Source organism: Kitasatospora sp. NPDC086009 (genome assembly GCF_044540385.1).
Taxonomy (GTDB): domain Bacteria; phylum Actinomycetota; class Actinomycetes; order Streptomycetales; family Streptomycetaceae; genus Kitasatospora.
The window spans coordinates 1-51,129 of record NZ_JBITSA010000031.1 but is presented as its reverse complement, the minus strand read 5'-3'; the positions used below and the strand labels follow the sequence as shown (position 1 = coordinate 51,129).

The 51,129-nt window shown below is 73.3% G+C and carries 42 protein-coding genes and 3 pseudogenes; 19 read left to right on the top strand and 26 right to left on the bottom strand.

Features of this window, described 5'->3' with window-relative positions; translation table 11 throughout:
• Nucleotides 1-92 precede the first annotated feature (92 nt).
• Nucleotides 93-320 (bottom strand): annotated as a pseudogene (locus ACIF6L_RS37225) (FAD binding domain-containing protein); the annotation flags it as partial.
• A 44-nt stretch (nt 321-364) separates the two neighbouring features.
• Nucleotides 365-853 carry a (2Fe-2S)-binding protein gene (locus ACIF6L_RS37220; RefSeq protein WP_396491766.1) on the bottom strand — a complete coding sequence of 163 codons (489 nt, stop codon included), beginning with the start codon at nt 851-853 and terminating at the stop codon, nt 365-367.
• Nucleotides 854-1,183: 330 nt separating this feature from the next.
• Here ACIF6L_RS37220 and ACIF6L_RS37215 point away from each other — a divergent pair, with 330 nt between their 5' ends.
• Nucleotides 1,184-2,191: a PHP domain-containing protein gene (locus ACIF6L_RS37215; RefSeq protein ID WP_396491765.1), complete on the top strand. Its 1,008-nt coding sequence runs from the start codon at nt 1,184-1,186 to the stop codon at nt 2,189-2,191.
• Nucleotides 2,192-2,286: 95 nt separating this feature from the next.
• Here the strand turns inward: ACIF6L_RS37215 and ACIF6L_RS37210 are convergent, their stop codons facing one another.
• Nucleotides 2,287-2,676 carry an STAS domain-containing protein gene (locus ACIF6L_RS37210; RefSeq protein WP_396491764.1) on the bottom strand — a complete coding sequence of 130 codons (390 nt, stop codon included), beginning with the start codon at nt 2,674-2,676 and terminating at the stop codon, nt 2,287-2,289.
• Between the two features lie 164 nt (nt 2,677-2,840).
• Here ACIF6L_RS37210 and ACIF6L_RS37205 point away from each other — a divergent pair, with 164 nt between their 5' ends.
• Nucleotides 2,841-3,932: a glutamate--cysteine ligase gene (locus ACIF6L_RS37205; RefSeq protein ID WP_396491763.1), complete on the top strand. Its 1,092-nt coding sequence runs from the start codon at nt 2,841-2,843 to the stop codon at nt 3,930-3,932.
• A gap of 76 nt (nt 3,933-4,008) precedes the next feature.
• Here the strand turns inward: ACIF6L_RS37205 and ddaH are convergent, their stop codons facing one another.
• On the bottom strand, nt 4,009-4,896 hold the full coding sequence (ddaH, locus tag ACIF6L_RS37200; RefSeq protein ID WP_396491762.1) for a dimethylargininase: 888 nt from the start codon (nt 4,894-4,896) through the stop codon (nt 4,009-4,011).
• A 355-nt stretch (nt 4,897-5,251) separates the two neighbouring features.
• Between ddaH and ACIF6L_RS37195 the strand changes: the two genes are divergently transcribed.
• Nucleotides 5,252-5,419, top strand: coding sequence for a hypothetical protein (locus ACIF6L_RS37195; protein WP_359810071.1), 168 nt, complete (start codon nt 5,252-5,254; stop codon nt 5,417-5,419).
• A 205-nt stretch (nt 5,420-5,624) separates the two neighbouring features.
• Nucleotides 5,625-6,620 (top strand): iron-containing redox enzyme family protein, encoded by a 996-nt coding sequence (locus ACIF6L_RS37190; protein ID WP_396491761.1) that lies wholly within the window; start codon nt 5,625-5,627, stop codon nt 6,618-6,620.
• 307 nt (nt 6,621-6,927) lie between these two features.
• On the opposite strand, the gene ACIF6L_RS37185 is transcribed toward ACIF6L_RS37190, so the two are convergent.
• The 4 genes from ACIF6L_RS37185 to ACIF6L_RS37170 all read right to left on the bottom strand — a co-directional run bounded on the left by ACIF6L_RS37185 (nt 6,928) and on the right by ACIF6L_RS37170 (nt 15,564).
• A complete protein-coding gene (locus ACIF6L_RS37185) occupies nt 6,928-7,107 on the bottom strand; it encodes a hypothetical protein (protein ID WP_396491760.1) in 180 nt (59 codons plus the stop codon).
• 143 nt (nt 7,108-7,250) lie between these two features.
• Nucleotides 7,251-9,701 (bottom strand): SpoIIE family protein phosphatase, encoded by a 2,451-nt coding sequence (locus ACIF6L_RS37180; protein ID WP_396491759.1) that lies wholly within the window; start codon nt 9,699-9,701, stop codon nt 7,251-7,253.
• 59 nt (nt 9,702-9,760) lie between these two features.
• Nucleotides 9,761-14,056 carry a HAMP domain-containing protein gene (locus ACIF6L_RS37175; RefSeq protein WP_359810082.1) on the bottom strand — a complete coding sequence of 1,432 codons (4,296 nt, stop codon included), beginning with the start codon at nt 14,054-14,056 and terminating at the stop codon, nt 9,761-9,763.
• Nucleotides 14,057-14,604: 548 nt separating this feature from the next.
• On the bottom strand, nt 14,605-15,564 hold the full coding sequence (locus ACIF6L_RS37170; protein ID WP_396491758.1) for a SigB/SigF/SigG family RNA polymerase sigma factor: 960 nt from the start codon (nt 15,562-15,564) through the stop codon (nt 14,605-14,607).
• Between the two features lie 207 nt (nt 15,565-15,771).
• Here ACIF6L_RS37170 and ACIF6L_RS37165 point away from each other — a divergent pair, with 207 nt between their 5' ends.
• Together ACIF6L_RS37165 and ACIF6L_RS37160 are read left to right on the top strand one after the other, a co-directional pair.
• Complete coding sequence (locus ACIF6L_RS37165) at nt 15,772-16,170, top strand: STAS domain-containing protein (protein WP_396491757.1); 399 nt, start codon at nt 15,772-15,774, stop codon at nt 16,168-16,170.
• A 168-nt stretch (nt 16,171-16,338) separates the two neighbouring features.
• Nucleotides 16,339-16,809, top strand: a complete 471-nt coding sequence (locus ACIF6L_RS37160; protein ID WP_396491756.1) for an ATP-binding protein — start codon at nt 16,339-16,341, stop codon at nt 16,807-16,809.
• 74 nt (nt 16,810-16,883) lie between these two features.
• Here ACIF6L_RS37160 and ACIF6L_RS37155 read toward each other — a convergent pair whose 3' ends face one another.
• From ACIF6L_RS37155 to ACIF6L_RS37145, 3 genes are all read right to left on the bottom strand, one after another.
• The gene (locus ACIF6L_RS37155) at nt 16,884-17,588 is read right to left on the bottom strand and encodes a metal-dependent hydrolase (RefSeq protein WP_396491755.1); all 705 of its coding nucleotides are present in this window, start codon (nt 17,586-17,588) and stop codon (nt 16,884-16,886) included.
• 514 nt (nt 17,589-18,102) lie between these two features.
• The gene (locus tag ACIF6L_RS37150; RefSeq protein ID WP_359838099.1) at nt 18,103-18,576 is read right to left on the bottom strand and encodes an SRPBCC family protein; all 474 of its coding nucleotides are present in this window, start codon (nt 18,574-18,576) and stop codon (nt 18,103-18,105) included.
• A gap of 124 nt (nt 18,577-18,700) precedes the next feature.
• The gene (locus ACIF6L_RS37145; protein ID WP_359810100.1) at nt 18,701-20,338 is read right to left on the bottom strand and encodes an NAD(P)/FAD-dependent oxidoreductase; all 1,638 of its coding nucleotides are present in this window, start codon (nt 20,336-20,338) and stop codon (nt 18,701-18,703) included.
• A 254-nt stretch (nt 20,339-20,592) separates the two neighbouring features.
• Between ACIF6L_RS37145 and ACIF6L_RS37140 the strand changes: the two genes are divergently transcribed.
• Genes ACIF6L_RS37140 through ACIF6L_RS37130 form a run of 3 tightly spaced genes read left to right on the top strand, consistent with a single transcriptional unit; the run spans nt 20,593 to nt 22,498 of the window.
• Nucleotides 20,593-21,354: a hypothetical protein gene (locus tag ACIF6L_RS37140; RefSeq protein WP_359838102.1), complete on the top strand. Its 762-nt coding sequence runs from the start codon at nt 20,593-20,595 to the stop codon at nt 21,352-21,354.
• Nucleotides 21,355-21,356: 2 nt separating this feature from the next.
• Nucleotides 21,357-21,854, top strand: coding sequence for a phage holin family protein (locus ACIF6L_RS37135; RefSeq protein WP_396491754.1), 498 nt, complete (start codon nt 21,357-21,359; stop codon nt 21,852-21,854).
• Entirely contained in the window at nt 21,830-22,498 is a 669-nt protein-coding gene (locus ACIF6L_RS37130; RefSeq protein WP_396491753.1) for a DUF3618 domain-containing protein, read from the top strand. The genes ACIF6L_RS37135 and ACIF6L_RS37130 overlap by 25 nt, the downstream gene beginning before the upstream one ends.
• A 132-nt stretch (nt 22,499-22,630) precedes the next feature.
• On the opposite strand, the gene ACIF6L_RS37125 is transcribed toward ACIF6L_RS37130, so the two are convergent.
• Nucleotides 22,631-24,928 carry a catalase gene (locus ACIF6L_RS37125; RefSeq protein WP_396491752.1) on the bottom strand — a complete coding sequence of 766 codons (2,298 nt, stop codon included), beginning with the start codon at nt 24,926-24,928 and terminating at the stop codon, nt 22,631-22,633.
• A gap of 393 nt (nt 24,929-25,321) precedes the next feature.
• Between ACIF6L_RS37125 and ACIF6L_RS37120 the strand changes: the two genes are divergently transcribed.
• A complete protein-coding gene (locus ACIF6L_RS37120) occupies nt 25,322-25,813 on the top strand; it encodes a CinA family protein (protein WP_359838107.1) in 492 nt (163 codons plus the stop codon).
• A 38-nt stretch (nt 25,814-25,851) separates the two neighbouring features.
• On the opposite strand, the gene ACIF6L_RS37115 is transcribed toward ACIF6L_RS37120, so the two are convergent.
• The 4 genes and pseudogenes from ACIF6L_RS37115 to ACIF6L_RS37100 all read right to left on the bottom strand — a co-directional run bounded on the left by ACIF6L_RS37115 (nt 25,852) and on the right by ACIF6L_RS37100 (nt 27,844).
• Nucleotides 25,852-26,145, bottom strand: coding sequence for a CDGSH iron-sulfur domain-containing protein (locus ACIF6L_RS37115; protein WP_396491751.1), 294 nt, complete (start codon nt 26,143-26,145; stop codon nt 25,852-25,854).
• Nucleotides 26,129-26,773: a HemK2/MTQ2 family protein methyltransferase gene (locus ACIF6L_RS37110; RefSeq protein ID WP_359838109.1), complete on the bottom strand. Its 645-nt coding sequence runs from the start codon at nt 26,771-26,773 to the stop codon at nt 26,129-26,131. The genes ACIF6L_RS37115 and ACIF6L_RS37110 overlap by 17 nt, the downstream gene beginning before the upstream one ends.
• Before the next feature lie 207 nt (nt 26,774-26,980).
• Nucleotides 26,981-27,334, bottom strand: a pseudogene (locus ACIF6L_RS37105) (MSMEG_6728 family protein); the annotation flags it as partial.
• Entirely contained in the window at nt 27,335-27,844 is a 510-nt protein-coding gene (locus tag ACIF6L_RS37100; RefSeq protein ID WP_359838111.1) for a DUF6480 family protein, read from the bottom strand. It lies immediately after the preceding pseudogene.
• Nucleotides 27,845-28,046: 202 nt separating this feature from the next.
• On the opposite strand from ACIF6L_RS37100, the gene ACIF6L_RS37095 reads away from it, so the two are divergent.
• Together ACIF6L_RS37095 and ACIF6L_RS37090 are read left to right on the top strand one after the other, a co-directional pair.
• Nucleotides 28,047-28,457, top strand: a complete 411-nt coding sequence (locus tag ACIF6L_RS37095) for a hypothetical protein (RefSeq protein WP_396491750.1) — start codon at nt 28,047-28,049, stop codon at nt 28,455-28,457.
• 381 nt (nt 28,458-28,838) lie between these two features.
• Nucleotides 28,839-29,807, top strand: a complete 969-nt coding sequence (locus tag ACIF6L_RS37090; protein WP_396491749.1) for a helix-turn-helix transcriptional regulator — start codon at nt 28,839-28,841, stop codon at nt 29,805-29,807.
• 49 nt (nt 29,808-29,856) lie between these two features.
• On the opposite strand, the gene ACIF6L_RS37085 is transcribed toward ACIF6L_RS37090, so the two are convergent.
• Together ACIF6L_RS37085 and ACIF6L_RS37080 are read right to left on the bottom strand one after the other, a co-directional pair.
• Nucleotides 29,857-30,168, bottom strand: coding sequence for an STAS domain-containing protein (locus ACIF6L_RS37085; protein WP_396491767.1), 312 nt, complete (start codon nt 30,166-30,168; stop codon nt 29,857-29,859).
• A gap of 509 nt (nt 30,169-30,677) precedes the next feature.
• Nucleotides 30,678-31,529, bottom strand: coding sequence for a class II glutamine amidotransferase (locus ACIF6L_RS37080; protein ID WP_396491748.1), 852 nt, complete (start codon nt 31,527-31,529; stop codon nt 30,678-30,680).
• Between the two features lie 452 nt (nt 31,530-31,981).
• Between ACIF6L_RS37080 and ACIF6L_RS37075 the strand changes: the two genes are divergently transcribed.
• From ACIF6L_RS37075 to ACIF6L_RS37065, 3 genes are all read left to right on the top strand, one after another.
• Entirely contained in the window at nt 31,982-32,431 is a 450-nt protein-coding gene (locus ACIF6L_RS37075; protein WP_396491747.1) for a hypothetical protein, read from the top strand.
• Nucleotides 32,432-32,747: 316 nt separating this feature from the next.
• Entirely contained in the window at nt 32,748-35,531 is a 2,784-nt protein-coding gene (locus ACIF6L_RS37070) for an aconitate hydratase (RefSeq protein WP_396491746.1), read from the top strand.
• 21 nt (nt 35,532-35,552) lie between these two features.
• Entirely contained in the window at nt 35,553-36,056 is a 504-nt protein-coding gene (locus ACIF6L_RS37065) for a metallophosphoesterase family protein (RefSeq protein ID WP_396491745.1), read from the top strand.
• A 159-nt stretch (nt 36,057-36,215) separates the two neighbouring features.
• Here the strand turns inward: ACIF6L_RS37065 and ACIF6L_RS37060 are convergent, their stop codons facing one another.
• The 4 genes from ACIF6L_RS37060 to ACIF6L_RS37045 all read right to left on the bottom strand — a co-directional run bounded on the left by ACIF6L_RS37060 (nt 36,216) and on the right by ACIF6L_RS37045 (nt 38,854).
• The gene (locus tag ACIF6L_RS37060; protein ID WP_396491744.1) at nt 36,216-36,701 is read right to left on the bottom strand and encodes an SPW repeat protein; all 486 of its coding nucleotides are present in this window, start codon (nt 36,699-36,701) and stop codon (nt 36,216-36,218) included.
• Between the two features lie 233 nt (nt 36,702-36,934).
• Nucleotides 36,935-37,132, bottom strand: a complete 198-nt coding sequence (locus ACIF6L_RS37055) for a hypothetical protein (RefSeq protein WP_396491743.1) — start codon at nt 37,130-37,132, stop codon at nt 36,935-36,937.
• Nucleotides 37,133-37,448: 316 nt separating this feature from the next.
• Entirely contained in the window at nt 37,449-37,700 is a 252-nt protein-coding gene (locus ACIF6L_RS37050) for a hypothetical protein (protein WP_396491742.1), read from the bottom strand.
• Nucleotides 37,701-38,116: 416 nt separating this feature from the next.
• Complete coding sequence (locus tag ACIF6L_RS37045; RefSeq protein WP_329491857.1) at nt 38,117-38,854, bottom strand: SDR family oxidoreductase; 738 nt, start codon at nt 38,852-38,854, stop codon at nt 38,117-38,119.
• 92 nt (nt 38,855-38,946) lie between these two features.
• On the opposite strand from ACIF6L_RS37045, the gene ACIF6L_RS37040 reads away from it, so the two are divergent.
• Nucleotides 38,947-39,810: a LysR family transcriptional regulator gene (locus ACIF6L_RS37040; RefSeq protein WP_329491858.1), complete on the top strand. Its 864-nt coding sequence runs from the start codon at nt 38,947-38,949 to the stop codon at nt 39,808-39,810.
• A gap of 308 nt (nt 39,811-40,118) precedes the next feature.
• Here the strand turns inward: ACIF6L_RS37040 and ACIF6L_RS37035 are convergent, their stop codons facing one another.
• The 4 genes from ACIF6L_RS37035 to ACIF6L_RS37020 form a co-directional block, all read right to left on the bottom strand.
• A complete protein-coding gene (locus ACIF6L_RS37035; RefSeq protein WP_396491741.1) occupies nt 40,119-41,582 on the bottom strand; it encodes a S1 family peptidase in 1,464 nt (487 codons plus the stop codon).
• Nucleotides 41,583-41,674: 92 nt separating this feature from the next.
• On the bottom strand, nt 41,675-43,486 hold the full coding sequence (locus ACIF6L_RS37030; RefSeq protein ID WP_396491740.1) for a trypsin-like serine protease: 1,812 nt from the start codon (nt 43,484-43,486) through the stop codon (nt 41,675-41,677).
• Nucleotides 43,487-43,649: 163 nt separating this feature from the next.
• Nucleotides 43,650-44,831 (bottom strand): RICIN domain-containing protein, encoded by a 1,182-nt coding sequence (locus ACIF6L_RS37025; protein WP_396491739.1) that lies wholly within the window; start codon nt 44,829-44,831, stop codon nt 43,650-43,652.
• 68 nt (nt 44,832-44,899) lie between these two features.
• On the bottom strand, nt 44,900-45,418 hold the full coding sequence (locus ACIF6L_RS37020; protein WP_359838131.1) for a hypothetical protein: 519 nt from the start codon (nt 45,416-45,418) through the stop codon (nt 44,900-44,902).
• Nucleotides 45,419-45,950: 532 nt separating this feature from the next.
• On the opposite strand from ACIF6L_RS37020, the gene ACIF6L_RS37015 reads away from it, so the two are divergent.
• The 3 genes and pseudogenes from ACIF6L_RS37015 to ACIF6L_RS37005 all read left to right on the top strand — a co-directional run.
• Nucleotides 45,951-49,949, top strand: coding sequence for a polymorphic toxin-type HINT domain-containing protein (locus ACIF6L_RS37015; RefSeq protein ID WP_396491738.1), 3,999 nt, complete (start codon nt 45,951-45,953; stop codon nt 49,947-49,949).
• A 28-nt stretch (nt 49,950-49,977) separates the two neighbouring features.
• On the top strand, nt 49,978-50,328 hold the full coding sequence (locus ACIF6L_RS37010) for a hypothetical protein (protein ID WP_329491864.1): 351 nt from the start codon (nt 49,978-49,980) through the stop codon (nt 50,326-50,328).
• 362 nt (nt 50,329-50,690) lie between these two features.
• Nucleotides 50,691-51,129: pseudogene (locus ACIF6L_RS37005) on the top strand (IS5 family transposase); the annotation flags it as partial.

Below are 51,129 nucleotides of genomic sequence, written 5' to 3'. Positions count from 1 at the left end.
CGGCTTCGTGCATGGCTGCCTCCAATCAGATGGACGTGCCACACATCCAACCGCTGCAAGGGCGACCCGGCGAACCTATGCGGTCACAGCACTAGGTCGCTGTTGCGCACGGTCGCGCCGATCAGCAGACCCCCGTCCGGGGTCTCCTCGATCCGGTCGAGCGGGAGGCGGGCGATGTCCACCAGCAGCGCCGGCCGCTCGAACCCGAGCTTCGTCAGGTCCACCAGGTTGGTCCCGCCGGCCAGGGCGCGCGCGTCCGGTCGCCCGGCCAGCAGGGCGGCGGCGGTGTCCTGGGGGCGGGTGTAGCCGAGGGGCTTCATGCCGGCGCCTCCCCGTCGACGGCCGGCTCGGCCCGCAGCTTGGCCTAAGCCCGCAGCACGGCCCGGACGATGCCCGGGGAGGCGCCACAGCGGCAGATGTTGCCGCTCAGCTGTTCGCGCACGGTCGCCTCGTCGACGGGGAGCGGATCGTCGGCGGTCTCCGCCAGGAGGCCGGCCGCCGAGCAGAGCTGGCCCGCCGTGCAGAAGCCGCACTGGAACGCGTCCTGGTCGACGAACGCGCGCTGGAGCGGGTGCGGCCCGTCCGGACCGGCCAGACCCTCCACGGTGGTGACGGCGGCGCCGTCCTGGGCGACGGCCGGCAGCCGGCAGCTGTTGACCCGCCGTCCATCCTGCAGCACGGTGCGGGCGCCGCACTGGCCGTGGTCGCAGCTCTGTTTCGCGCCGGTCAGTCCGAGCCGCTCGCGGAGCACGTCGAGGAGCGTGGCCCGGTGGTCGACCACGAGCGTGTGTGCCCGGCCGTTCGCGGTCAGGGTGATCTCGCTGCCGGTCGGCAGCGTATGGGTGGGGTCCATGGGCCACGCATTCCAACGGGTGTCCGGGAGGACACCTGTGGATCCTCCCGACCACCGCTTCGCGCACATTCCGTCCCCCTTCGGGGGCATCCGGCACCCGCGGGCACCCGTCTCCCGTCGGCACCCGGTGGTGGCCGGGGGCCCTGGTCCGCCGTCCGGTGTCCGCACGGCCTGGGGACCGTGTCGGGGCCCCCGTCCCGGGTAGGCGCCGTGCGGTGCTCCCGCCGGCGAGGAGAGGGCCGTGCCCGGCGCGGCGGGATCCCGGACACCCGGGGGCGCGCCGAGATCCGGGCCGGGTGGCGCCGGCCCGAGGAGAGGACCCGTGGTGCCATGGACCCGACCGAAGCACTCCGGCGGATCGCCTTCCTGCTCGAATGGCGCGGCGCCTCCCCTTACCGGGTCCGGGCCTTCCACACGGCGGCCGACGCGGTCGGAGCACTGCCCGTCGGCCCGGTCGACGCGGCGGTGGCGGGCCGGTTGCGCGGCGTCGGCCCGGTGACCGCGGAGGTGATCGCCCAGGCTTCGGCGGGCGGGACACCCGCCTACCTCGCGCGGCTGGAGTCGGACGTCGGCCCGGCCGCCCGGTCCGGCTGGGAGCTGGTGACCGCGAGCGCCGGGGACTGCCACATGCACTCCGACTGGTCCGACGGCGGCAGCCCGATCGAGGAGATGGCGGATGCCGCCCGCGCGCTGGGGCACCGCTGGGCCGTGCTCACCGACCACTCGCCCAGGCTCACCGTCGCGCACGGCCTCGGCCCGGAGCGGCTGCGGCTCCAACTGGAAGCGGTGGCGGCCGTCGACAGCCGCCCGGGGGCGCTGCGGCTGCTCTCCGGGATCGAGTGCGACATCCTGGACGACGGCTCGCTGGACCAGACGGAGGAACTGCTCGGCCGCCTCGACGTGGTCGTGGCGTCGGTGCACTCGAAGCTGCGCGCCGAACCGGGCCCGATGACCGCCCGGATGGTGGCGGCGGTGGTCAACCCCTACACCGACGTGCTCGGGCACTGCACCGGTCGGATCGTCACCGGCCGGGGCCGGCCGCAGTCGCGTTTCGACGCCGCTGCCGTCTTCCGGGCCTGCGCCGAGGCCGGCACGGCGGTGGAGATCAACTGCCGGCCCGAGCGGCGGGACCCGCCCGACGACCTGCTGCTGCTGGCGGCAGAGGCGGGCTGCCTGTTCGCCGTGGACACCGACGCCCACGCGCCGGAGCAGTTGCACTGGCAGAGTTCCGGCTACGCGCGCGCCGCACGCATCGGCCTGGGGCGGGACCGGCTGGTGACGACCTGGCCGCGCGAGCGGCTGCTGGAGTGGACCGGCCGGTCCCGCGCCCGGGCCTGAGAGCCCTGACCGGCCGAGCGGGTCGGACGACCGTCACCGGCCTGCCGGGGGCGTGCCTGCCGTCGCCGCGGGCCGCGGCCGGAGGGGCCGGCTGCTCACCCCGCGCCGCTGCGCGTCCGCGCCGGGCGGATGTCCGCCGCCCTCGCGTGGACGGCGAACACCGTCGCCGTCCCGGTCGTGTCCAGGACCCGCCACACCCTCGGCCGTACTCCGGCCAGGCGCAGTGACGTACCCGCACGCTCGGCCTCCGACCGCAGGAGCAGGAGGGCGTTGAGCCCGGTGGAGTCGCAGAAGCCCACGCCCCGCAGATCGACCGCGAGTACCTCGGGTGGCGGGGTCGCGGCCAGCCGTTGTCGCAGTGCGCCCTGGAGCGTCCCGGCGGTCTGGATGTCCAGTGCGCCGTTCACGGTGCACACGACCACGCCGTCGCGTTCCTCGGAGCACGAGACCGCGAGCAGTCCTCCCGTGGAAGCCCTTCCGGTCATGGGGAACACCTCCAGCCGCGACGTCTACCCTTGCGGGCCCATCCGAACCGCGGCCGCCGCCCGCCGGCTGCGCCCCGCCGGCCCGGCCGGCGGGGAGCAGCCGGGGCGCAGGGGGTGCCACGGTCACCAGGAGTGGACGCCGGAGCGGCGGGTATGCGCGAGACATGATCACCCTTGGAGTGGAGGAGGAGTACCTCCTGCTCGACCGTTCGGCCGGCACCCCCGTCGCACGTGCCGCACAGGTGCGCCGGGCGGCCGACCTGCAGCCCGCGATGGACCACGGCGAGGTGCAACGCGAGCTGCTGCAGGCGCAGTTGGAGGTAGCGACGCCCGTCTGCCGGGAACTCGACGAGATCGGCGGGCACCTCGTCCGGATGCGGCACGCGCTGGGCGAGGCGGCGCGCCAGGACGGTTGCCTCCTCGCGGCCTGCGCGAGTGCGCCGTTCACCGACCGGCTGCCCGTGCCGGTGACCGACACCGCCCGTTACCGGGCCATCCACAGCGACGCTCGGCGCCTCACCGACGAGCAGCTCATCTGCGGCATGCACATCCACCTGGGCATCCCCGACCGGGCCACCGGCGTCGCGCTGCAGAACCGACTGCGGCCGTGGCTTCCCCTGCTGGTCGCGCTGGCCGCGAACTCGCCGCTGTCCCAGGGCACCGACACCGGCTTCGCCAGTTGGCGCACGGTGGTCTTCAACCGCTGGCCCGTCAGCGGTCTGCCGCCGTTCATCGACGGCCCCGAGGAGTACGACCGGCGGATCCGGGCCCTCGTGGAGGACCGGTTGATCCCGGACACCGGCCAGATCTACTGGCACATCAGGCTCTCGGAGCGCTACCCGACCGTCGAGATCCGCGCCATGGACGTCCAGCTGCGCCCGGACGAGGCGGTGATGCTCGCCGGTACCGTCCGTGCCCTCGCCACCCGGCTGCTCGGCGAGGAGATACCCGGCCCGCCGGCCGCCGCGTTCCGGCCCGAGACCCTGGACGCGGCCCTGTGGCGCGGCGCCCGCCACGGCTGCGCCGATGAGGTCTTCGACCCGCTCCACGGCGGGCTGCGGGCGTTCGGCGACGCGGTCGCCGCGCTGGTGGAGTTCACCGCCCCCGCGATGGGGGACGACGGCAGGCACATCACCCCGGTGCTGGAGCGGGTCCTGCGCGAGGGCAACGGAGCGGTCCGCCAGCTCGGCGAACTGCGCCGCGCCGGCCGCGAGGGTCTGGTCCGCATGATCGCCGACCAGACCACGGGGGCCTGAGCCCCCGGCCGGGCCGCGTCCGGCCCGCGCGGGGCCGCCGCCTCACAGGGCGTGTTCGGCCGCAGCGGGGGAGACCTCAGGCGGCCTCCCGGGTGTCCTCGGCCACCTCGGCGTCCCGGCGCAGCCGGACGGGCTCGCCCTCGGCGCAACCGTGCAGGTCGAGCGTGCAGCACTTGGCGGCGCCGCCGGCCTTGAGGAACTCGCTCATCTCGACGCCGATCGGCTGGAACCCCCGCTCCTCCAACTGCGCGGCCAGCCGGACGGCGGACGGGGGCAGGACGACGTGGCGGCCGTCGGAGACGGCGTTGAGGGCGAAGGCCTCCGCCTCGGCGCGTTCGGCGAGCAGGGCGTCCGGGAACAGGGCCTCCAGCGTGGCGCGGGCCGCCGGGTCGAAGGCGCCGGGGTAGTACATGGCCTCGGTCTCCCCGAGTACGGCCAGCGCGGTGTCCAGGTGGTAGAAGCGGGGGTCGGTCAGGGTCAGTGTCACCACGGGGAGTCCCAGGAGGGCCTGGACCTCGGCGTGGGCGGCCGGTTCCGTACGGAATCCGGTCCCGGCCAGGAGCAGGCCCGCGGCCGGCAGGATGTCGCCCTGGCCCTCGTTGACGTGGCCGGCCGTGGCGACCCGGCGGAAGGTCCGCTCGGTGAACCACTGCCGGTAGGCGTCCGCCTCCGCCGCGCGCTCCGGGTGCCGGAACCTGGAGACCAGCACGCGCTGGTCGACGACGCTCGCCGCGTTCGCCGCGAAGACCATGTCCGGCAGACCCGGGCGCGGCTCCACCAGGCTCACGCTGTGCCCCAGTTCGCGGTACAGGCTCACCAGGCGTTCCCACTGACGGACCGCCCGGGCCGAGTCGACCGGCCGGGCGGGATCCATCCAGGGGTTGATCGCGTAGTCGACGGCGAAGTACGTCGGCCGGCACATCAGGTAGTGGCGCTTCCGTGCGGTTCGCAGAGCTGGTGACATCGACGCCCCCTGTGGTCGTGGCGACGCGCCGGGTTCGGCGCCCGTCCCCGAGGGCCGCTGAGTCGGCCGCTCGGGCGTGTGCCCGAGCGGGCCCGGGCCGAAACGGCGCGTGCGGGCGCCGCTTGGGAGCGGCCGCGACTGGGCAGCCGCCAGGGTGCCGGTCCCGCGAACATCGACGCCGCTCACATCGACGCCGCTCACATCGACGCCGCTCACACCGAGGCCAGTCACACCGGCCCCGGTCACAGCGGTACGGTGCCGTCCGAGCGCGGGCCGCCGCCCGGGCGGTCGGGAGCGGTGGACCCCGGACGGCCCCCGGGCGGTGCTCGGGCAATCGACGGAAGGCGGTCGGACCATGGTCTGGGTTCTGTTGCTGGTGATCGCGGCGATCGTGCTCGGACTGATCGGCGCGGTCGCCGAAGGTCTGGCGTATCTGCTGGTCATCGGCGTCGTGGTGTTCCTCGTGGCACTCGCGGTGGCCGCGTTCCGGGTCCGGCGAGCCGGTCGGCGGCCGATGCGCTGACCCGGTCCGGCGGGGCCGGGCCGGCTGCTCTCTCCGACGGACCGCAGGTTAGTCCGGGCGGATGCCGGGCAGCCGCTCGGACGGACAGGGACGTCCGACGACAGGAGACGGGCATGATGCGACAGCGGGGCCGGACGGCGTTCACCGGGACCGAGGAGCGCCGGGCAGCCCGGCCGGGGGCCCCGGACGGCCTTCGGAGCGGGCGGTGAACGCCCTGCCCGAGGCCCGGGGCCCGCTCTCCGGCGCCGTACTCGAAGCCGTCGCGGCCGGCCCGCCGGGCTCCGGCCGGCCGGTCGTCGCACCGGGGCCGCCCTCGGACCCGTGGGGGGAGGACCACCAGCTCGCCCTCCACCTCTGCTACGACCTGCACGACCGCGGTCTGGCGGGCGTGGACCCCGACTGGGAGTGGGATCCCGCCCTGCTGGCGTTCCGGCGGGAGCTCGAAGTGCCGTTCCTCGCCGCCGTCCGGGAGCAGGCGAAGCCGGCGGAGCGGGTCGGCGACGCCCTGGAACAGCTGCTGACCGAGCCCGTCGACGGCTCCGGGCCGTCGCACTACCTGCTCGCCGAGGGCGAGCGCTGGCAGGCCCGGGAGTACCTGGTGCACCGCTCGGTCTACCACCTCAAGGAGGCCGACCCGCAGCTGTGGATGATCCCCCGGGTGCACGGTCCGGCGCAGGCGGCCCTGATGGCGGTCGCGTTCGACGAGTACGGCGCGGGCCGGCCGGACCGCGCCCACGCCCTGCTCTTCGCCCGGATGATGGCGGACCTGGGCCTCGACCCCGGCTACGGGCACTACCTGGACCGCGTTCCGGCCCCCGCGCTGGCGGTGGTCAACCTGATGACCCTGTTCGGCCTGCACCGGTCCCTGCGGGGCGCGGCGGTCGGCCTGTTCGCCGTCGTCGAGGTCACCTCCTCGCCGGGTTCCGCCCGGCTGGCGGCCGCCCTGGAACGGCTGGGCGCGGGTCCGGACGGCACGCTGTTCTACCGCGAGCACATCGAGGCGGACGCCGTTCACGAACAGCTGATGCGGCGCGGTGTCATCGGAGAGCTGCTCGCGAGCGAGGCGGAGCTGGAGCCCGACATCGCGTTCGGCATCGCGGCGGCCGAGGTGGTGGACGACCGGTTCGCCGCCCACCTGCTGGAGCACTGGAAGGCCGGCCGCAGTTCGCTGCGCTCACCCCTGCCGGACGGGCCCGCCTGAGCCCGGCCCGACCCGACCGGGCGGCTCCCTGACGGACCGGAGGGTCGGGGCGCCGTCGCCGACCAGCCCGACCGCCGCCCACGCACGCCGGACGCTCGGCCGGGACAACCCCGGCCGAGCGTCTCTGCGCGCTGCTCGCGGCCTTGGACCACCGGTCAGGTGGTGCGACGACCGCTGGAAACCGCCCGAAACGGCCCGGCCGCCCGCTCGGCCGGCCCGAGCCGCCCGCCCGAAACGGCCTGGCCGCCCGCTCGGCCGGCCCGAGCCGCCCGGCGTCGGGAGGACCCGGCGCCGGGCGGCTCCGGCGTCAGGGCGCCCGGACGTCCGCCGCGGGAGCCTCCGGCTCGTCGTCGTCCTCCTCCGAGCTCTCGGCCTTGGCCCGCACGTCCGCCGGGGTGGGGGCCGTGACGGACCTCTCCTCCGCGGAGCGGTCCCGTACCTGCTCACCGTCCCGTACCTGTACCTGCTCGTCGTCCGGGGTGCTCATGGCGTGCTCCTCTCGCTGCGCCGCTTCCCCCGCCGGGGGAGCGGGGCGCCAGGCGCGTCCCCGCTCCCTCTGTCCCGCACGGAGCCGGGGTCGCGTAGGCACCCGGCCGGCGGACTCCGCGAAGCTCCGCGGGGCCCGACGGCTCAGCGGACCGAGATCCCGATCAGACAGGTGTCGTCGTCGGTGTCGGAGCTGCTGTACCGCAGGAGGTGGTCGAGCCGGCGGTCGAGCTCCGCGACGCCGTCCGCGTCCCCGGCGGTGCTCAGCAGGTCGGCGAGCGACTGCTCCAGGGAGCGGTCCCGGCGCTCGATCAGGCCGTCGGTGTACATCATCAGGGTGTCCCCGGCCTCCAGCCGGATCTCCCCCTCGTCGTAGTCGGCCTGGTCGATCGCACCGAGCAGGATGCCGGCGACGGTGGGCAGCTCGGTCGCGCGGCCGTCCCGCACCAGGATGGGCGGGAGGTGACCCGCCCTGGCCCACCGAAGGGCCCGGGTCCGCGGATCGTAGAGGGCGCAGACGGTGGTCGCGGTGACGTTGTCGGTGAGGTGGTGGGTCACGGTGTTCAGCCAGCCCAGGAGCTGGCCAGGGCCGGCACCGGTGGCGGCCAGCCCGCGCAGGGCGTTGCGCAGCGCGACCATCCCGGTCGCCGCTTCGATGCCGTGTCCGGCGACGTCGCCCACGCACAGCAGCACCTGGCCGGTGGGCAGGGCGAGGGCGTCGTACCAGTCGCCGCCGACCAGGTGGTCCTTCTCGGCGGGCCGGTAGCGCACCGCCACGCGCAGGTCGTGCAGGTCCAACGGGCCGCGGCTGGGCGGCATGATGGCGTGCTGCAGCTGCAGGGCCAGCCGGTTGCGTTCGGCGGCCTGCTGTTCGGTGTGGGCGAGCTGGTCGCGGGTGGCGGCGAGGGCGACCTCGGTCCAGTGCTGGGCGGAGACGTCCTGGTAGGCGCCGCGGACGGCGACGATGCGGGCGTCGGCGTCGAGGACGGGCTCGGCGACCACCCGGATGTGCCGGGCGATCCCGTCGGCGCGCTGGAGGCGGAAGGCCGTCGAGGCGGGCCGCTGGTGGTGTAGCAGGGTGCGCAGGAACCGGCCGATGGCATGCCCGTCGTCGGGGTGCGCATGGGTCGGCAACTGCTCCAGCGGGACGGGTTCGGCGTGCGGGGGGAGGCCGTGGAGGTCGAACAGGGTCTCGTTCCAGGCGATCTCGCCGGTGTGCAGGTTCTCCTCGAAGCCGCCGATGCGCCCGAGGCGCTGGGCGTGCTGGAGCAGGTTGGCGACCCGGGCGGTACCGTCCTCGGTCCGCCACACGACGACCGCGTAGGCCCCGTGGCGGCTGATGCTCACCCGGGCCCGGGTGGTCAGCCGGACGCCGTCCACCAGCGCGGACAGGATCATCCCGGGCGAGCGGAAGGACTCGCCGGTCGCGAGGACGTGTTCGATCATCTCGAAGAGGCCGCCCGGCTCGGCGGCCAGCGGGTAGGCCTCCAGCAGCCGGGCGCCGAGGATGGCGCTGCGCGGCCGCCCGGCGAAGTCCTCGAAGCTCGGGTTGAGGTGCTTGATCAGGTAGTCGGTGGCCCGGCCGGACGCGTCGACGTCCGGGTGCATGATCAGGCAGGGGTCGTTCAGGCCGTGGACCAGTTCCAGCAGGTCGGTGGTCTCCGGGTCGGCGCCGCCGTTGGTGTCGACGACGGCCGGGCGGGACTCCAGGGCGGTGGCGCACAGTTCCGCCAGGGCCTCGAACTGCCGTTGCAGCGACTGGGACTGCGGAGGCAGGCCGCCGCTCCAGCAGACCTCCAGGACGCCAGTGATCCGGCCGCCCGCGCCCGCCGGTACCGCCAGCCGTCCGCCGCCGAACTCCCGCTGCCCGATCGAGGGGAGGCCCGTGGCGGCCAGCGACTGGTAGGTCGCGGTGGCCCGCTCGGTCAGCGCGCGGCGCGCGGGGACGGGCACCCCGGGCGGGACATGGCGCCAGCGCCTCGCCTCCTCCTCCGCGAAACCGGCACTGCCGGCCAGCGTCAGGGACTGGTCGGAGTTGGCCGCCCAGATCGCCACCGCCTGCGCCCCGAGCGGCCGCAGCGCGTGTTCGAGGGCGGACTGCGCGACGGCCTGGACGTCGTCGGCCCCGAGCATGCCGGTCTCCGCGCTGCGCAGCCGAACGCCCACCGACGGCTCGCCGGTGGAGGCCAGGAACTCGCGGGCGAGGTCCGCGATCCGGTCGTGCGAGGCCTGGTTGACCAGGTCGGCCGCCAGCTCCAGGACGGACACGTTGGACTGGCCCGCCAGGTCTTCGAGCTGCCGGAGGGCGTCCGCGGGGCCGTAGCCCAGGCGCTCGACCAGGATCCCCTTGGCGAGCTCGATCAAGGCCCGGCCGTCCGCCTCGGCCCGCGCCAGGGTGAGTTCGCGGCGCAGGCGTTCGACGGTGGTGGTCAGCCGGCCGATGACACCGGAGTCGGCCGGCTTGTCCGGAGGCCGGCCGACCGGCGACCGCTGGGCGACGACGGACTGGGCGGGCATCCGGTTCGTCAGGTCGCCGTGGTGCGGCGCGGGGTTGGGGCGGTCGTCTGCGTCCCGAGGCGGTTGGCGGTCGCGCATCGGTATCTCCTCGGGTTGCACGGTGTCGGGTCGAGTGGCCTGGTCCGATGGGGGTCGCGCTACGGCCTCAGCCACCGCTCGATGCAGGTGATCAGGTCGCGCGCGTCGACCGGCTTGGTGACGTAGTCGCTGGCACCGGAGGCGAGACTCTTCTCCCGGTCACCCATCATCGCCTTCGCGGTGACGGCGATGATCGGCAGATCGGTGTACGCGGGCATGGCGCGGATCGCGGTGGTGGCGGCGTAGCCGTCCATCTCCGGCATCATGACGTCCATCAGGATCAGGTCGACACCGGCGTTGCGGGTGAGGGTGTCGATCGCGGCGCGGCCGTTCTCGGCCTGCAGCACCCGCATGCCGTGCAGTTCCAGGATCCCGGTCAGCGCGTACAGGTTGCGGTCGTCGTCGTCGACCACCAGGACGGTCCGTCCGGCGAGCGAGCCGTCGACGTCCTGGGCGAGCGGGGTGGCCGGGTCCTCGGCACGGACCAGCGGCAGCACGTCGCCGGGCTGCTCCGCGCTCAGGTGCAGGGCGATGCGCTCGCGCAACTCGTCCAGGCTGGAGAGGAGTTCGAGCGGCTGCACGGTGGCGCGCTGTTGCAGGAGCCGCTCCTGCTCGGCCCCCAGGCGCCGGTTGTTGTGCGCCAGGACGGGCACGCTGTGCAGCGCGGCGTCCCGTGCCATCTCCTCCAGGAAGTCCAGCGCCGCGCCGTTCGGCAGGTCCAGTTCGAGGACCACGCAGTGGCACGGCGTCGCGGCGAGGGTCTCCGCCGCCTCCTGGGCCCCTACCGTGGTGATGACCTCGACCGCCCCGCGCGGTCCACCGAGGTCGGCGTGCCCGGTCAGGTCGGCGACGGCGCTCTCCGCGACGAGGGAGAGCAGGCCGCGCTGCCGCTCCTCGATGACCAGCAGCCGCTTGGGCTGGGCGACCTCCGGCGTGCCCGGCTGCCCGGCCTGCTCGTCCTGGCCCGGCCGGGCCGACTCGGCCGGGCCGGGCTCCAGGGCCTCCCGCGGGGCCTGGCCGCTCAGTTCGACGAACTCCGCCCTGGCCGCGGGCAGGTAGAGCGAGAAGGTGCTGCCCTGACCCGGGGTGCTCTGCGCGGTGATGGCGCCGCCGAGGAGGAAGGCGATCTCCCGGCTGATGGACAGGCCCAGGCCGGTACCGCCGTACTTGCGGCTGGTGGTGCCGTCGGCCTGCTGGAACGCGCCGAAGACGCTCTCCAGGTGCTGGGGGTCGATCCCGATGCCGGTGTCCACGACGTGGAAGGCGACCACCGGACCGTCGTCGCGGCGGGCGACCTCGGGCAGCTGCGCGCCGTCCGCGAGCTCGATGCGCAGGTCGACGCTGCCCCGCTCGGTGAACTTCACCGCGTTGGACAGCAGGTTGCGCAGGACCTGCCGCAGCCGGTAGTCGTCGGTGAGCAGTTCGGCGGGTACTCCGGCGGCGGTGGTGACCTGGAAGGCCAGGCTCTTCTGGCTGGTCAGCGGCCGGAACGTGGCCTCGACGTAGTCGAGCAGCTGGCGCAGCGGGATGCGCTCCGGGGAGACGTCCATCTTCCCGGCCTCGACCTTCGAGAGGTCGAGGATGTCGTTGATGAGCTGCAGCAGGTCGGAGCCGGCGGAGTGGATGATCCCGGCGTACTCGACCTGCTTGGCCGTCAGGTTGCGGGTCGGGTTCTGGGCGAGCAGCTGAGCGAGGATCAGCAGGCTGTTGAGCGGCGTGCGCAGCTCGTGGCTCATGTTGGCCAGGAACTCCGACTTGTAGGTGGAGGCCAGCGACAGCTGGTGTGCGCGGTCCTCCAGCTCCTGGCGGGCCTGCTCGATCTCCAGGTTCTTGGTCTCGATGTCCCGGTTCTGGGCGGCGAGCAGGGCGGCCTTGTCCTCCAGCTCGGCGTTGGAGGACTGCAGCTCCTCCTGGCGGGCCTGCAACTCCGCGGATCGGACCTGCAGTTCGGAGGTGAGGCGCTGGGACTCGCCGAGCAGCTCGTCCGTCCTGGCGTTGGCGACGATGGTGTTCACGTTGACGCCGATGGTCTCCATCAGCTGTTCCAGGAAGGCCTGGTGCACCGGGGTGAAGTCCTGGAGCGCGGCGAGCTCGATGACGCCGAGCACCTGCTCCTCGACGACGATCGGCAGCACGATCAGCGAGGTCGGCTCGGCCCGGCCCAGGCCCGAGGAGACGCTCACGTAGCCGGCCGGCAGCCGGTCGACGGCGATCGTGCGCCGGCTGCGGGCGGCCTGGCCGACGAAGGACTCGCCGAGCCTGAACCGGGTGGGGCTCGCGCCGGCGGGGAAGGCGTAGGACCCGATCAGGTTGAGGAAGGTGGCGCCGCCGGTGTCCTCGGCCAGGTAGAAGGCGCCGTACTGGGCGGCGACGAGCGGGGTGATCTCGTCCATGATCAGCTCGGCGACGACGGGCAGGTCGCGCCGGCCCTGCATCAGGGCGGAGATCCGGGCGAGGTTGGACTTGAGCCAGTCCTGCTCCTCGTTGGCCCGGGTGGTCTCACGCAGGGACTCCACCATGAAGTTGATGTTGTCCTTGAGGTCGGCGACCTCGCCGGAGGCGTCCACGGTGATCGAGCGGGTCAGGTCGCCCTCGGCGACCGCGCTGGTGACCTCGGCGATCGCGCGGACCTGGCGGGTGAGGTTGCCGGCCAGCTCGTTGACGTTCTCGGTGAGCCGCTTCCAGGTCCCGGAGACGCCCTCGACCTCGGCCTGACCGCCGAGCCGGCCCTCGCTGCCGACCTCGCGGGCCACCCGGGTGACCTCCGCGGCGAAGGCACTCAGCTGGTCGACCATGGTGTTGATGGTGGTCTTGAGCTCCAGGATCTCGCCCCGCGCGTCCACGTCGATCTTGCGGGTGAGGTCGCCCTTGGCGACGGCGGTGGTGACCTGGGCGATGTTGCGGACCTGGCTGGTGAGGTTGTGCGCCATGAAGTTGACGTTGTCGGTGAGGTCCTTCCAGGTGCCGGCCACGTTCGGGACCCGGGCCTGGCCGCCCAGGGTGCCCTCGGTGCCGACCTCGCGGGCCACCCGGGTCACCTCGTCCGCGAACGCGGAGAGCGTGTCGACCATGGTGTTGATGACGCCGGCCAGCGCGGCGACCTCGCCCTTGGCCTCGACGGTGATCTTCTGCGAGAGGTCGCCCTTGGCGACGGCGGTGGCCACCTGGGCGATCGAGCGGACCTGGCCGGTGAGGTTGGAGGCCATCACGTTGACGTTGTCGGTGAGGTCCTTCCAGGTGCCGGAGGCACCGCGGACGGTGGCCTGGCCGCCGAGGTTGCCCTCGGTGCCGACCTCGCGGGCCACCCGGGTCACCTCGTCCGCGAAGGCGCTCAGCTGGTCGACCATCGTGTTGATGGTCTCCTTCAGCTCCAGGATCTCGCCGCGCGCGTCCACCCGGATCTTCTGGGAGAGGTCGCCCTGGGCGACGGCGGTGGTCACCTCGGCGATGGAGCGGACCTGGGCGGTGAGGTTGTCGGCCATGACGTTGACCGACTCGGTGAGGTCCCGCCAGGTGCCGGAGACGTCCCGGACGTCGGCCTGGCCGCCCAGGCGTCCCTCGGTGCCGACCTCGCGGGCCACCCGGGTCACCTCGCCGGCGAAGGCGCTCAGCTGGTCGACCATCGTGTTGATGGTCTCCTTCAGCTCCAGGATCTCGCCGCGCGCGTCGACGTTGATCTTCTGGGACAGGTCGCCCTTGGCGACGGCGGTGGCCACCTGGGCGATGGAGCGGACCTGGGCGGTGAGGTTGCCGGCCATGAAGTTGACCGAGTCGGTGAGGTCGCGCCAGGTGCCGGAGACACCCTTGACGTCGGCCTGGCCGCCGAGCCGGCCGTCGGTGCCGACCTCGCGGGCCACCCGGGTCACCTCGCCGGCGAAGGCGGACAGCTGGTCGACCATCGTGTTGACGGTGTTCTTGAGTTCGAGGATCTCGCCGCGGGCGTCGACGGTGATGGTCTGGGACAGGTCGCCCTTGGCGACGGCGGTGGCCACCTGGGCGATGTCGCGGACCTGGGTGGTGAGGTTGCCGGCCATCGCGTTGACGGAGTCGGTCAGGTCCTTCCACGTCCCCGACACGCCGGGCACCTTGGCCTGGCCGCCGAGCCGGCCGTCGGTGCCGACCTCGCGGGCGACCCTGGTCACCTCGGAGGTGAACAGGGAGAGCTGGTCGACCATGCCGTTGAACACGGTGGCGATCTCGCCCAGCAGCCCGTCGGCATCGTCGGGCAGCCGGGTGCCGAAGTCGCCGTCGCGTACGGCGGTCAGCCCGGCCAGCAGCCGCCGCAGGTCCGGTTCGCCGACCTGCGCGGTGTCGCTCGTCGTGCGCTGTGCCTGGGACTTCGTCGTGCCCGCCATCGGGACGTCGCTTCCTCGTCAGGTGCCGGGCCGAAGGCCCGCCACAGTCACCGCCCGCTCCGGCCTCGGACCCGGCCGAGGGCCGGGCCACACGGCCGCGCAAGGCACCAGTCCGTACCGTCAGGGACGGTACTCCACCTGTTCCGCCAGGGTGAACTCCCCCGTCGGCCCGGGGCCGTGACCCCGCTCACGTCGGGCCGCACGCCCCCACGGGGTGCGTCCGCCCTGGCCCGCGGGCCAGGGCGGACGCACCCGGCACCCCCGCAAGGCCGTGCGGCCCGTCGGCGCCGGCCGGAGGGCGACCCCGCGCCGCGGTGGCGCGTCGCCCCGGCCGACCTGTCGCCGCCTTCTCCCGCGACGCCGGGCCCGCTCCGGAAGCACCGGGGCGGGTGCCGGTGATCCTGATCACCCGCTTCGCCGCCGGTGCGACCGACGCCGCCCGCTCCCGCCGCCGCACGGTCGGGAACACCCCGGGACCCCCGAGAGGGGCGCCCGACGGCTCGTCGGGCGCCCCTCCCATGCCGTCCGCGACGGCTCGGGAGCATCGCTCAGGTGTCGGCCAGGAGTTCGGCGCGCAGGCCGGCCAGGATGCGGTTGAGCAGCCGGGAGACGTGCATCTGCGAGATGCCGAGCCGGCGGCCGATCTCGCCCTGGGTCAGCTCGGCGCCGAAGCGCAGGGAGAGGATGGTGCGGTCGCGCTCCGGCAGGGCGGCGATCGCCGGCTTGAGGGTCTCCAGGCAGAGCATGAGCTCGTAGGCGCCCTCCTCCTGCGCGACCCGGTCCGCCAGCGGGTCGCCGCCGTCCGCCCCGTCCGCCCCGAGGGCCGGGGCGTCGAGGGAGCTCGCGCTCTGCGCCTGGGAGGCGATCAGGCCCTCGCGCACCTCGTCCTCGGTCAGGTCCAGCTCGGCGGCCAGCTCGGCGGGCGCGGGGACGCGGTCCAGCAACTGCTCCATCGCGTCGCTGGTCTTGGCCAGTGTCAGCCGCAGCTCCTGCAGACGGCGGGGGACGTGCACCATCCAGCCGGTGTCGCGGAAGAAGCGCTTGATCTCGCCCCGGATGGTCGGCAGCGCGAACGTGGAGAACTCGACCTCGAACGACGGGTCGAAGCGGTTGACGGCCTTGATCAGACCGATCGTGCCGACCTGGACGATGTCCTCGATCGGCTCCTTGCGGTGGGTGAACCGGTTCGCCGCGAACTTCACCAGCGCCATGTTCAGTTCGATCAGGGTGCCGCGTACGTAGGAGTACTCAGCGCTGCCCTCCTCCGCCGCGCGCAGGCGGACGAACAGGGCCTTCGACAGCTCGCGCGCATCGGCGGGGCACACCTCGGCCAATCGGTCCGCCTCGATCCCCAGCCGCGCGGCCACCCGGACGAGGTCGGCCGAGGACGTCACCGCGTCGCCGCCGGCCACCGGTGCGGTCGCGGCGGTCGAAGAACTGCTGGTGCGGGCACTGGTCGAAGGGCGGGACACGACGGTCGGCATGCCCTCTCCTCTGCTGGGGGTCATTTGATCGGGTACGACGCGGCTCACGTGCCCAGCCTCACCCGGATCAGGCCTCTCCTTGCGGAAAGGCCCCACTATATTCACATTGCCCGCACATTCGGGTGGTGCTGCTCGACTGTCCCGCCCGGAGGGCGTACCTTGCGGTCGGATGCCGCCGTACCGTCGTACGGGCAGACACGGCCCCACTCGACAGAAGGAGGACGGAGAGCGATGCCCCACGGCGTCCCCGAGCCGGAACCGGCCCCCCAGCAGCCCGGCGAGGACTCGCACACCGTGCGCCTCAGGGCCGATCTGCGAACCGAGGACGGTGCGGTGGTCGTCTCGCCGGTCGGCGAGCTGGACTACGACAGCGTGGCGCTCCTGCGCGCGCAGCTCCACGAGGCGATCGGACAGGCCCGGGAGCGGGTCGTCGTCGACTGCCACGGCTTGTCGTTCTGCGACTCCACCGGCCTCAACCTGCTGCTCAACACCCGCGCCGAAGCGGAACGCGCGCACCTCACCCTCGTCCTGGCCGGCCTGCAGTCCTCGGTCGCCCGAGTGTTCGAGCTCACCGGGGCGCAGACCGTGTTCGACATCCGCGCGGACCTCGGTTCGGCTCTCGCCCGATGACGCCGGGTACACCCGGGCGCCGGAGGGCGGCCCGTGGACCGTGCGGCAGCCGTCGGGGGGCGGCGGGGCCCGGTGCACGTCACCGGTGTCTCCTGCGAACCGGCGGGCACACGAGGAAGCAAAGGCCGGTTGCCACCCGGTCCCGGTCGGTCGTCGGAGTGAGGACAGATGAGTGCCAGTGAGTACCGGACGGCGAGCCGGTCGGTGATGCCAGGGATGCCTCCCACCGGTCAGGTCCGGAGGCTGACCCTGGACGGTGCGGCAGGTGCGGTCGGACGCTGTCGCGACCGGACACGGGCCGCGCTGGAGGACTGGGGATGGCTGCCCACCACCGATCCGGACCAGCAGGCCCGGGCCGACGACGTCCTCCTCATCGTCTCCGAGCTCGCCACCAACGCCTGCCAGCACGCCGGCGGGCCGGACCAGCTCGTCCTGTCCGCGAGTGCCGGCACCCTCCGGATCGAGGTGCTGGACGGCTCCGACGAACCGCCGCGGCCCCGGCTGCCGCACGAGCCGACCCGCATCGGCGGGCACGGCCTGCACACCGTCGAGCTGCTGGCCAGCCGGTGGGGGCACCTCCTGCGGGCCGACCGCCCCGGCAAGGCGGTCTGGGTCGAGATCGACCTCCCGCAGGGCTGAGCGGCGTCGGTCGGCGCCGCCGGCCCCGCCGGGGGCGCGCCGTCGTCCGGGCGGGTGGCGGGGTGCCGCCCGGCTCAGCTGATCGGCAGGGTTCCGGGGAAGACCGTGCACCAGAGCAGGACGAAGGTCGCGATCGTCATGAGGGGGGCGAGGAACCTCGTCTCGACGCCGTTTCCGGTGCGCTTGATCAGCGGTATCTCGTAACGCCGTCCGTACGGCCAGAACAGCGGGACGCCCCGCCTGGTCAGGAAGTCACCGAGCAGGTGTGCCAGGACGCCCAGGGTCACCGCGCACGGCAGCCAGTACCGGGCGTTCGGCAGCCAGGAGTCCAGGCCGGCCGCTCCGAGGGCGGCCAGGCCGGTGGGCAGTGCCCAGGTCGCCGGGCCGTTGCCGGGCGGGTGCAGGTGCAGGGCCCGCAGGGCCAGCGCCAGCAGGCAGAAGGTCAGGCCCAGGACGAAGCCGCGGCCCAGATGGGCGATACCGGCCCAGGTACCGGCGCCGGCGAGGGCCGCGAACAGCAGCGAGTGGGTCGCGTGGCGATGGCCCCCGCTGACCCGGCCCAGCACGCGGCAGAGCACCCCGGACACCGGCCCGAGGAAGTGGGCGAGCGTGCTGTCGTGGTGGTCCAGGTCGGGCAGGAGGGCGGCGCCGGCGCACAGGACGGTGCCCATCAGGAGGTCGGCGGGCCCGAACCCGGGTCCGACCAGTTCGACGGGGAGATGGCTCGACGCCGCCGCGAACAGCAGCCCGCCGCTCACCGCGTGCGAATGTCCCATCATGGCGCGCCCCCACCTTCGTCGCTCTTCTCGACCGCCGCTCCCCTCGACGGACCGCGCGACCGGCCGGACCCGCGCCCGACGGCGCGTCGACTACCCGCGATCTTCGTGTCGAAGCGCCCCCGGGCCGCGGGTGACGTCCGGTGCGGACCCCTCAGTCCGTACCGTCTCCGGTACCGACGACGACGGGAACGGCACGTACGCCGCCGCTCCGGGCGCCGGTGCGCCCGCTCCGACGGTCCCCGGGAAGCCGGCCCCGCCCGGCTCTCCACGGGTCGTCACCCGCGCCCGTGATCCCTGCCGCCGGTAGCGGGGATCGCGGTGCGACCGGTCCGGCCGGTGGCGCGGCCCGTGGGCGGCGGCCCGGTCGGCGCGGCGCGGAACTGCACTGGCAGGTATGACGGATGGCATCTCCGGCATCCCGGCCCTCGCCGCGATCCGGCAGCCCGCGCCGGGTGTCGTCGACCGTGTCCCGTCCTGATCGTCGCGGTCCGGTTCCGGCCGGGCCGGCGCGTGCTCACCCCGGGTGGTGGTTCGGCGCCGCCCCGGCGGTCTGCTGGTGCTCCCGGACCGCCACGCGGGCCAGGTTGCCCAGCAGCCGGCGGTTGCGCAGGTGCAGCAGCAGCTCGCTGGGCGGCCCCTGGAGCCGGCTTCCCGGGCCGGTGAGGGGGTGTTCGTCGAGGAATACCAGGGTGTTGGCGCCCCACGGGACGAGGGTGAACGCGATGCGGGCGGCACCGAAGGGTTCGGCCTTCGCCTCGAGTTCCAGGCGGGTGCCGGGTTCGCAGATCCGTACCACGCAACGGTCGTCCAGGGTGAGCGGCCCGATACCGGCCCGGAAGTGCAGCAGGGTGCCGACGGCCGGCCAGTCGGCGTCGGCGTGCTCGATGTCCCGGGTCCCGACCACCCACTCGGCGTAGTTGCGGCCGTCGGACAGGACGCTCCAGACCGCTTCCGGTGGGCATTCGATGAACTGCTGGCGCCGTGCCATGCGACTCCTCCTTCGTTCGTCCCGGACCTGCCGGGCTCCGCGCTGTCGTTGCTCCCGCGATGCCGGGCGTCCGGCGCCCCGCCAACGCCGGTCCGGCGGGGCGGAGCACCCGGCAGGGAGAACCTCACTCGTGCTGTCCGCGGCGGCCCGACAGCAGCCGCTGGGCCGCGGCCAGACCAGGTGCCAGCACGCGACCGGCCAGCAGCCGGTGCGAGCGCAGCGCCGCGCGGGCGGCGTTGGCCCCGCAGGCCCCGTGGACACCACCGCCCGGGTGGGCGGACGACGAGGCCAGGTAGAGCCCTGCCACGGGCGTCTCGGGGCGCCCGGTGCCCGGTACCGGGCGGAAGACCAACTGCTGGTGCGGCGCGGTGGTGCCGCCGTTGATCGCGCCGCCGACCAGGCTGGGATCGCGCTCCTCCAGGAGGGGCGGGGTGAGCACGCGCCGGGCGACGATACGGTCCCTGAAGCCCGGGGCGAACCGTTCCACCTGGTCCTCGATCCGCTCCGCCATCGCCTCGGTCTCGCGGGTGTCCCAGCGGCCGGTGATGCCGGCGTCCCCCAGGTCGTCCCTGATCACCTGGGGGACGTGGGTGTAGGCCCAGGCGGACTCGGTGCCGGCGGGGGACCTGCCGGGATCGGTGGTCGTCATCTGCCCCAGGAGCGCGAACGGGCGGCGCGGCAGCCGCCCCGTGCTCAACTGCAGCGCGTAGTCGCTCAACTCGTCGAGGTCGGCGCCCAGGTGCACCGTCCCGGCCGCGGCCGCCTCGGGCGCGGTCCAGGGGATGGGGCCGTCGAGGGCCCAGTCGACCTTGACCGTGGAGAAGTCCCACTGGAAGCGCCGGAGATCCGCGCGCGTCCGGGGCGGCAGGTGCTCCCACCCCACCAGGGCGCCGTACAGGGTCGGCGCCGGAACGTCCGCGAGGACGGCACGGCGGGCCCGGTGGGACTGGCCGTCGGCGGTGCGCACGCCCAGCGCGCGGCCCCCGCGCACCACCACCTCCACCACCCGGGCGTCGCAGTGCACGCTTCCGCCCGACGCCTCGAGCCGCCGCACCAGCGCCGCCGTGAGCGCGGCCGCGCCGCCCACCGGGGCGGGCCAGCCGACCTGCTGGCCGAGCATCGCCATCAGCCAGCCGAACGCGGCGCTGCCGACGCTCTCGGGCAGCAGGTCGGCGTGCAGGGCGCAGCCGGCGAGGAGGAGACCGGCGCCGGGTTCGGTGAACTCCTCCTGCGCCAGGCGCCGTACCGGGAGGGTCAGGAAGCGCAGGGTCCGGAGCCCGTCCGCGGCCCGCAGCCGGGCGGCCATCGCGACCCCCGCCCTGACCGGGGGGAAGGGGGTGAACAGCGACCTCACGAGGTGCGGGTCGAGGTCCTCCCACAGCTGGGAGAGCCGCTGCCACGCCTCGGCGTCGGCTCCGCCGAAGGCGCTCTCCAGCCCGGCGCAGTTGGCGGTCACCCCGCGGTGCAGGGTGGCGCACCGCCCGTCGGGCAGGGGATGGGCCAGCACGGTGGGCGCGTGGCTCCAGCGCAGGCCGTGGGCGCCCAGGTCGAGCGCGCCGATGGCGGGGGAGGCGGCGGCCAGGGGGTAGAAGGAGCTGAACACGTCGTGGACGTAGCCGGGATGCACGCCCCGGTCGCTGCGGACGGCTCCGCCGGGTTCCGACTGGCTCTCCAGGACTTCCACCTGCCAGCCGGCGTCGGCCAGGATGTTGGCGGCCACCAGCCCGTTGGGGCCGGCGCCGATGACGATGGCGTCAGGCATGACTCTCCTCGTGCCGGTGCCCTCTCCCCGTGCAGCACGCTACCCCGGGCGCGGCCGAACGGCCCGGCGAAGGAGCCGCCGAACGGCCCGGGCACCCACTGTGGTCATCACCGGGTGCGACCGGTGCGCGGTTCACGCCGGTCCGGGCGGCCCGCGCCGGCGCCGCCCGGTCGGGTCGGACGAACGCGGTTACACCTCCCGATGCCGGGCAGGCGCGGCCCAAGGACGATCCGACCGATGCGTGAGGAGGAGCCTTGAACGAGTACACGGGCCCGGTGGGTTCGAACCAGGAAGAGGACGCCACAGTGGCGGGTGCCGCTGTCCGCAGCGTGCGGGACAAGGCCGGCGGTGGTGCACAGGTGGTGGCCGACAACGTGGGCGAGGCCGTGGGTACGGCCAAGGACCAGGCATCGGAGGTGGTCGGCGAGGCGGGTGCGCAGGTGCGTGACCTGCTCGCCGAGGCTCGCGATCAGGTACAGGAACAGGCCCGGGCGCAGACCGGACGACTGGCGGAGAACGTGCGGCGGCTGGCCCACGAGCTGCGGGACATGGCCGACCACGGGAAGCCGGACTCCGCGGCCACCGCCGCGGTGGGCCAACTGGCCGACGGCGGCCACCAGGTGGCCGACCGGCTGGAACGGCGCGGCCCCGACGGCCTGTTGGAGGACGTGCAGGACTTCGCGCGCCGTCGGCCCGGGGTGTTCCTGGCCGGTGCCGCGCTCGCGGGCTTCGCCCTCGGCCGCACGGGCAAGGGCGTCGCGGCGGCCGGGAGCACGTCGGCCCCCGGCGGGGAAGGGCGCGGTGGGCGGGAGTACCCGCCGCCCGTCCCGGTGACACCGCCGAGCCCGGCGGCGCCGCCCGCGCCAGGGTATCCGCCGGCGAGTCCGCTGCCCACCGGCGGCGGCGTCGCGCCGGGCCCGTACGAGGACTACGGCCAGTCCCAGCCGCCCCACGTCACACCCGCCTACGGCCAGGATCCGGCCTTCGGCCGGCGGCCGCCGGCGCAGGGGGTCTAGCGATGGCGATCTCCTATTCCGAACAGGCCGCCAAGGCTCCGGCGGCGGGCCCCGCTCCCACCGGCGGGCCCCCGGGCCCGCCGCCGTACCCGACCGGGGCGACGGCGGCCCCGCCGGCAACCGGGAACCAGTCACTGGGCGATCTGATCAGTGAGATCACCGACGATCTGAGCAGACTGGTGCGCGACGAGATCGACCTCGCGAAGGCGGAGGTCAAGCAGGAGGCGGTGAAGGCGGGGAAGGCCTCCGGGATGCTCGCCGGGGCCGGGTACGCGGGCCACCTGGTGCTCGTGCTCGCCAGCCTGACCCTGGTCTTCGCGCTCGGCAACGCGATGAACCTGGCGTGGGCCGCGCTGATCGTCACCGCCCTGTGGGCGGTGGTGGGCGCCGTGCTCTACCGCACCGGGCGCAAGCGCCTGAAGGACGTACGCCTCACTCCCGAACAGACCCTGGAGACCCTGAAGGAGGACGCGGCATGGGTGCGACACCCGACGAGCTGAGGAGTGAGGTGGAGGCGCGCCGCGCGCACCTCGCACGCAACGTCGACCGGCTGGCCGACAAGGTCGCCCCCGGCCGGGTGGCGCACCGCCAGGCCGAGGCCGCACGGGACAGGATCACCGGAATCAGGGAGCGAGTGATGGGCACCGTCCACGACACCGGATCGTCCGCGCAGCGGGCGGCCGCCGCGACCGGCGAGGGCGTCGAGCATCTCGGCGAAACCGCCAAGGAGACCGCCGCCCAGATCGGCGACGCCGTCCAGCAGACCCCCGCCCAGGTGCGTCGCCGGACCCAGGGCAGTCCTCTGGCCGCCGGCCTGATGGCGTTCGGCGCCGGCCTTCTCGCGGCGGCGCTGCTGCCGACCAGCAAGGTCGAGGAGCAGGGCGGCGCCAAGCTGCGCGAGCACCCGGAGCTGCTGGAGCCGGCGAAGCAGGCCGCCGTCGAAGCCGTCCAGGAGGTGCGCGACGAGCTGCGCGAACCGGCCGGCGACGCGGTGCGGGCGGTCAAGTCCACGGCCCAGGACGCCGCCCAGACCAGCAAGGGGGCCGCCCAGGACGCCGGGCAGCGCACGGCGCACGACCTGAAGGCCGCCGGGCAGGAGGCGGCGGACGAGATCCGCCACCAGGGACAGGGCGGCCAGGGCTGACGTTCCCCTGGCCAAGCTCTTCGGGGCGTACCTGCGGATACGCCCCGAAGAGGGTCCGACCGCCGTTCTGGAACAAGCCCGCAACGCCCCGCCACCGGTCCCGGTGGCGGGGCGTTGCGTCACCGCGGCGGGTCAGCGCGTCGCGGCCTCGGCCGGGGGAGGGAAGCGGTCCCAGACCCGGTGGGCGGCGAGCAGGCCGCTGATCTCGCGCAGCACGTTCTCCCCGTCGTCGCCGAGGACGACCCCCGGCCCGGCGGCGGGGACGGCCGCCGCGGCCAGGGCCTGCTCGGCGGTGCCCCAGCCGCCGATGGCCTTGGCGTGGCGCCACGCCTCGGCCAGCAGGAGGGTGATGCGGGGGTCGACCGGTGCGCCCGGGCCCTGCGGCGCGCCGGCCTTGGCGTCGCGCCCGCCGTCGGCGTCGATCCCGGGCGCGGGCGAGCCGGCGAGCAGGATGGCGTCGAACTCGGTCGAGCGGGCGGTGGCGAAGGTCCGCTGGACGGCGAGGGGCTCCGTGCCGTCGGCGGTGAGCTCGCCTCCCGTCGGAGCGATGACCAGGGGCACCATCCCCGCGGCGAGGACGGCCCGGCGCACGGCCGCGAGAGCGGCGAGGTCCCCGGCGGGATCGGCGACGATGCCGATGACCCGGCCCTGGGTGGGCCACTCCTGGCCGAGCTGGGACAGGGCCGGGCTGGGCGCGGGGTCCGTGACCGGCTCGGAGGGCTGCGGAGCCGGCAGGCCCAGGCCGGCGGCGACCTTGGCGCACAGGTAGCGGTCGATGTTGGCGAGCACCAGCAGGGTGCGCTCCTTGACGGCCTGGTGGTAGCACTTGTTCAGTTCGAAGGTGTAGGCGGCGATGATGTGCTCGCGCTCGGGCGGGCTCATGCTGAGCCAGAAGAGCCGGGCCTGGCTGAAGTGGTCGTCGAAGGTGGCCGGGGCCTCGCGGACCTTGGTGGCGGCGGGTACCGGGGTGGGGTGCTCGATGTAGGCGTGGTCGGCGGCGCCGGCGAAGAACGGGCAGCCCCCGTCGAGGGAGTTGGGCTTGTACGGCGCGACGCCGGTGTGGACGGCGTCCTGGTGGAAGCCGTCGCGGAGCATGTCGTTGACCGGGGCGTGGGTGCGGTTGATCGGGATCTGGGCGAAGTTGGGGCCGCCCAGCCGGGTGATCTGGGTGTCGAGGTAGGAGAACAGGCGCCCGGCCAGCAGCGGATCGTCGGTGACGTCGATACCGGGGACGAGGTGCCCGACATGGAAGGCCACCTGCTCGACTTCCGCGAAGAAGTTCGTCGGGTTGGCGTTGAGCGTCATCAGCCCGATCGGCCGGACGGGTGCCAGCTCCTCCGGGACGATCTTGGTGGGGTCGAGCAGGTCGATGCCCTCGAACATCTGGTCGGGGGTGTCGGGGAAGGTCTGGATGCCGAGTTCCCACTGCGGGAAGGCGCCGGCCTCGATGGCGTCGTAGAGATCACGTCGGTGGAAGTCCGGATCCATGCCGGCGATCAGCTGCGCCTCCTCCCAGACGAGGGAGTGGACGCCGAGCTTGGGCTTCCAGTGGAACTTCACCAGCGTGGTGGCGCCGTCGGCGTCGACGAGGCGGAAGGTGTGGACGCCGAAGCCCTCCATCGTCCGGTAGGAGCGGGGGATGCCCCGGTCGGACATGTTCCAGATGGTGTGGTGGGTGGCCTCGGTGTGCAGGGAGACGAAGTCCCAGAAGGTGTCGTGGGCGCTCTGCGCCTGCGGGATCTCGCGGTCGGGGTGCGGCTTGCCGGCGTGGATGATGTCGGGGAACTTGATGGCGTCCTGGATGAAGAACACCGGGATGTTGTTGCCGACCAGGTCGAAGACGCCCTCGGTGGTGTAGAACTTCGTCGCGAAGCCCCGCGTGTCACGCACCGTGTCCGCCGACCCGCGGGAGCCGAGGACGGTGGAGAACCGGACGAACACCGGCGTCTCCACGCCCTCGGCCAGGAACGCGGCCCTGGTGACCCCGCCGGCGGTGCCGTAGCCCCGGAAGACGCCGTGGGCGGCCGCGCCGCGGGCGTGCACCACCCGCTCCGGGATCCGCTCGTGGTCGAAATGGGTGATCTTCTCCCGCAGGTGGTGGTCCTGCAGCAGCACCGGCCCCCGCGGACCCGCCTTCAGCGAGTGATCCGAATCCGGTAGCCGCGCACCCTGGGCGGTCGTCAGGAACCCGCCGTTCTGCGCCCGCACGTCGTCGGCGGCCCGTCCGCCCCGCCCGGTGGCCGACAGCGGCTCCGGCGCGCGCTGGTCGGGCTTCGGCGGCAGGGGCGCCCGGGGCTCGGTGGGCTCGGCCACGGACGGCGGTTTCGCCCCCGGCGCACCCGGTACTTCCACCGGGGGGCGGGCGTCGCCGTCGGTCAGGGCGTCGACAAGGGCGTCAGCGGCCTTCTTGAGGGGGCCTGGCGTTTCCATCGCGTTCCTCACTGCTGGTGCTGGAGAGATGCCCGCCGGAGAAGTGCCGGCGGAGGCCGGCCCGGCCCGAGGGGCGCGGGTGCAAGGTGGTCGAATGACGTGGCGGGGGCGTGTGTCGCGCCCGGCGCGCCGGGTAGCCGCCCTGACGGCCGGCCGTCAGGGCGGACGGGCGCCGGCGGTCTTCTCCGGCCCTGGGCCCGAGCCTGCTGGCCATCGCCCCCTCACGCATCTCCGCACGGCGACTCGGGTGACCGGCGGTGACCGGACAGCACTCGACGGGCGGACCGGGGCGCGGCCCACCCCACGCGGGTGGCAGCCGCCGCTGCCGGGGTGCGTCCCGACACCGCGACCGCTCGCCCGGTCCCCACCACCCGAGCGCGAAGGAAGGCAGCGATGACCGAAGGCCACGAGGAGCGACAGCGGCTGGCGCGGGAGCTCCACTCCGCGCTCGGCGCCGCGGAGAGCACGGTGTCCGTCGCGGAGTCGCTGACCGGAGGCGCGCTGGCGGTCGCGCTGTCGGAGGCGCCCGGCGCGTCCGGCGTGTTCGAAGGCTCGGTCACCGCCTACGCCACCGAGATCAAGGCGCGGGTGCTGGGGGTCGACCGCGACCTCCTCGCCGCACGCGGGGCGGTGGATCCGGAGGTCGCGCGGCAGATGGCGGAGGGGGTCCGCCGGCTCATGGACACCACGTACGCGATCGCCACCACGGGCGTGGCGGGCCCCGAGCCGCAGGACGGCCGGCCACCCGGGACGGTGTACGTCGCGGTGGCCGGGCCGAAGGAGACCGTCGTGCTCGCCCCGCCCGCCCCCGGTGACCGCACCGCCGTCCAGCGGGCCGCCGTCCTGGCGGCCCTGCGGGCGCTGCGCGACCACCTGCGGCCCTGAACCCGCCGCCCGGGCGGGAGGGCAGGGTCGGGCCGTGGTCAACCGGCCTCGGCCGCGCCCTCCTCGCGCGCCCGGCCTCGCTGGGCGCGCTCCGCGGGCGGCACGGAGCGTCGACGGTGACTGGTGTCGCAGAACGGGTAGCGCTTGCTGCGCCGGCACACGCACAGCGCGACGACCGGGCGCTCGCTCACCCGGACGGTGCCGTCCGGCAGGACGGCCTCGACGGGCCCCTCCACCAGCAGGGGCCCGTTCTCCACGGGCATGGTCAGGCGCCGGGTCTCCCGGAGGTCGGGCAGCCCAGGCGCGCCGGGCAGGTCAGAAAGGTCGGACACCGCGGATCACCGCCAGCTCCTCGTGCCGCACGCCGGGGGCGATCAGCCCCTGTTCCTCGAACCAGTCGGCCCGCGCGGACATCACCGGGCCGAACGCGAGGCGCCGGCGCGCGACCACCCCGGTCCGCAGTCCGGCCCGGGCCAGGGCCCGGCAGCTCGCCTCGACCCCGCAGAGCGAGGAGTGCACCAGCAGCAGGATCCCGCCGGGTGCCAGCACCCGGGGGGCGTCGCGGCAGATCCGGTCGAGGAGCGCGCGTCCGTCGTGCCCGGCGTCCCAGGCCCGCGCCGCCCCGTGGGTGGGCAGCGCGTCGTCGGCCGCCGGTACGTACGGGGGATTGGAGACGATCAGGTCGAACCGGCGTCCGCGCACCGGCTCCACCAGGTCGCCGTGCCGGACACGGATGCGCCGCCCGTTCAGCGCGCCGTTGAGCCACGCCGTGGCCAGCGCCCGGCGGGAGACGTCGATGGCGGTGACGCGGGCGCCCGTACCGGCGGCGGCCAGGGCCACCGCACCCGTGCCGGTCCCGATGTCCAGCACCTCGTCCCCCTCCCGCAGACGCTCGCGGCCCAGACTGGAGATCAGCAGATCGGTGTCTTCCTGCGCCCGGTAGACACCGGGAGGTTTCATCAGCCACATGCCGCGCGTCTGCCCACCCAGGCCCTGCCGACACCTCCGGCCACGGGGTGGTGAGTGGGGTGGAGGGCGCGCGGGACACGCGGATCTGTCGGCCGGGACGCAGCCCCGGCCGGCGGACCCGCCTCCCCGGCGGGAGCGTCAGCGCTCCGCGGTGACCCGAAACGCCCGGCCGGCCCCCGGGGGCGGGCTGCTCCCGCCTCACACCCGGTGCGCGGGGTCGGACGCGGGCCATACGTAGGCCAGGTCGTCCGGTTCCTCCGGGAAGCGGGCCCGGTAGAACGCCGGGTCCTTGCGGAGCAGCGCGGACCGGTGGCTGGCGTGGAACTCCGCGGCTCCCAGCCACGGAGGGAGCTCTCCCGCACCCGCCGGCTCCGCCTGGGAGCGTACGGCGAGGGGCCCGGTCCCGCGCTCCGGCAGGCCGTCCCGGAGGCTGTCCGCACAGGTGTCCCGGCGCCCCTCGGCGGTCCAGGCCCGGCACACCTCCAGACCGTACCGGACGAGCGCTTCGTCGTACCCGGTCCACATCCGTACGGCCGGATGGCGGCTCCGGCCTCACCAGCCCGCGATGCGGGCGACGAAGAAGAGCACGACGCAGACGACGAGCACCGCGACCACCACGATCGGCCAGGTGCCCCAGGCCTGGCGCACCTCGGGAGGCTCCGGGGTGGAGATGCCGGCGGTGGTGCTCTCCTCGGCGGGCGGCGTCTCCTGCGGCGCCGGGCCCGCCGGGGAACGGCGGGCCGCGCTGCGCGCCAGGACTGCGGCCGCCTCGGCGGCAGCGGTTCCGCCCTGGCCGGCGTCCGTCCCGTGGCGCTGCAGGAAGTCGAGCGTCGACGGGAAGTCGAGTTCCTCGTCGGGGCCGGTGGGGCCGTGGATCCGGGCGGCGCGGAACTCGCCGTCGGTCGAGAAGAACGACTCCACGGTCAGGTCGGAGCGTTCGCACCGGAGCGGGCGCCGGGTTCCGGGGGGCGGATCCTCCACCGACCATCCCAGAGCCTCGGCCCGGGCGTGCAGCCCGGCCCGGTCCGCGCTCCTCGGGGTCTGCGAACCTGCTACTGCCATGATCGGCCTCCCGTCCCGGGCCGACGGCGTCGGCGACGTCGTCGCCCCGGCGCGTCTATCCACGTGCACGCGAACCAATCGCGCCGGCCGGTCCCGGCGCCGATCGTCCGGGAACTCCCGCCGACGGGCCCCCGACTCCCTCCCCGAAGTGCCCTCGGCCGGGCCGTGTCGGCGCGGCCGGTGCTGCCGCTATCGTGCGGGGATGGACATGCGGGTGGAGATCCTGGGGCTGATCACGGAGGCGGAACAGCAGCTCGGGACGGCAGGGTGGGACCTCACGCCGAGGGACCGGGCGCTGGCCCGCGAGGTGGCCGCCGGCCTCGGGGTGGTCGGCCCGGAGGGCGGCCGGGCGGATGCGGTGGAGCCCCAGCGGCTGGAGCGGCTGCGCGAGGCGCTCGCCGTGCTGGCGATCGGCCTGGCCCGCACCCACGGCCGCCTGGCCTGGTTCCTGGCGGGGTGCAGCGCGGCGCTCTCCCCCGTCCTGCACTGGCGGGCCCTGCCGGCGGGGGACGGCCCGACGTTCAAAACCGTCGTCCCCACCGCGGAGCAGTTCACCCAGGCCGAGGAGGCGGTGCGGCGGCTGGCTTCCATGCTCGCCCGGATCAGCGCCTGAACAGTGACGCCCCTGCGGTGACGCCTGAACAGTGACGTCTGGGAGCGCGAACTCTCGCTCTGCCGTACGACCGATGCCGGTCCCGCCGGAGGAGAGTGAGTGGCCCCAGGGGTGCCCGGCCGGCACCCGAGGGCCGCCGTCCGGCCGCAACCCCCGTCGGGGAGACGGAGTTCACTCGGCACGGTGCCCCCTCGGCGGCTGCCGCGCCCCGGCCGGGGGCCGCCTGGCAGGCTCGGCGCCCTCGCCGCCACACGAACGCGCTCTGTCCCCGTACGCCCGGTCCTCAGCTCCCGCGCCGGCGCGGGAGGGGCGGGAGTCGCCTGCGGGTCGCGCTCCCGCGACCTCGTTTCGAGCGCCGGGATTCCCTGGCAGGATCGGGGCATGGAGAGTGTGGACTTCCGCAGTGGCAGCCTGGACGCGACGGAGGCCTTCCTGTCGTCCGCGTACACCCCGATGCGGATCGGTGGATCGGTGAGTGACGCACAGGTGCGGGTCACCCGTCGAGCGGCGGGCCCGCTGAGCGTGGACCGTCTCGCCGTCAATTTCGACATGGGGTACGACGCCGGCAGCCTGGGCAGGATCTGCCTGGTCAGCATGCACGCCGGGACCTTGGTGGACCGGACGGACAGCCGGGAGACGGTGTACGGCCCGGGGGAGACGTTCCTCCTCGCCCAGCCCGACCTCCCGTACCAGGGCGAGGTACGGTCGGCGCGCTACACCATCGCGATGTTCGATCCGGCCCTGCTGGACCGGATGGCCGCCGCCGGCGGAGCAGCCGGGCCGGGACCGGTGAGGCTGACGGGCTCCCGGGCGGTCACCGAGGCCGGGAACAAGCGACTCGGCGCCGCGATCGCCTACGTGCGCGACGCGGTCCTGAACGACGCGGCGTCCTTCCCGGGCGCGCTGGCCGTCTCCACCGCCGCGCAGCACCTCGCGGCGGTGGTGCTGGCCTCGCTGCCCCACACCGTGAGGACCGCGCCCGCGCGCGTCGACACCCGCGACGCCGACAGCGGAACCCTTCGGCGGGCGGTCTCGTTCATCGAGGACAACGCCCACCGCGACATCGCGCTCGCCGACATCGCGACCGCCGTGAGGGTGACCCCGCGCGCACTGCAGTACGCGTTCCGTCGCCACGCGGGGACCACGCCGCTGGGGTTTCTGCGCCGGGTCCGGCTGGAACGCGCGCACGCGGACCTCGCCGCCGCCGACCCGCACGCCGGGGTGACCGTCACGCATATCGCCGCGCACTGGGGGTTCGCCCACCCCGGGCGGTTCGCCGCCCTCTACCGCTCGGTGTACGGCCGGGCGCCGTCGCTCGCGCTCAAGGGGGTCGGCGCCGAACGGCGGTGATCGTCGGGCCGGTCGTCGGCCGGTCGTCGCCTGCCGTCGGGCCCGGGGGTCAGAACGGCCTGGACGGTTCGGACTCGGGGACGGGCGGCACTCCCAGGAGGGTGTCGGTCTCCGTCAGGCGCAGCAGTCGGCGCAACTGGTCCTGCGGCGCGGCGACCCGGAAGGCGATGCCCAGGCCGACGGCGGTCATCCGGGCCCGCAGGAACTCGTTGAGCCCGGCCGACGCACAGAAGCTCAGCTTGTCGCAGTCCACGACCAGGGCCTGCGGGAGGGGAGGGGCACCGAGTCCGTCGTCCAGCGCGGCACGCAGGACGTCAGCCGTATCCATGTCGGCGACCCCGTCGAGTGCGACCCACCGCACACCGGGTGCGCTCTGGTGGCTGGCGATGCGAAGTCCGGATTCCACTGATGCCTTTCCCTGAGTGTGGCCGAGTACCGGCCCCGGCCCACTCTCCCGGTCGGACGCCGTTCGCGCAGCACGGGGAGCGAAGCCTTTCCGCTCGGTGGCAGTCCGGGAAACGAAACGGCGCGGCGTCCGGGCGGGCGGTCCGATCGGTGGGCAGGCAGGGCCGGGGGGCCGGGTGGGGTCGCGACAGGGGGGCGTCCGGCTGCCGACGACGCTGGTGGTCGTGCTGCCGAAGCCGGTGTCGGACCTCGTGGCCGTCACCCGGACGCGGCCGTGCGGTACCCGGAGCCCTTCTACGAGCCGTTCACCACGCTGTCCTGACCGGCCGGCACCACCCCCGGGTCCGGGAGGTGGTCCGGTTCTCGCCGGGTGGGAGAGCCGGGACGGGTGTCAGTGCAGGACGCTGACGGCGCGGGCGATCACCAGGAGGGAGGTCAGCAGGGCCGCGATGCTCTCGATGCTCATCAGGGCCGGACCGGCCGGAACACGTGGATCGAGTCGTGGCCTTCCTGAACGAGCCCGTAGCAGGACTCGGGGACGGGGTTCCAGGCGCCCGGCAGGTCACCGATGGGCTCGGAGACGATGATGCGGGTCTCCTCGGACACCCGCCCCAGGACGGTGCTGTCCGGATGCAGGGCGCGTAGCGCGTGGACGCTGGTGCTGAAGAACAGCGAACGGGACGCGCGTTCGGTCGAGTAGCGGAACGCCCACAGCCGCCTACCGTCGGAGACGCCGACTGTCATCTGCAGGGCGTTGGGGACGCCGTGCCGGGCGGCGACCGCCTCGACGAAGCCGGCCATGCGCTCGACGGCTCCCGGTACGTCGTCCCGGAGCCCGAAGGTCAGCGCCAGATAGAACATCAGCTCGGAGTCGGTGGAGCCCTCGATGGAGGGGTAGAGGGGGGCGGCGACCTCGAGTGCGAGGTCGCGTTTGAGCTTCGGGAAGTCATGGATCGCGCCGTTGTGCATCCAGAGCCACTGTCCGTAACGGAAGGGGTGGCAGTTGGTCTGCTGCACCGCCGTGCCGGTGGAGGCACGGATGTGGGCGAGGAACAGCGGCGAGCGCACGCAGTGTGCGAGCTCGTGCAGGTTGCGGTCGCTCCACGCGGGGCCCACCGCTCGGAAGACCGCCGGATCCGTGGCGCCGTCGACGTCGCGCAGCTCGTCCGGATACCAGCCGACGCCGAACCCGTCGCCGTTGGTCGTCTCGACGCCCATCCGGGCGTGGCGGCTCTGGTCGATCAGCGAGTGGGCGGGTTTGTACAGCAACTCCTCCAACATGATCGGGGAACCGGAGTAGGCAAGCCATCGGCACATGTATCTCACCGTCCTCACGGGCAGTGCGGTCACGCGGATCCGTCGGTCGACTCCTTCCACCGTAGGGCGCGGCGCCGGGCCGGGCGCGAGGAGGTCGGCTCGGCTCTGCCCGTCGTTCCAAGCGATGCGGGGCCTGCCGGGCTCGGCGTACTCGTGGGCGGTGCACGGCGGGCGGCCACCTCGCCGGCGCCGGGGACCTCAGGACCCCCACCCGGACCGCGCCGATGATCTGGGCGGGGGTGTCCCGGGCGGCGACCGCGTCGTCCAGCACGGTGGAGTCAGGGCCCGCCGGTGCCTGGACTCCAGGACACCGGTGCCCTCGACGACCTCGGCACGGCCTCGGAGAGGTGGTCCGCCGGGGGAGCGACCCGGCCGGCGGCGGGACCAGGCCGGCGGGCGAGGGGTCGAACGCGGTGCCGTGCGGGCTCATCCGCCATTGGTAGGCTCCGGCGGTGCGTAATTCCAAGAGGGCGGTCGCGGCCCGTGAAGCCGCGATCCGGCGCTGGCTGCCGACGGTTCTCATTTCGGCGGGCGTGCTGCTGATGCCGTGGATCGCCGTGCTCGTGATGTCGGTGAAGGGACGCTTCGGCGCACGCAACCTTTCCAACTCCTGGGTGTGGCTGGACGTCATCGAGATCGCCGCACTGTTCCTGCTGGCCTGGCTGGTGCGTCGGCGCCACCGCGCCACCAGCCCTCTTGCCTCGGCCAGCGCCGTGCTGCTCGGCCTGGACGCGTTCTTCGACCTGTGGTCGGCGCACCGCGGTTCCGACTACGAGCTCGCGCAGGCGCTGGCCTACTTCGCCGAGCTGCCGAGCGCCGCGGTCCTCGCCGGGCTCTCCTGGTACTCGCTGGCATGGGCCGCGGCCGACGACGTCGCGCTCGCCTCACGGCGCGGGACGTGACGGGGGCTCCTCCTGTGACCGCGCCGTCCGGGGCGCCGGAAGGCCGCCACCCCCTGGGGCGACGACCCCGCGATGGTGTGGGCCGACGCTCCCGGCGGTCCTCAGTCGGCGCGGCGGGGTGCCGGACGAACTGCACCGCGTGGAGGTAGCGAGACGGACGCCACCCGCCAGGAGCGCCGCGCGCCCCGCCAGCTGCGCTCTCGGCCATCCGGGCGCCGACGGCGGCGCCCCCTCCGGTTGACCCCGCCGCACCCGGGTAGCCGCCGCCTGCGGCCCCCGGTCGGCGGGGACCGCCGCACCCGCGGGAGGTCACGCCATGCCATCGGACAGCTTCGCCGCCCAGGGGACCTTCGAGGCCCTCGGCTCGTCCCGCTCGCTCTACCGGCTCGACGCGGTACCCGGTGCTGGACGGCTGCCGTACAGCCTCAAGGTGTTGCTGGAGAACCTGCTGCGCAACGAGGACGGGCACGCCGTCACTCGTGACCAGATCAGCGCGGTCGCCGACTGGGACCCGCACGCCGAGCCGGCGACGGAGATCCAGTTCACGCCCGCGCGGGTGCTGATGCAGGACTTCACCGGAGTGCCGTGCCTGGTGGACCTGGTCGCGATGCGGGAGGCGATGACCGAACGCGGCGGTGATCCGGCCCTGATCGACACCCGCCGGCCCGTCGAGCTGGTGATCGACCACTCCGTCGTCGCCGACCGCTTCGGCTCACCGGAGGCCTTCGGCCGGAACGTGGAACTCGAATACGAACGGAACCGGGAACGCTACGAGTTCCTGCGATGGGGACAGGGCGCGCTGCGGAACCTGCGCGTCGTCCCGCCGGGGACCGGCATCTGCCACCAGGTCAACCTGGAGCACCTGGCCCGGGTGGTCTTCGACGAGGACGGGCTGGCCTTCCCGGACACCCTCGTCGGCACCGACTCCCACACGCCGATGGTCAACGGGCTCGGCGTGCTGGGCTGGGGCGTCGGAGGGATCGAGGCCGAGGCCGCGATGCTCGGCCGCCCGGTGAGCATGCTCGTCCCCAGGGTCGTGGGCGTGCGGCTCAGCGGGGCACTGCCGTCCGGCAGCACCGCCACCGACCTCGTACTGACGATCGCCGAGCGGTTGCGGGCCCACGGCGTGGTCGGCTCCTTCGTCGAATTCCACGGACCGGGCGTCGCCGAGGTGCCGGTGGCCAACCGGGCCACCATCGGAAACATGAGCCCCGAGTACGGCGCCACCTGCGCGATCTTCCCGATCGACGCCGAGACGCTCGCCTACCTGCGGCTCACCGGCCGCGACGAGCGGCACGTGGCGCTGGTGGAGGCGTACGCCAAGGAGCAGGGGCTGTGGCACGACCCCGGGCACACCGCCGACTACAGCGAAACCCTGGACATCGACCTGTCGGCCGTCGTCCCCTCGATCGCCGGGCCGAAGCGGCCACAGGACCGCATCGCGCTGCCCGAGGCGCCCGCGGCGCTGTTCGCCGCCCTCGGCCGGGGCGACACCCCGGACGCCGGTGCGCCGGCCGGCGTGGACGAGGGCGACGAGGAGTCCTTCCCGGCCTCGGATCCGCTGTCGGTGACCGGCGACCACCCCGGGGACCGGCCGGCCGAACCGACGCGGGTACCCCGGGCCGGTGAGACACCGCCCCCGCCGCCCGGCCACGTCTGCGCCGCGGGGCCGGACGGCACCGTCGACCGGCTCGGCCACGGCGCGGTGGTCATCGCCGCCATCACCTCGTGCACCAACACCTCCAACCCGCAGGTGATGGTGGCCGCCGGGCTGCTCGCCCGGAAGGCCGTCGAGCGCGGGCTGCGTTCCAGGCCGTGGGTGAAGACCAGCCTCGCGCCGGGCTCACGGATCGTGATGGACTACCTCGCGCACGCCGGACTGCTGCCGGCCCTGGAGACGCTCGGCTTCGACCTGGTCGGCTACGGCTGCACCACCTGCATCGGCAACTCCGGACCGCTGATCGACGAGGTCTCGCGGACGGTGGCCGCCGAGGACCTCACCGTCGCGTCCGTCCTGTCCGGCAACCGGAACTTCGAGGGCCGCATCCACCCCGAGGTCAAGCTCAACTACCTCGCCTCCCCGCCGCTGGTCGTCGCCTACGCCCTCGCCGGCTCGATGGCCGTCGACCTCACCCGTGACCCGCTCGGCACCGGTGACGACGGCCGGCCCGTGCGCCTGCGGGACATCTGGCCCGAGCCGCAGGAGATCCAACAGGTGATCGCCGCCAGCCTGCGGCCCGACATGTTCAAGGCCGGCTACGCCGACCTCTTCGCCGGCGACGAACGCTGGCAGGCCCTGCCCGATCCCCGCAGCGACCTGTTCGCCTGGGACGCCGACTCCACCTACGTCCGGTGCCCGCCGTACTTCCAGGACCTGCCCGATCGCCCGCCGCCCCTGCGTGACCTGACACGCGCCCGCGTCCTCGCCCTGCTGGGCGACTCGGTCACCACCGACCACATCTCGCCGGCGGGTGCGATCCGGCCCGACTCGCCCGCCGGCGAATACCTGCGGGCCCACGGCGTGGCCCCGAGGGACTTCAACTCCTACGGCTCCCGCCGCGGCAACCACGAGGTGATGATCCGCGGCACCTTCGCCAACGTCCGCCTGCGCAACCTGCTGGCACCCGGCACCGAGGGCGGCTTCACCCGTCACCTGCCCGACGGGGAGCAGACCACGATCCACGCGGCCGCCGTGCGCTACGCCGAAGAAGGCGTCCCCCTCCTGATCGTCGCCGGCAAGGAGTACGGCTCCGGGTCCTCCCGCGACTGGGCGGCCAAGGGCACCGCGCTGCTCGGCGTCAAGGCCGTGCTGGCAGAGTCCTTCGAACGCATCCACCGCTCCAACCTGGTCGGCATGGGCGTGCTGCCCCTCCAGTTCCGACACGGCGACAGCGCCCGAACGCTGGGACTCACCGGCGAGGAGACCTACGCCGTCCACAGGGTCGCCGAACTGTCCGACACCGTCGACATCGAGGCGAGCGGACCGGCGGGCACCACCCGCTTCACCGCCCGCGTCCGTCTCGACACCCCCACCGAGGCCGAGTACTACCGGCACGGCGGAATCCTGCCGCACGCCCTGCGCTCCCTCCTGGCCCCCTGAACCGAGTCGGAACCCGCGACCATGCGACTGCTCCTCACCTCCGACACCCACGTCCCCACTCGGGCGCGCTCCCTGCCCGCCCCGCTGCTGCGCGCCCTCGACGAGGCCGACGTGGTGATCCACGCCGGGGACTGGGTCGACACCGCCACGCTCGACCTGTTCGAGGCCAGGGCCCGGCGACTGGTCGCCGTCCACGGCAACAACGACGGGCCGGTGCTGCGCGCACGACTGCCCGAAGTGGCCCGGGTCGAACTGGTGGGCCTGCGCTTCGCGGTCGTCCACGAGACGGGCCCCGCCGGGGGACGCGACCAGCGGTGCGGCTCGCGCTTCCCCGACGCGGACGTCCTGGTCTTCGGACACAGCCACATCCCGTGGGACAGCCAGGCCCCCAGCGGCCTGCGCCTGCTCAACCCCGGCTCTCCGACGGACCGGCGGCGCCAGCCCTTCGCCACCTACCTGACCGCCCGCGCGGACGACGGCCACCTCACCGAGGTGCGGCTCCACCGGCTGCCACCACGCTCCTGACCACCGGCACCGGGCCGGGGGCACCGGCCCGGGCCGGTGCCCCCGGGCGCCGCGCTCGGCCTTCCGCTGTGGTGGCGTGGTGGCGTGCGAATGCCGCCGGGAGGAGGTGGAGAGTGGTCGTCCTCCCGGCGGCGGGTGGGGTTGCCGGTCTTGCCGGTGTCAGCGGTCGTCGAGCCCCGGCATGGGGCGGTTGCGGCGGTTGCCGGTCGCCTGCCCGGTGGTCGCGCGGTCGCGGGCGGCGGAGGCGGCTGCGAGGGCGAGGAGGGTGGCGATGGCGCCGGTGATGAGGTTGCTGGTGATGGAGCGGGTGTGGGCGACGTCGCCGGCGACGACCCAGGGGGCGACGCAGGTCCAGATGCCGAGCGCGGCGGCGGCCCAGGCCATGGAGTGGGTCCGCTCGTAGGAGCTGCCGAGGCCGCCCAGGAGCAGGGCGTAGGCGATGCCGGTGATGAGGTTGGTGACGGCCAGGGTGGTGAAGCCGTTGAAACCGCAGATCCAGGGCGACGCCGCCAGGTACAGGCCGGTGACGAGGGCGAGCGCCTCGATCATCTGCGCACGTGGCGTGGCGGCGGCGCGGTCGTGCCGGGCGCGCAGCTCCATCAGGTCGGGGTGCTCCTCGATGGGTGCGCGGTGGGTCGACGCCATGATGGCCTCCGAATGGGTGAGTGAGTCCTCCACCGTCTACCCATAAAGTGCCTATAAACACGCAAATCGGACAGTAGGAGGTGCTCCCCTCTCGGAGAAGCCCGCGTCGGCTCCCAAGCGGGAAGCCGCACCACGGAGCCCGGCGGCGTGGCGGCGGGTCCGCCGTCGCGGCCAGGTCCGCCACCCGTGTCCGGGCCGCAGCCGCCCGGCGAACCGGCGCCCGGCCGGCGGTGCTACGCGAAGGACGGCCGCCGGCCGAAGGGGCGGCGCCGGCGCCGGACGGTGGTCGTGGCGCCGTCGTGCTTCGCCATGCCGGCGAGCCGGTCCGCCTGGTGGCCGGTCAGCCGGGGCGGTGGGCCCGAGCCGTTGTCGGCGTGGACGTGGGCGGGGAGGGGGGCCAGGGCCGTGACGAGTGCGAAGTAGTCGCTCATTTCATGGTTCCTTTCGGTCTTCGTCCTTTGACCTCAAGGGTGACGCATCGTCATGACGGTGGTTTTGCAGGCGTGTCTCGGGCTGGTGACCATCGGGTGGACGTCAGGCCCCGGCGTTACCGGCGGGCCGCGCGAGTGTGACGACGTGGGCAGGGGAGCCGGAGCGCCGGGACCGGTCACCCCCGGTGGTCAGCCGTTGCGCAGGCGGCGGGGGAGGGGCCGGGTCCGCCCGCGATCAACTGGATCCGGTGGGCACGGGCGAAGAGGACGGTGAGGCCCGTGCGGTCGAGGTACTCGACCGCACGGAGGTCGACGGTCAGCGGTCCGTCGGTGTCGGGCAGCCGGTCGATCGCGGCGGCGAGGTCGTCCGCGTCGCGCCACCGGGCCCGCCAGGCACTTCGCCGTCGAGGAAGGTGAGCAGCTCGTTGCCGTCGGCGTCGAAGCCACGGGGCTCTGGTGCACGGCGGAATCCCTGGTCGCGAACGTGCCGCAGCAGCCGGTGGATCGCCGGTGTCGCCGCGGACGTCGGCCGGTGGACGACGTCCCCGCGGCGGCGCACGACGTTCACGCCACCGCGGAATCCCTGCTGTTCGGTCTGCTCAGCGGGCGGACCAGATCGGACAGTCGGCCCTGTGGCGGGTCAGTACGACCACCGTCCCGCCGTCCGTGACCTGCCGGTCGCGCGAGACCGTGCAGCACGCCACCGCCACCGGAGGCACCGCCCGGACGACGGCAGGAGCCTCGTCCCGGTCAGGAATCGCGGTACGCGGCCACACGGGTTCCGCGGTCGGCGGTCCGGGCCTGCGCAGGGAGGCGCGGCGGCCGGCCTGCTCGATGGGTACCCCGAGAGCTCGGGCGCGGGCGTGAAGACGGCGGCGGTCGCGGCGTTCGGACATGGTGACACCATGCACCCTCCCACCCCGTACACGCCAACGCCGCGGGCGTCGCCAGGAAGCCGTCGACCTGTTCGCCTCGGTGGGCCGGTCACCAGGGGACGACGCCGTCGTCCTCGAAGAACGAACCGCTCGGGCCGCCGTCGGGCAGTGTGGCGAGCCGGATCGCTGTAGCCGCGCCCTGGGCGGGGGTTCGGGGTCCGTGGAAGCCTGTGAAGTCGGTGGCGACCAGGCCCGGGCAGGCGGCGTTGACGAGGATGCCGGTGCCGGCGAACCGCCGGGCGTACTGCAGCGTGAGGGCGTTGAGGAAGGATTTCGACGGAGCGTAGGCCGCCATGATCGGACCGACCTCGGTGTCGGGGTCCGCCTGCCGGGTCAGGGAGCCGACGCTGCTGGAGACGTTGACGATGCGTGGCGAGGCGGAGCGCCGCAGCAGCGGCAGCATCGCGTTGGTCACCCGGACGACACCCATGACGTTGGTGTCCACCACCGTGCGGAGCACTTCCAGATCGAGCGCGGTCGGGTCCTGCTCCCACCCGGGGCCCATCTCGCCCGAGATCCCGGCATTGTTGACCAGGGCGTCCAGGCGTCCGGCCAGCCGTTCGACCAGCTCCGCCGCATCGGTGACGCTGCGGTCGTCGGTCACGTCCAGCGGCACCCCGAACGCGTCCACGCCGAGGGCGCGCAGTGTGCCGACGGCGGTTTCGCGACGGGCCTCGTCACGGGCTCCCACGCCCACGCGGTACCCGAGACCGCCCAGCCCGGCCGCTATCTCGTACCCAATGCCCTTGTTCGCGCCGGTCACCAGCGCGATCATCGTTTCGCTCATGCTGATGATGGTGGTCCTCGGACGAAAGGCGTGGCCAACACCGATACGGTGTGCTGTCATACCTGCCGGGTATCACCGCGTAAGCTGCGGCCGTGGACACCCTGGAAACCCGCGAGTTGAGGTACTTCGTGGCCGTCGCCGAGGAACTGCACTTCGGACGCGCCGCCGAGCGCCTCGGCCTGGCCCAGCCGCCGCTGTCGCGGGCGATCCAGCAGCTCGAACGGCGCCTGGGAGTCTGTCTGCTGGAGCGCAACCGCCGTGGCGTCCGCCTGACCGGTGCGGGGGAGGTGCTGCTGCACGAGGGCCGAGCGGCCCTCGACGCGACCGTCGCCGCCGCTCGCCGAACCCGGCGCGCCGGCGGTGCCGACAGCCCCGGCGGCCCCCGCGACCGCCTGGTCCTCGCGGTGAAGGCCGCAGCCTCCCATGAACTGCTGCGGAAGCTTCTCGACGCCTACGCGGCCGAGCCCGACAGTGCCGAGATCGAGGTGCTGCCGGGCGGGATCTGCGAGCAGGAGGAGATGCTGCGCGACGGACGCGCCGATGTCGCGCTCATGTACACACCGTGGAACTCCCTCGCCGGGTTCGACAGCGAGGTACTGGCGGCGGAGGGGCAGGTCGCCGTCCTGCCTGCCGGGCACCCCCTCGCCGCCCGCGAGACCTTGTCGCTGGCCGATGTCAGGGACGTCCCCGGTCTGCCGCTCGCCCGCTGGCCCACCCGCGGCACCTACGCACCCGGCCCCGGCCCCGAGATCCACAACCAGACACAACTGGCCCAGCTGATCGCCCTCGGACGCACCGTGGCGGTCGTCCCCGACTCCGCCCGCTCCTGGCTGTGGGCCGAGCACGCGGCCGTTCCCTTGGTCGACGCACCTTCCGTGGTGACCCACATCGCCTGGCCCGCGCACAGCCGCTCCCTCGCGCTGGCCGGCCTGGTCCGCACGGCCGCACGGCTGTGACCGGGTCCGAGGCTCCGCGGGTCGTGGCATCAGGTGCGGAGCGGGGCTGGGCCGGAGGGGTGGGGTGCCGGGTGGGACTCCGCGGAGGTCGTCGAGGCCACCCGACAGAATCCGTTGACCTGCAGCGACACCAGCCCGGCGACGTGGGCGTTCCCATCACTCCGAAGATCATTTCTCACATCGATGCCGGGATGGCGGTGGGCCCCCGGGCCTGATCGGACCACGCCCCGGGCGGGGGCTGGTCCGGCTGTTCCACGGCTGGCGGCTTCTGGTGTCCACGGTGTCGGTCCGGGCGGGTGGGCGGCGCTTCACCGGCCGGGGACGACGATGCCCTGGGTCGACTTGCCGCTGCCGCTCCAGTCGCCGGTGACCGGGAAGCCGCTGTCGCCGTAGGAGACGGAGGTAGTGGAGCCGTCGGGGGCGGCGCCGCGGAAGTGGAAGGCGCTGCCGGTGGTCTGGTAGACGCCGACCTGGGTGGTGCCGCTGCCGTTCCAGTCGCCGGTGAGGGGCGTGTCCCCCCGCGCGCCGAACGTGAACGTGATGTCGGCCTCGCCGTCGTGGATGGAGTTCACGAGGTAGAAGGTGGCGGTGTCGGGGTCGAACAGCCCCGGGGTGTCGAATCCCTTGTGTGTCCAGTCCCCGGCGATCGGCTTCCAGTTGCCGCCGTTGCCCAGCCTGAAGGACGTCACGGTGCCGTCGTGGTGGCGCAGGTGGAACTCGGCGGTGCTCGGGCGGTAGATCCCCACTTCGCTGGTGCGTCCGCCGTCCCACCGCCCGACGACGGGGACATCGCCCCGGTCGCCGAATCCGAAGTCGGTGGTGCTGGGGCCGCCGTCGAGCGAGTTCGTCAGGTAGAAGTGGGCGGTGGTGGGGTCGTAGGCGCCCGGGGTGTCCCCGCCGATGCCGTCCCAGTTGCCCGCCAGCGGGATCATCGGGCTCGTCCCGAAGTCGAACGTGGCCCGGGTGGAGACGTTCGACTGGGCCGAGTCGGAGAGGAACCAGCGCAGGACACCGGGGGCCTGGGGCGGCATCGTGCTGGAGCGGACGAACTTGATCCAGTCGCCGAGGTCGTCGGTGCGGGTGTTGTAGGCGCCGGTGCGGGTGGTTTCGGTGGAGCCGAGGCAGCCGTTCTGCCAGGAGCGGCTGTTGAGGGCGGCGAGTTCGTAGTGGTCGCCGACCTGCCGTAGTGCGGGGCCGCCGGTGTCGCCCTTGCAGACGGTGGCGTCCGTGGGCGCCTTGGCGGTGATGGCGAGGCCGGTCGGGTCGACGCCACCGACGGTGAAGAGGGCGCTGTGGAGCTTGTCGGGCACCCACTCGGTCCTGGTGCGGCCGTAGCCCGTCACCCGGAGTTCCTCGCCGGCGGTGGGGGCAGTGGTGGAGAGGGCGAGCGGGGTGATGTCGATGACCGGGTTGACCAGGCGCGCCATGACCAGGTCGCGGTCGGTGCGGGGGACGAGTTCGGCGATGTCACGGACCTGGCCCGCCGTGGTGGTGAGGTCGGTACGTCCGACCGTGGCGGTGGTCCTGAGTGCGGGCGGGCCGGCGGGGACGGTTGCCGGCTGGGCGGGATTGTCGGCGAAGCAGGAGGCGGCGGTGACGACCCAGAACGGGTCGACCAGGGCACCGGTGCAGGCGCGTTTGCCGTCGCCGATGTCGAGCTTGGCCGTGAACGCGAAGGCACCGGCCGGCGCGGCGTCACCGCTGAGAGCGGGCGCGGGCGTACCGGCCAGCAGGGCAGCTGTCAGGGCGACGGTCGTGACCGTCCCGGTCATCCACGCCGAGCGTGGGCGTGAGCGAGGCATGAGGTGGCTCTTCTCCGTTCTTGGACCTGCTGGTGTCCCGGGCGGATGGATCACGGGTGCGGTCAGCCTGTCGCGGGGATCTGGCCGACCACGGACCAGCCGGACCAGCCACCGCCGTTGGTGTTGTAGGCGTGGGCCATGACGCCGTCGGTGCCCTGGCCGAAGACCTCGGCCGTTCTGGTGTCGGGGTTGTAGACCGCGGCGGGGGAGCTGCCGAACTTCCAGTTGCCGGTCATGGTCCAGGGCGTCCAGCCGGTGGCCCGGCTCCACGTGGCCCGGTACATCGACGCGTCGGTGCCGGTCGCGAACACCTCCAGGGTGCTGGTGACCGGGTTGTGGAGGACGGCCGGCACCCCGACGAACGCGCCTCCGGGGTTGAGGGCGTACCAGCCGGACCAGCCCTCGCCGTTGGTGTTGTAGAGATGCGCCATCACGCCGTCGGTCCGCAGAGCGAACACCTCGGCCGTTCTGGTGTCCGGGTTGTAGACCGTGGAGGCGTCGCCGCGGAACTTCCAGTCACCAGTCATCGTCCACGGGGTCCAGCCGGTGGCCCGGCTCCACGCGGCCCGGTACATCGAGCCGTCGGTGCCGGTGGCGAACACCTCGAGCGAGTTGGTGATCGGATTCTGGACAACGGCCGGTTCGCCGGCGAACCGGGCCCCGGGGTCCAGCGCGTACCAGCCCGACCAGCCCTCGCCGTTGGTGTTGTAGAGGTGTGCCATGACGCCGTCGGTCCGCAGAGCGAACACCTCGGCCGTTCTGGTGTCCGGGTTGTAGACGGTGGTCGGGTCGCCGCGGAACTTCCAGTCACCTGTCAGGGTCCACGGGGTCCAGCCGGTGGCCCGGCTCCACGTGGCCCGGTACATCGATGCGTCGGTGCCGGTCGCGAACACCTCCAGGGTGTTGGTGACCGGGTTGTGGACGACGGCCGGTTCGCCGACGAACCGCGCGCCGTCGCCGAGGACGTGCCAGCCCGACCAGCCCTCGCCGTTGGTGTTGTAGGCGTGGATCATGGCGCCGTCGGTCCGCAGTGTGAAGATCTCGGCGGTCCTGGTGTCCGGGTTGTAGACGGTGCCGCGGTTCCCGGACCGGACGGTGGCGGCCCAGGCGGAGGCGGTCTGCTGGATCCAGGTACCGAGGTCGTCGGTGCGGGTGTTGTAGGCGCCGGTGCGGGTGGTTTCGGTGGAGCCGAGGCAGCCGTTCTGCCAGGAACGGCTGTTGAGGGCGGCGAGTTCGTAGTGGTCGCCGACCTGCCGTAGTGCGGGGCCGCCGGTGTCGCCCTTGCAGACGGTGGCGTCGACTGGGGCCTTGGCGGTGATGGCGAGGCCGGTCGGGGCGACGGCGCCGACGGTGAAGAGGGCGCTGTGGAGCTTGTCGGGCACCCACTCGGTCCTGGTGCGGCCGTAGCCCGTCACCCGAAGGTCCTCGCCGGCGGTGGGGGCAGTGGTGGAGAGGGCGAGCGGGGTGATGTCGATGACCGGGTTGACCAGGCGCGCCATGACCAGGTCGCGGTCGGTGCGGGGGACGAGTTCGACGACGTCCCGGACCTGGCCCGCCGTGGTGGTGAGGTCGGTGCGGCCGACGGTGACGGTGGTTCTGAGGGCGGGCGGGCCGGCGGGGACAGTCGCCGGCCGGGCAGGGTCGTCGGCGAAACAGGCGGCGGCGGTGATGATCCAGTACGGGTCGACGAGCGCGCCGCTGCAGGACCGTGCGCCGGTGCCGATGTCCAGTTTGGCGGTGAAGGCGTAGGAACCCGCCGTCGCGATGTCACCGGCGACAGCACCGGCCGGCGTACCGGCAGGCAGGACACACGTGGCCGTGGCAGCAGTGACCAGCGCGGCTATCCACGTGGCGCGTGGGCGTGAGCGGAACATCAGGATCTCCCCTTTGTCGGCCCTGGCGGCCTTGACAGCGTGTGGGCCTCGGTCACTGGGACGGGCTTGCTGAACCTGCACGGCGGGCGCCTGGCCGCCGCCCACTCCTACGTCGATGTCCCCGGCCGGCCCCGTGCCGCACGCACTGAACGCTTCCGGGGAGTCAGTATGAGAAGGACCACTTCTGGGTGGGGATGTTGTAGAAGGTCCACTGCTGGGCGCGGGCGCCGTCGGTCTTGAGCGAGTCGTCGATCTCCAGGACCTTGCCGCTGTTGCGGTTCTTCAGGGCGTAGCCGCCGACGGCGCTGACGAGGTCCCACTTCTGGGTGGGGATGTTGTGGAAAGTCCACTGTTGGGCGCGGGCGCCTTCGGCAGTGAGGGAATCCTCGATCTCCAGGGCCTTGCCGCTGTTGGAGTTGCGTACCTCCCAGCCGTCGCCGGCCCAGTGGAAGATCCAGCGGGCGGTTGGCAGGCTGTGGCAGGTCCACTGCTGGGCGGGGGCGCCATCGGTCATGAGGGAGCTGTCGATCTCCAGGCACTCGCCGCTGTTGGTGTTGACGAGGGGGGTCTTCCAGTCGACGGCGCGGGTCTGCTGGATCCAGGTACCGAGGTCGTCTACCCGGGTGTTGTAGGCGCCGGTGCGGGTGGTTTCGGTGGAGCCTAGGCAGCCGTTCTGCCAGGAGCGGCTGTTGAGGGCGGCGAGTTCGTAGTGGTCGCCGACCTGCCGTAGTGCGGGGCCGCCGGTGTCGCCCTTGCAGACGGTGGCGTCCGCCGGGGCCTTGGCGGTGATGGCGAGGCCGGTCGGGGCGACGGCGCCGACGGTGAAGAGGGCGCTGTGGAGCTTGTCGGGCACCCACTCGGTCCTGGTGCGGCCGTAGCCCGTCACCCGAAGGTCCTCACCGGCGGTGGGAGCGGCCGTGGCCACGGCCACCGGGGTGATGTCGGTGACGGGAGTGGCGAGCCGGGCGAGCACGAGGTCGCGGTCGGTACGGGGGACGAGTTCGACGATGTCCCGGACCTGACCCGTGGTGGTGGTGAGGTCGGCGCGGCCGACGGTGACGACGGCCTTCAGTGTCGGCGGACCGGCAGGGACGGTCGTCGGCTGGGCAGGGTCGTCGGCGAAGCAGGAGGCGGCGGTGACGACCCAGAACGGATCGACCAACGCGCCGGTGCAGGCACGCTTGCCGTCACCGATGTCCAGCTTGGCCGTGAACGCGTAGGACCCCGCCGCCACGACGTCGCCACTGAGAGCGGGCGCGGGCGTACCGGCCAGCAGGGCACCTGTCAGGGCGAGGGTCGTGACAGCCCCGGTCGTCCAGGCCGTACGTGTGCGGAAGTGAAACATGGGATGGGCTTCCTTCGTTGCCGTTCCGACCGGTGGGTGACTCGGTAAGGGGTTGGGGGCGCGCCCGGTCAGCCGGTGACGCGGAGTTCGACGAGCATGGTCGGCTTCTGGCCGACGCCTTCGCCGACGCCGGTTATGCCGCCCTTGGGCACGTCGACGGTTTGGGCGACGCCGTCGGCGGTGAGGTTGGCGCGAACCGCGCGGTCGTTGGTCTGGATGAGGAAGGTCTGCGGCAGTTCGAGGGTGAGCTGGCCGACGGTGCCGTTCACCCGGAAGCAGACCGAGGGGCCGCCGGCCGGGTTGGGGACGGCCCGGCTCCAGAGCTGGATTTGGGTGGTGGTGTTGCAGTCGGCGAGGAGGATGTGGCCGTCGCCCCGGAGGAGCTTCAGGTTCGGGAAGGGGCTGGCGCCCGGATAGGTGAAGTCCTCGACCGCCGGCGGCGGGGTCGCGTCGTCGGCGGTGGCCGACGCGGCGACGGGGGCCGTCTGGGCGGCGGAGGCGGCTGAGGAGGAGTCGGCCGACGCGGCGGCCACGGCGGTGAAGGTGACAGCGACGGCAAAAGCGGCAGCTGTCAGCCGACTGCGCATGCGAAGACTCATCCGATTCCCTTTCTGGACTGATCATGCGAACAGGTTTGCAGGCGTCAAAAGGACTAAGGTCACGTCCTCTTTCGCCGACATCTCTGGGCGCTGGGACGCGAAGAACGCACCCTCCACCCTGAGGGGATCATCAAAGGAAAGTCAAGAGTTGCTATTGCCACCTGGTCCCGGATATCGCCGGCACGTGCGGAAATCCGCGTATGGCCGCCCATACTGCCCGATGTCCGGCAAGGTGTCACCGCCTGCCTCATCCGTCCCGCCAGCACCATTGGCCCCAGTTCTCCGCGTTCGGCATTCCTGTCGCCCACTCGGAGACTGAGGCGGGGAACTTCTTTCACGGATTCCGATTCCAGCCGCGCGGAATATTTCTGCCAGGGCTGGACTGGGCCAGTGAATTCGTGCTCTGCTCTCAGGTGATGCCAATAGCCAGGCCGTGCTCGAACGAGGCCTGAGGGAGATTGGGGGGGTTCTCGTGACGCACGGGTGGGGTGGCTTCGCCATGCGCAGAAGGCGACGCCGGGTGCTGGCGGGCATGGGCCGGGTGTGGCTGGGGATGCTGCCGCTGGCCCTCGTCGCGGGGCTGTTGGGGACCAACCCCGCCACGGCGACCGACGGCGACGGGCAGCCGGCGCCATTGACGGACCGCGCCCGGGTGGTGCTCTTCTGGCAGGAGGGTGGCCCCGGGGTCAAGGCCGCGGCGGAGGCCGCGCTTACCGGCTCGGATGCCGACGTGCGCCACTTCCTGGACAGCGAGCAGGTACCTGCCCGGATCCAGGACGACCAGGTCGCCGCGGCCCAGATCCACTCCGCAGGAGGGGCCGGCGTGCAGGAGGCGGCGCGCCGGGCGCTGGCCGGTACGCCCCAGGAACTCGCGGCGTTTCTCGACGGGGGATGGCGTGAACCGCTGAAGGCCGACCAGCAGGTCCGGGTCGCCCAGCTGATGAACGGGGCCGGACCGGGCGTCAGGGAGGCCGGGCAGGCCGCGCTCAACGGTACTGAGGACGACGTCGACGCGTTCCTGAACGACGGCCAGTACACGGCCCGGGACGCCGACGACCGCGTACAACTGGTCCAGATCCTCAGCCAGGGCGGACCCAACACGCAGGCCGCCGCCCGCCTGGCGATCAACGGCACAGCCGACGACGTCCATGAGTTCCTCACCGTCGGCCAGCACGTCGCCCGCGCCCGCGACGCGGAGCGCACCACCGTGGCCCAGCTGGCCCAACAGGCCCAGGAGGCCGGCGCCCAGGCGGTCCGTGAGACCGAGGCGGCGAAGGCGTCCGCCGCGCAGGCACTGGCTGCCGCCGCCCTGGCAAAGGAAGCAACGGCGAGGGCGGCCGCGGAGACGGAGGCCGCGCGCAACGACAGCGTCAAGGCTGCGGCGGCCGCCGCACGGGCGGCCGATGCCACGGAGCGGGCCGGTCGCGCCGCGCAAACCGCCGTGAAGGCCTCACAGGCGGCGACGAACTCGGCGCGCGCCGCCGCCAGTGCCGCCTCCCAGGCCGCGTACGCCGCGGCCGGCGCCGCGCAGGCCGCGTCCAACGCACGGTCAGCCGCCGCGGCCGCCGTCTCCGACCGCTCGCGGGCGGGCGCCGCAGCCCAGGCGGCGACCGCCGCCGCCACCGCGGCAGCCGCCGCAGAAGTCTCCGCCCAAGCGCTGACCCAGGCCAACGCCGCCGCAGCGGCCGGCCGGGACGCGGCCGACGCCGCAGAGAGCGCCGGCCGCAACGCGCTGGCCTCCGCCGACTCCGCCGATCAGGCCGGCGACTTCGCGGGCCAGGCCGGCGCGCAGTCGGCCCGGGCGAAAGCCGCCGCCGCAGCCACCCGCCGCCACGCCCAGGAAGCCGCACGCGCCGCCGGCGCCGCCAGGGCACTGGCGGCGGACGCGGCGAAGGCCGCCGCCAGTGCCCGGACCCTGGCCGCATCCGCCGCCACCCACGCCCGCGCCGCGGCAGCCGCCGCCGACGAAGCGGCGCAGCACGCGACCGAGGCGTCCCAGGCCGCGCAGGTGGCCACCGCCCATGCGGACGCCGCACAGGTGGCCGCCAAGGAGTCGAGCGACGCCGTCGACGCGGCCAATGCGGTGCAGGACCTCGCGCGGCGTGCGGAAGCGGAAGACCTCAACTCCCGCACCGCCGCGGCGGTGGAGAAGGCGAGGGATGCCAAGGCCGCCTACGAGACCAAGCAGGCCGCAGCGGGCGAGGCCGTCCAGCAAATTCGCCGGGTCAAGGACGAGGCTGATCGCCTGGCCGCCGCGCTCGTGCAGCCGGGCGCCGACACGGCGCGCATCGTGACGGACGGACGCAAGCTGGCTCTGCTCTCGATGCAGATCTCGGACGCCTGGGGAACCGCCGCCGCCCGCGCCGCACTCTCCGGCCCGGACAGTGCCGTCCTGGAGTACCTGACGACCGGACGCCGCCGGGCCATCGAGATGGACGAGCGCGAACGCGCGAGCGCCCTCGCCATCAACTCCGAACTACCGGCCGTGCGCGCCGCCGCCAGCCAGGCCCTCACGGATGGCCCGCCCGCGGTCACCGCGTTCCTGAACACCGGCCAGTACCAGGTGGCCGCGCCCGACCTCCAGATCAGCGTCACCCAGCTCGTCGCGAGCAGCGGCCCCGGCGTGCAACAGGCCGCACGCGCCGCCCTCAACGGCCCGCTCACCGGTCTGCGCGACTTCCTCACCCGCGGCCGCTACACCGCCCAGATCAGCGACGACCAGGTCCAAGCCACCCAACTCGCCAGCACCGGCGGCCCCGAGGTCAAGGCCGCCGCACGCATCGCCCTCGAAGGACCGCCGACAGTCCTGCGCGCCTTCGTCGAGACCGGGCAGTACACCGCCGCGCGCAAGGACCAACTCGCCGCCACCCATATCGCCGAGATTCAGCGCCTTATCGCCGAAGCCTCCGCCGTCGCCGCCTACGCCCAGCAGAGCGCCGCCGAGGCCGCTCAGGCCGCCGCCATCGCCCGCCAGGCGGCCGCCGAGGCCAACGGCTACGCCGTCCAGGCCCGCCAGCACGCCGACCGCGCAGCTGGCTACGCCGCCGACGCCCGCGCGAAGGCCCAACAGGCCGAGGCCAGCGCCAACAGCGCCGCCGCCGCGGCCCGGACCGCCACGGCCGCCGAGGGAAGCGCGCGCCGGGCGCAGGCGTCGGCCGAGTACTCCTCCCGGCAGGCCCAGGCCTCGGCTTCATGGGCGAGCTGGTCCGCCGAGAGCGCCTACGAGTCCGCAGCGACGGCCCGGACCGCCGCGCAGGAGGCCGGTCAGGACTTCGAGACCGCCGCAAAGGCCTGGCTCCAGGCCTTCAAGTCCTACACCGACATGGTCACGGCCGAGCAGGAGGCCGCCCGCCGCGCCGCCGAGAACCGCGGCGCCGAAGCGAAACAGCGGGCCGAACAGCAGAAGCAGGACGCCCTCGCCGCCATCGAGGCGGAACTGCGCAAGCAGGCCAGGGACGACAGTTCGGGCGGTTGGCTCGGCGACCTGGTCGACAAGGTCCTCGACGAGGGGATAGACGGGCTTCACAAGCTCCTCGACGTCGCCGGGTTCTTCCCCGGCTTCGGGGACATTGCCGACCTGATCAACTGCGGCCTCTACGGCCTGCAGAAGGACGTCGAGAACGCCCTGCTCGCCTGCGCCGGGGCTATCCCCCTCGCCGGCGACGCGCTAGCGATCGCCAAACTCGCCAAATGGGCTGAGAAGGTACCCGGATCAGGGAAAGTCGTCGACTTCCTCAAAAAGCTGTTCGCCAGGATCCCCGGGTCCTGCCTGAAGAACAGCTTCCCGCCCGGCACCCGCGTTCTTATGGCCGACGGAACCACCAAGCCGATCGAACGGGTCTCCACCGGGGAACAGGTCCTTGCCACTGACCCACTCACCGGCGAAACCGCTTCCCGCCCGGTCGACGCAGTCATCTACACACCCGACGACAAAGCGTTCACAGACCTTCGGATCCAGGTCGGGGACGGCACCGTCCAAAGCCTCACCGCCACCGACCACCACCCCTTCTGGTCGGAAACCGCGAAGGCCTGGATCGACGCAGCCGACCTCGAAACCGGGAACCGACTGAGGACGCCGTCCGCCGGCGCCGTGGAGATCGTCGCCACCGACCACCGGGCAACCCTCCAGGCCGCCTACAATCTCACGGTACGGGACCTCCACACGTACTATGTACTCGCTGGCGCGGCGCCCGTACTGGTGCACAATTCGGGATTGTGCACCAAGAAGATCGACGACGTCTTCCATAACCCTAGCGGCAGATCCTCTCAGGATCAGTTTGAATACCACTGGGACAAGCATGCAAAGGCGCGCGGTATTACGCGTGAGCAGTACCTCCAGGATGCGCAAGACTGGGCGACAGAAATCGCCCAGCCAGGAGGGAAGTGGGGACTCAAGGCCTACCTGGAGACGCTGGCGGACGGTGCGCAAGGGATAAAGTACGTGCACCCCCGGACGGGTAGGGGTGGGATCATTGGCCCCGGCGGCAAACCTGTAAGCTTCTGGTATGGCGCCGACTAATGAGAGGAACGAGCTATTGTCGGATTTCATGGAGAGCTACGCCCTCTGGCGATCCTTGCCGTTTCCCAGCCTACGCCGCGGTGAGAATGTTTTACGCGCCGGGGAGAACCTTGCACTCATTCATGGCGACCTAGCCCTCGCCGACGAACATGTGACCCAGGTGATCCTCTTTGTCGATGAGGGTATATTCAGGCCGAGCCGTGCGGACGTCATGGGGTTGCTTGATGGGATCATCTCTCGCCTGGAGCGATTCGGCGAAAGCATGGCCATCGAAGAGCGAGAAGTTGTCGACGCCCACTATCGATATGCAGTTCTGCTGCATCAAATCTATGATGAATTTCTGCGCACAGGGCCCGTCGCCCGACCGGGCACGGGATGACAATGAGCCCCGAGCCGGTGTCCGGACGGCGCCCGGTAGGCGTAGGGCAACTGACGTCGCCGAACTTCTCCCGGTAGGCCGGCCACCCATCATCCGGTGCGGTAGGCGCAGGAGATCAGGGTGAGCAGCAAGTCCCGGGTGCTGGACTCGGGCTTCTCCTCGTGCCAGTCGAGGACCCGGTCCCGGAGCGGTCGAGGATCGTGTCATGTACTACCAGTTGGGTGCCTCGGTAGCAGGCGAGACCGAGCAGTCCCAGCTCAGCCAGATTCAGCATGGGCGTCGCCCCTCGGGTCGGGTTCCTCCGAAACCGAGGGGCATCGTAGGGCAATAGTCGACATACCGTTAGAAACAGACGATCACGCTTGATCGAGCCGTTGTTGCCCGGGCCGGCGCCGAAGCTGAAGCAGGGGCGACCTCGTGTTCCGGACCGGCAGGCGCTGTGCGGGATCCTGTTTCGTGCTGCACACCGGCATCCAGTGGGAGTACCTGCCCCAGGAGCTCGGCTTCGGCTCGGGCATGACCTGCTGGCGGCGCCTGGCCGCCTGGAACGAGGCCGGCGTGTGGGACCGGCTCCATCTGGTCCTGTTGCGAAAGCTCCGGGCCGCTGGGCAGCTCGACTGGTCCCGGGCGGTGATCGACTCCAGCCACGTCCGGGCTGCCCGAAGGGGCCCGAAAGCGGACCGAGCCCGGTCGACCGCGCACGACGGGGCAGCAAGCACCACGTCCTCGTCGACGCCCAGGGCATCCCGCTCGCGGTGTCACTGACCGGCGGCAACCGCAACGACGTCACCCAGCTGCTGC

What these genes read in the sequence shown, in the direction of transcription:
- ACIF6L_RS37220 (WP_396491766.1), bottom strand. Translation starts at nt 853, where the DNA reads ATGGACCCCACCCATACGCTGCCGACCGGCAGCGAGATCACCCTGACC.
- ACIF6L_RS37215 (WP_396491765.1), top strand. Translation starts at nt 1,184, where the DNA reads ATGGACCCGACCGAAGCACTCCGGCGGATCGCCTTCCTGCTCGAATGG.
- ACIF6L_RS37210 (WP_396491764.1), bottom strand. Translation starts at nt 2,676, where the DNA reads ATGACCGGAAGGGCTTCCACGGGAGGACTGCTCGCGGTCTCGTGCTCC.
- ACIF6L_RS37205 (WP_396491763.1), top strand. Translation starts at nt 2,841, where the DNA reads ATGATCACCCTTGGAGTGGAGGAGGAGTACCTCCTGCTCGACCGTTCG.
- ddaH (WP_396491762.1), bottom strand. Translation starts at nt 4,896, where the DNA reads ATGTCACCAGCTCTGCGAACCGCACGGAAGCGCCACTACCTGATGTGC.
- ACIF6L_RS37195 (WP_359810071.1), top strand. Translation starts at nt 5,252, where the DNA reads ATGGTCTGGGTTCTGTTGCTGGTGATCGCGGCGATCGTGCTCGGACTG.
- ACIF6L_RS37185 (WP_396491760.1), bottom strand. Translation starts at nt 7,107, where the DNA reads ATGAGCACCCCGGACGACGAGCAGGTACAGGTACGGGACGGTGAGCAG.
- ACIF6L_RS37180 (WP_396491759.1), bottom strand. Translation starts at nt 9,701, where the DNA reads ATGCGCGACCGCCAACCGCCTCGGGACGCAGACGACCGCCCCAACCCC.
- ACIF6L_RS37175 (WP_359810082.1), bottom strand. Translation starts at nt 14,056, where the DNA reads ATGGCGGGCACGACGAAGTCCCAGGCACAGCGCACGACGAGCGACACC.
- ACIF6L_RS37170 (WP_396491758.1), bottom strand. Translation starts at nt 15,564, where the DNA reads ATGACCCCCAGCAGAGGAGAGGGCATGCCGACCGTCGTGTCCCGCCCT.
- ACIF6L_RS37165 (WP_396491757.1), top strand. Translation starts at nt 15,772, where the DNA reads ATGCCCCACGGCGTCCCCGAGCCGGAACCGGCCCCCCAGCAGCCCGGC.
- ACIF6L_RS37160 (WP_396491756.1), top strand. Translation starts at nt 16,339, where the DNA reads ATGAGTGCCAGTGAGTACCGGACGGCGAGCCGGTCGGTGATGCCAGGG.
- ACIF6L_RS37155 (WP_396491755.1), bottom strand. Translation starts at nt 17,588, where the DNA reads ATGATGGGACATTCGCACGCGGTGAGCGGCGGGCTGCTGTTCGCGGCG.
- ACIF6L_RS37150 (WP_359838099.1), bottom strand. Translation starts at nt 18,576, where the DNA reads ATGGCACGGCGCCAGCAGTTCATCGAATGCCCACCGGAAGCGGTCTGG.
- ACIF6L_RS37145 (WP_359810100.1), bottom strand. Translation starts at nt 20,338, where the DNA reads ATGCCTGACGCCATCGTCATCGGCGCCGGCCCCAACGGGCTGGTGGCC.
- ACIF6L_RS37135 (WP_396491754.1), top strand. Translation starts at nt 21,357, where the DNA reads ATGGCGATCTCCTATTCCGAACAGGCCGCCAAGGCTCCGGCGGCGGGC.
- ACIF6L_RS37130 (WP_396491753.1), top strand. Translation starts at nt 21,830, where the DNA reads ATGGGTGCGACACCCGACGAGCTGAGGAGTGAGGTGGAGGCGCGCCGC.
- ACIF6L_RS37125 (WP_396491752.1), bottom strand. Translation starts at nt 24,928, where the DNA reads ATGGAAACGCCAGGCCCCCTCAAGAAGGCCGCTGACGCCCTTGTCGAC.
- ACIF6L_RS37120 (WP_359838107.1), top strand. Translation starts at nt 25,322, where the DNA reads ATGACCGAAGGCCACGAGGAGCGACAGCGGCTGGCGCGGGAGCTCCAC.
- ACIF6L_RS37110 (WP_359838109.1), bottom strand. Translation starts at nt 26,773, where the DNA reads ATGAAACCTCCCGGTGTCTACCGGGCGCAGGAAGACACCGATCTGCTG.
- ACIF6L_RS37100 (WP_359838111.1), bottom strand. Translation starts at nt 27,844, where the DNA reads ATGGCAGTAGCAGGTTCGCAGACCCCGAGGAGCGCGGACCGGGCCGGG.
- ACIF6L_RS37095 (WP_396491750.1), top strand. Translation starts at nt 28,047, where the DNA reads ATGGACATGCGGGTGGAGATCCTGGGGCTGATCACGGAGGCGGAACAG.
- ACIF6L_RS37090 (WP_396491749.1), top strand. Translation starts at nt 28,839, where the DNA reads ATGGAGAGTGTGGACTTCCGCAGTGGCAGCCTGGACGCGACGGAGGCC.
- ACIF6L_RS37080 (WP_396491748.1), bottom strand. Translation starts at nt 31,529, where the DNA reads ATGTGCCGATGGCTTGCCTACTCCGGTTCCCCGATCATGTTGGAGGAG.
- ACIF6L_RS37070 (WP_396491746.1), top strand. Translation starts at nt 32,748, where the DNA reads ATGCCATCGGACAGCTTCGCCGCCCAGGGGACCTTCGAGGCCCTCGGC.
- ACIF6L_RS37065 (WP_396491745.1), top strand. Translation starts at nt 35,553, where the DNA reads ATGCGACTGCTCCTCACCTCCGACACCCACGTCCCCACTCGGGCGCGC.
- ACIF6L_RS37060 (WP_396491744.1), bottom strand. Translation starts at nt 36,701, where the DNA reads ATGGCGTCGACCCACCGCGCACCCATCGAGGAGCACCCCGACCTGATG.
- ACIF6L_RS37055 (WP_396491743.1), bottom strand. Translation starts at nt 37,132, where the DNA reads ATGAGCGACTACTTCGCACTCGTCACGGCCCTGGCCCCCCTCCCCGCC.
- ACIF6L_RS37045 (WP_329491857.1), bottom strand. Translation starts at nt 38,854, where the DNA reads ATGAGCGAAACGATGATCGCGCTGGTGACCGGCGCGAACAAGGGCATT.
- ACIF6L_RS37035 (WP_396491741.1), bottom strand. Translation starts at nt 41,582, where the DNA reads ATGACCGGGACGGTCACGACCGTCGCCCTGACAGCTGCCCTGCTGGCC.
- ACIF6L_RS37030 (WP_396491740.1), bottom strand. Translation starts at nt 43,486, where the DNA reads ATGTTCCGCTCACGCCCACGCGCCACGTGGATAGCCGCGCTGGTCACT.
- ACIF6L_RS37025 (WP_396491739.1), bottom strand. Translation starts at nt 44,831, where the DNA reads ATGTTTCACTTCCGCACACGTACGGCCTGGACGACCGGGGCTGTCACG.
- ACIF6L_RS37020 (WP_359838131.1), bottom strand. Translation starts at nt 45,418, where the DNA reads ATGCGCAGTCGGCTGACAGCTGCCGCTTTTGCCGTCGCTGTCACCTTC.
- ACIF6L_RS37010 (WP_329491864.1), top strand. Translation starts at nt 49,978, where the DNA reads ATGGAGAGCTACGCCCTCTGGCGATCCTTGCCGTTTCCCAGCCTACGC.